The sequence below is a fragment of the Fibrella aquatica genome (genome assembly GCF_041321135.1).
GTDB classification, from domain to species: domain Bacteria; phylum Bacteroidota; class Bacteroidia; order Cytophagales; family Spirosomataceae; genus Fibrella; species Fibrella aquatica.
Genome location: NZ_JBGGWF010000012.1, coordinates 115,343 through 165,541, shown reverse-complemented (window position 1 = coordinate 165,541; position 50,199 = coordinate 115,343). Strand labels below are relative to the sequence as shown.

The 50,199-nt window shown below is 51.7% G+C and carries 34 protein-coding genes and 1 tRNA gene (1 of these 35 running past the window's edge); 21 read left to right on the top strand and 14 right to left on the bottom strand.

Features of this window, described 5'->3' with window-relative positions; all coding sequences use genetic code 11:
- Nucleotides 1-73: 73 nt before the first annotated feature.
- The 5 genes from ACAW87_RS21850 to ACAW87_RS21830 all read right to left on the bottom strand — a co-directional run bounded on the left by ACAW87_RS21850 (nt 74) and on the right by ACAW87_RS21830 (nt 3,748).
- Nucleotides 74-745 (bottom strand): hypothetical protein, encoded by a 672-nt coding sequence (locus tag ACAW87_RS21850; RefSeq protein WP_370725776.1) that lies wholly within the window; start codon nt 743-745, stop codon nt 74-76.
- Nucleotides 746-747: 2 nt separating this feature from the next.
- Nucleotides 748-1,107 carry a PadR family transcriptional regulator gene (locus ACAW87_RS21845; RefSeq protein ID WP_370725775.1) on the bottom strand — a complete coding sequence of 120 codons (360 nt, stop codon included), beginning with the start codon at nt 1,105-1,107 and terminating at the stop codon, nt 748-750.
- Nucleotides 1,108-1,178: 71 nt separating this feature from the next.
- A complete protein-coding gene (locus ACAW87_RS21840; protein WP_370725774.1) occupies nt 1,179-1,622 on the bottom strand; it encodes a 3-oxoacyl-ACP synthase in 444 nt (147 codons plus the stop codon).
- Between the two features lie 127 nt (nt 1,623-1,749).
- Complete coding sequence (locus ACAW87_RS21835) at nt 1,750-2,394, bottom strand: SGNH/GDSL hydrolase family protein (protein WP_370725773.1); 645 nt, start codon at nt 2,392-2,394, stop codon at nt 1,750-1,752.
- Nucleotides 2,395-2,443: 49 nt separating this feature from the next.
- Nucleotides 2,444-3,748: a UDP-N-acetylmuramoyl-tripeptide--D-alanyl-D-alanine ligase gene (locus ACAW87_RS21830; protein WP_370725772.1), complete on the bottom strand. Its 1,305-nt coding sequence runs from the start codon at nt 3,746-3,748 to the stop codon at nt 2,444-2,446.
- A gap of 30 nt (nt 3,749-3,778) precedes the next feature.
- Here ACAW87_RS21830 and ACAW87_RS21825 point away from each other — a divergent pair, with 30 nt between their 5' ends.
- The 4 genes from ACAW87_RS21825 (at nt 3,779) to ACAW87_RS21810 (ending at nt 9,477) form a co-directional block, all read left to right on the top strand.
- Entirely contained in the window at nt 3,779-6,016 is a 2,238-nt protein-coding gene (locus ACAW87_RS21825) for an FG-GAP-like repeat-containing protein (RefSeq protein WP_370725771.1), read from the top strand.
- Between the two features lie 14 nt (nt 6,017-6,030).
- The gene (locus ACAW87_RS21820) at nt 6,031-6,366 is read left to right on the top strand and encodes a hypothetical protein (protein WP_370725770.1); all 336 of its coding nucleotides are present in this window, start codon (nt 6,031-6,033) and stop codon (nt 6,364-6,366) included.
- Between the two features lie 213 nt (nt 6,367-6,579).
- Nucleotides 6,580-8,010, top strand: coding sequence for an inorganic phosphate transporter (locus ACAW87_RS21815; RefSeq protein WP_370725769.1), 1,431 nt, complete (start codon nt 6,580-6,582; stop codon nt 8,008-8,010).
- 180 nt (nt 8,011-8,190) lie between these two features.
- Nucleotides 8,191-9,477, top strand: coding sequence for a putative porin (locus ACAW87_RS21810; protein WP_370725768.1), 1,287 nt, complete (start codon nt 8,191-8,193; stop codon nt 9,475-9,477).
- A 12-nt stretch (nt 9,478-9,489) separates the two neighbouring features.
- Here the strand turns inward: ACAW87_RS21810 and ACAW87_RS21805 are convergent, their stop codons facing one another.
- Complete coding sequence (locus ACAW87_RS21805; RefSeq protein WP_370725767.1) at nt 9,490-10,185, bottom strand: LytR/AlgR family response regulator transcription factor; 696 nt, start codon at nt 10,183-10,185, stop codon at nt 9,490-9,492.
- 610 nt (nt 10,186-10,795) lie between these two features.
- Here ACAW87_RS21805 and ACAW87_RS21800 point away from each other — a divergent pair.
- The 3 genes from ACAW87_RS21800 to ACAW87_RS21790 are packed head-to-tail and all read left to right on the top strand — an operon-like array spanning nt 10,796 to nt 14,032.
- The gene (locus ACAW87_RS21800) at nt 10,796-13,042 is read left to right on the top strand and encodes an ATP-binding protein (protein ID WP_370725766.1); all 2,247 of its coding nucleotides are present in this window, start codon (nt 10,796-10,798) and stop codon (nt 13,040-13,042) included.
- A complete protein-coding gene (locus ACAW87_RS21795; protein WP_370725765.1) occupies nt 13,035-13,466 on the top strand; it encodes a response regulator in 432 nt (143 codons plus the stop codon). The genes ACAW87_RS21800 and ACAW87_RS21795 overlap by 8 nt, the downstream gene beginning before the upstream one ends.
- Nucleotides 13,463-14,032, top strand: a complete 570-nt coding sequence (locus ACAW87_RS21790; protein WP_370725764.1) for a biliverdin-producing heme oxygenase — start codon at nt 13,463-13,465, stop codon at nt 14,030-14,032. The genes ACAW87_RS21795 and ACAW87_RS21790 overlap by 4 nt, the downstream gene beginning before the upstream one ends.
- Before the next feature lie 18 nt (nt 14,033-14,050).
- Here ACAW87_RS21790 and ACAW87_RS21785 read toward each other — a convergent pair whose 3' ends face one another.
- The 4 genes from ACAW87_RS21785 to ACAW87_RS21770 all read right to left on the bottom strand — a co-directional run bounded on the left by ACAW87_RS21785 (nt 14,051) and on the right by ACAW87_RS21770 (nt 29,975).
- On the bottom strand, nt 14,051-16,009 hold the full coding sequence (locus tag ACAW87_RS21785) for a PAS domain-containing sensor histidine kinase (RefSeq protein ID WP_370725763.1): 1,959 nt from the start codon (nt 16,007-16,009) through the stop codon (nt 14,051-14,053).
- 295 nt (nt 16,010-16,304) lie between these two features.
- A complete protein-coding gene (locus ACAW87_RS21780; RefSeq protein WP_370725762.1) occupies nt 16,305-19,601 on the bottom strand; it encodes a cellulose binding domain-containing protein in 3,297 nt (1,098 codons plus the stop codon).
- Nucleotides 19,602-19,952: 351 nt separating this feature from the next.
- Nucleotides 19,953-27,497 (bottom strand): SdrD B-like domain-containing protein, encoded by a 7,545-nt coding sequence (locus ACAW87_RS21775; RefSeq protein WP_370725761.1) that lies wholly within the window; start codon nt 27,495-27,497, stop codon nt 19,953-19,955.
- Between the two features lie 549 nt (nt 27,498-28,046).
- On the bottom strand, nt 28,047-29,975 hold the full coding sequence (locus tag ACAW87_RS21770; protein ID WP_370725760.1) for a tetratricopeptide repeat-containing sensor histidine kinase: 1,929 nt from the start codon (nt 29,973-29,975) through the stop codon (nt 28,047-28,049).
- A gap of 259 nt (nt 29,976-30,234) precedes the next feature.
- Between ACAW87_RS21770 and ACAW87_RS21765 the strand changes: the two genes are divergently transcribed.
- From ACAW87_RS21765 to ACAW87_RS21745, 5 genes are all read left to right on the top strand, one after another.
- Nucleotides 30,235-30,963, top strand: a complete 729-nt coding sequence (locus tag ACAW87_RS21765) for a LytR/AlgR family response regulator transcription factor (RefSeq protein ID WP_370725759.1) — start codon at nt 30,235-30,237, stop codon at nt 30,961-30,963.
- Between the two features lie 124 nt (nt 30,964-31,087).
- Nucleotides 31,088-31,897 (top strand): helix-turn-helix transcriptional regulator, encoded by an 810-nt coding sequence (locus ACAW87_RS21760; RefSeq protein ID WP_370725758.1) that lies wholly within the window; start codon nt 31,088-31,090, stop codon nt 31,895-31,897.
- A gap of 170 nt (nt 31,898-32,067) precedes the next feature.
- A complete protein-coding gene (locus ACAW87_RS21755) occupies nt 32,068-32,289 on the top strand; it encodes a hypothetical protein (protein WP_370725757.1) in 222 nt (73 codons plus the stop codon).
- Nucleotides 32,290-32,726: 437 nt separating this feature from the next.
- Nucleotides 32,727-33,233: a BLUF domain-containing protein gene (locus tag ACAW87_RS21750; protein WP_370725756.1), complete on the top strand. Its 507-nt coding sequence runs from the start codon at nt 32,727-32,729 to the stop codon at nt 33,231-33,233.
- 95 nt (nt 33,234-33,328) lie between these two features.
- A complete protein-coding gene (locus ACAW87_RS21745; protein ID WP_370725755.1) occupies nt 33,329-34,975 on the top strand; it encodes a sensor histidine kinase in 1,647 nt (548 codons plus the stop codon).
- Nucleotides 34,976-35,501: 526 nt separating this feature from the next.
- Here ACAW87_RS21745 and ACAW87_RS21740 read toward each other — a convergent pair.
- Both ACAW87_RS21740 and ACAW87_RS21735 read right to left on the bottom strand, forming a co-directional pair.
- A tRNA-Arg gene (locus ACAW87_RS21740) sits at nt 35,502-35,573 on the bottom strand.
- A 149-nt stretch (nt 35,574-35,722) separates the two neighbouring features.
- Nucleotides 35,723-36,391 (bottom strand): NUDIX hydrolase, encoded by a 669-nt coding sequence (locus ACAW87_RS21735; RefSeq protein ID WP_370725754.1) that lies wholly within the window; start codon nt 36,389-36,391, stop codon nt 35,723-35,725.
- Nucleotides 36,392-36,436: 45 nt separating this feature from the next.
- Between ACAW87_RS21735 and ACAW87_RS21730 the strand changes: the two genes are divergently transcribed.
- The 4 genes from ACAW87_RS21730 to ACAW87_RS21715 all read left to right on the top strand — a co-directional run bounded on the left by ACAW87_RS21730 (nt 36,437) and on the right by ACAW87_RS21715 (nt 40,623).
- Nucleotides 36,437-37,513: an MBL fold metallo-hydrolase gene (locus ACAW87_RS21730; protein ID WP_370725753.1), complete on the top strand. Its 1,077-nt coding sequence runs from the start codon at nt 36,437-36,439 to the stop codon at nt 37,511-37,513.
- An 85-nt stretch (nt 37,514-37,598) separates the two neighbouring features.
- The gene (locus ACAW87_RS21725) at nt 37,599-38,483 is read left to right on the top strand and encodes an FKBP-type peptidyl-prolyl cis-trans isomerase (RefSeq protein WP_370725752.1); all 885 of its coding nucleotides are present in this window, start codon (nt 37,599-37,601) and stop codon (nt 38,481-38,483) included.
- Nucleotides 38,484-38,670: 187 nt separating this feature from the next.
- Nucleotides 38,671-39,165 carry a DUF4126 domain-containing protein gene (locus tag ACAW87_RS21720; RefSeq protein WP_370725751.1) on the top strand — a complete coding sequence of 165 codons (495 nt, stop codon included), beginning with the start codon at nt 38,671-38,673 and terminating at the stop codon, nt 39,163-39,165.
- A gap of 60 nt (nt 39,166-39,225) precedes the next feature.
- Nucleotides 39,226-40,623: a mercuric reductase gene (locus ACAW87_RS21715; protein WP_370725750.1), complete on the top strand. Its 1,398-nt coding sequence runs from the start codon at nt 39,226-39,228 to the stop codon at nt 40,621-40,623.
- A gap of 104 nt (nt 40,624-40,727) precedes the next feature.
- Here ACAW87_RS21715 and accC read toward each other — a convergent pair whose 3' ends face one another.
- Nucleotides 40,728-42,224: an acetyl-CoA carboxylase biotin carboxylase subunit gene (gene accC, locus ACAW87_RS21710; RefSeq protein ID WP_370725749.1), complete on the bottom strand. Its 1,497-nt coding sequence runs from the start codon at nt 42,222-42,224 to the stop codon at nt 40,728-40,730.
- 396 nt (nt 42,225-42,620) lie between these two features.
- Here accC and ACAW87_RS21705 point away from each other — a divergent pair, with 396 nt between their 5' ends.
- From ACAW87_RS21705 to ACAW87_RS21690, 4 genes are all read left to right on the top strand, one after another.
- Complete coding sequence (locus tag ACAW87_RS21705) at nt 42,621-43,496, top strand: TspO-related membrane protein (RefSeq protein ID WP_370725748.1); 876 nt, start codon at nt 42,621-42,623, stop codon at nt 43,494-43,496.
- A gap of 146 nt (nt 43,497-43,642) precedes the next feature.
- Nucleotides 43,643-45,160 carry a M61 family metallopeptidase gene (locus ACAW87_RS21700; protein ID WP_370725747.1) on the top strand — a complete coding sequence of 506 codons (1,518 nt, stop codon included), beginning with the start codon at nt 43,643-43,645 and terminating at the stop codon, nt 45,158-45,160.
- 248 nt (nt 45,161-45,408) lie between these two features.
- Nucleotides 45,409-46,752, top strand: a complete 1,344-nt coding sequence (locus ACAW87_RS21695; protein WP_370725746.1) for a M16 family metallopeptidase — start codon at nt 45,409-45,411, stop codon at nt 46,750-46,752.
- A gap of 100 nt (nt 46,753-46,852) precedes the next feature.
- Complete coding sequence (locus ACAW87_RS21690; RefSeq protein ID WP_370725745.1) at nt 46,853-48,229, top strand: M16 family metallopeptidase; 1,377 nt, start codon at nt 46,853-46,855, stop codon at nt 48,227-48,229.
- Nucleotides 48,230-48,418: 189 nt separating this feature from the next.
- On the opposite strand, the gene ACAW87_RS21685 is transcribed toward ACAW87_RS21690, so the two are convergent.
- Nucleotides 48,419-49,417: a glycoside hydrolase family 43 protein gene (locus ACAW87_RS21685; RefSeq protein WP_370725744.1), complete on the bottom strand. Its 999-nt coding sequence runs from the start codon at nt 49,415-49,417 to the stop codon at nt 48,419-48,421.
- 208 nt (nt 49,418-49,625) lie between these two features.
- Here ACAW87_RS21685 and uvrB point away from each other — a divergent pair, with 208 nt between their 5' ends.
- A protein-coding gene (uvrB, locus tag ACAW87_RS21680) for an excinuclease ABC subunit UvrB (protein WP_370725743.1) crosses the window boundary here: on the top strand, nt 49,626-50,199 show its 5' end (the start). 1,448 nt of this gene lie beyond the right edge of the window; 574 of the gene's 2,022 nt are visible here — the first part of the coding sequence; its start codon is at nt 49,626-49,628; its stop codon lies beyond the right edge, outside the window.

Genomic DNA, 50,199 nt, shown 5'->3' with positions numbered 1-50,199 from the left:
CGCTGGCGCGTGAGCAGTAATCACGCGCCAGCGGGCTCCCTTTAGGGCGGGGGGCTACGCTGTTTACAAGCAGTTACGCCAGCCGCTTGCGGTACACAAACGCCAGCATGTGCATACCCGCCCATTCGTGAATGACAACCAGCGTCATCACCAGCGCGCATAAAACCGGCTGTGTTTCGGCGAAATGGCGCACGGGTAAAATAACAGTCAAGTAGGCTAAAACCACAGTAGAATGGACCATGATATAAGTAGGGGCATGAGCTGATTGAAACGAGAATGTACCTGCTCGTAACTGTCTGTATAGCACGACAAAAGCATAAACGAAAAGACCGGCAACAGTAAGCAGTAGATCTAGAAATAGGCCTGTATCCACTCTATCGAACTTTTCTGCAATAGCGGCAAATGGCAATATGCGTACGATTCCATAGCAAATCGCCCAGACCAGCAACGTATAACCAAAACCGGATAGTTGGAAGGCTCTTTTGAACGCATCGCGATACACACGTGAATTGGTATGCGCCTGCGTTTGCTGATAATTCTCCTCCATTTTTAATAATCCCTTGCGCCCGCCAAACGAGCGGTGAACGTCCTGAAGAGCCAGGTCGAACGGTATACCTTCCGCCAGTTTGTCAGAAATTGCATCGACGTAGTGATCCGTTAGTTCGGCGATGAGGTCGTTGTTGAGCAGCCAATTGTCGCTGCGCAGGTGCTTGTCGATAAGCGTATGTTGGGCAGGGGTGAGCATGACTAAAAAGCAGGTTTAGGTGTTGGAAAGGCGGGCGACAGAATCGTTTGCAGGTTTTGCATGAACGCCATTAGCTCGTCGACTCGGTTAACAGCTTCGGTTTTGCCGCTCTTGGTGAGCGAATAATACTTCCGCGCCCGGCCGTCGACCACCTCGGTCTCGGTGGTGAGCAGTCCCTCCGCTTCGAGTTTGTGTAGCGCAGGATACAGCGCACCCTCGGTAATGGCCACGCCGCCCGCCGTAAGGGCCTTTACCTGTTGCGTGATCTCATAGCCATACATCCGCTCGCGGGTTTCGAGCAGCTTCAGGATAATCACCGACAGGCTTCCCTTCAATAACGGTTGATTCACTTTGTCATTCATGACCCAAAAATGCATAAAAAAAGTATACCTACAACTTCTAGGTATACTTTTTTTGAGGGTATCTGAATGCGTTACTCGACGCCTTCGATAACGTACCTGATCGTGTTGAACGTAGCCGTATCGCCAACGCGCTTACCACGCAAGGCCGCTCCTATGGGCGAGGCTGCCGATACTGCCATGTAGTCATGTCCTTCCAGTGAAATTCGACCGGCGCTGATACTGATGAAGAACGTACCCCGGTCTGTTTTTACGAGGCTACCCGCGCGCACCACGGCCGCTGGAGCCAGATCGATATGCTCGAGTTCCTGCTTCATCCGCTGGGCATCGGCTAATAGCTGGGCATGACGATCCCGTTCTAACTGAGCCATAGCACGGCCCGTTTCGTATTTATCGCCCGCCGAACTTTTCGATTCCGAATTGGCCGATTCCTGCGCCGCCCGCATTGCCTCTGTCGCGGTGTCGATGCGCTGCTGCACGTAAGCCAGGCATTGGGTATAGATAGACTGTTTAATCATAGTCAGTTATCAGTTATCAGTAAACAGTTATCAGCGTTGCCTGAAAGCAACATGACTCGTTAGGCGGGGGTTCCTCAGCGGAGCAACTGATAACTGATAACTGATAACTGATAACTGATAACTGAATTTATTTCAACACTGGCCCGATTACGCTTTTCCAGACTTCGTAGCCTTGTGGGGTCATGTGCAGGCTGTCGGCGCCGAAGAGTTCGGGGCGGGGTTGGCCGTTGGCACCGAGCATCGGCGTGTAGACGTCGGCGAACGAGGTGTTTTTCTGTCCGGCGAGATACTGTTTGATCATCCGGTTGGCCTCGGCGGCTACGGGCATATACTGCTTCCGCGATGGGCTAGGTTTTACGGCAATGTAGGTGATGGTAGCACTGGGCAACTGTTTGCGAACGAGGGCAAAAAAGGTCAGAAACTGACTGTACACGTTCCGGGCCGATTGGTTTTGCGCAATGTCATTGTCGCCCGCATAGAGCACCACCTGTTTGGGTTTGTAAGGCAGAATCAGCCGGGGCATGTACCGAATGGCGTCACTCAGGGTAGAACCGCCAAAGCCGTTCTGAATGATTGACTTGCCCGGAAAAGCCTCTTTCAGACCGTCCCACATACGAATGGATGAACTACCGACGAAGAGAATCGAGTTGGCGGGAGCCTCTTTTGCCTTTGTTTCAAGGGCCGCAATTTCGGCGTCGTAATTGGTTTGAGCCAGGGTAGGCACGGTCAGCATCGTGAGCAGGATTGCCAGTGAGAAAAGTGTGTTTTTCATGGTTGAATGGGAAATGTTTGATAGTAAGACTCGCTGAAGATGAAAACGTTTAAATGAACTGCACCACACTTTCCAGCCCCATTCCGCGCGAGCCTTTAATGAGGATGTGCGTGTTGGTCATCGGGTTATCGGCTATCCAGTTGTGGAGCGAAAACTTGTCGGGGAAATAATACGCTTTGGGCAACGCGCCGAGCGCATATTTCATGTCTTTTCCGGCCAGAATAACCAGGTCGAACCCCTGTTGGGCCACCAATGTACCCAGCGCGGCATGTTCGGCCGGGCTTTCATCGCCGAGTTCGTACATGTCGCCCAGTAACACAGCCTTGCGGGGAACCGGCCCGTCGCCGCCAGCCTGTTGCCCAAACTGTTGAATGGCTGCTGCCATAGAACTGGGGTTGGCGTTATAGGCGTCGAGCAGAATCGTATTCGTACCCCTCACTACTACCTGCGACCGGTTATTCGTGGGGTTGTAAGCCGCTACCGCTGCGTTAGCTTCGGCCTCAGGTACGTCGAAATAAGCACCGATGGCCAGGGCCGCGGCTACGTTCTCGAAGTTGTACCGGCCTGGCAGATGCGTTTGTACGGTGTCGCCACTGGTGGTGCGGTAAACCGCTACCGGTGATTCCAGGAGAAGTTTGGGCTGGTTATCAACCAGGTAAAAGACCGTGTTGGCAAACGAGCGTTCGGCGTGCATGGCCGTCAGCGTTTCGCTTTGGGCATTCACGAATACTGTTCCGCCTGTTTCGGCTAGATAATCAAACAGTTCGCCTTTGCCTTTCCGTACGCCAGCCAAACCGCCGAAGCCTTCGAGGTGCGCTTTGCCGACGTTGGTGATCAGGCCGTGGGTGGGTTCGCAAATCCGGCTGAGCATTGCAATTTCCTGCTGATGGTTCGCGCCCATTTCTACCACGGCCATCTGGCAGGTAGCGGGGTTGATGCGCAACAGCGTCAGCGGTACGCCGATGTGGTTGTTCAGATTGCCTTTGGTGGCTTCGGTAACGTACCTACGGCTCAAGACGTCGGCAATCAGTTCTTTGGTCGTCGTTTTTCCGTTGCTACCCGTGAGGCCAATAACGGGGCAGGTAAACCGGCGGCGGTGGTGCCGGGCTAAATCCTGAAGGGCTATCAGCGTATCAGTAACCAGCAAACAGCGAGAATCAGCTGCCGCTACGGCGGGGTCGTCGACAACGGCGTAGCTGGCTCCGGTGGCAAGAGCCTGAAGGGCAAATTCGTTGGCGTTGAAGGTATCGCCGCGTAGGGCAACGAACAGGCAATTGGGTGTAATCTGGCGTGTATCGGTCGATACGCCGCTGCAAGTCAGAAATTTATCGTAAAGGAGGGTTGTTGATGTCATAAGTGGCCCCTGAGTTCGTTCAAATGTAATATGAAAAACTGGTTTACGGCAGTAACGTGCCTGCTGTTGGGAGCCACGCTTCCGCAAGCAATGGCCCAACGCATCTCGTTCGAGTATGATCAGCGAGCCGTGGTGACGGTAGAGGGCCGCGCCTTGCCCAACGCCTGGGCTGGCGGGCTTAATAGCTGTCAGTTCAACACGATCTTGCTCAACAACGACACCCGGCCCGATCTGGTGGTGTTTGACCGCACCACCGATAAAATCAGTACGTTTCTGTCCGCCACCGATGCGGCAGGTGCGTTTGTCTGGCAATACGCACCGCAGTACGAACGGCAGTTTCCTTCCTTCAGAAACTGGATGGTACTGATTGATTACGACGGCGACGGGCAGAAAGATCTGTTTGCTTCGGCTCCGTCGGGCATGCAGGTATGGCGTAATACCTCAGCTCCGGGGCAGTCAGGTACGTTGCGGTGGGAACTGATTGCCTCGCCGGTTTATCAGGAAGGGCTCTCGAGCCGGACCAATCTATACGTGGCCGGGTTGGATACGCCTGCTATTCTGGATTATGACGGTGATGGCGACATCGATGTGGTGGCCTTCGACGTGGGTGGTAATCTGGCCGTCTATTACCAGAACATGAGCAAAGAACGCAGCAGCACCGTGGCCCCCGCCGGGCTGGATTTCAAACGGATGGGCACTTGCTGGGGGAATTTTGAGAAAGAGTTTTGCAATGATTTTCAGTTTGGTATCAATTGTGATGCCGACGGAGGGCGGCGGGGCGTGCCTAATGCCCGCCCACTACACACCGGGAATGCCATTTCCCTGTTCGATACGGATGGCGACGGGCTTAAAGAATTGCTGTTTGGCTTTGTTACCTGTCCTAACGTAGCTATTCTGTATAACCGGACATCGAACTCAGCCAAAGCCGATTTCTTTCAGTTCAAAGCTGATTTTCCGGCAAAAAATCCGATTCAGTTTCCCGCTTTTGCTGCTACATTTTTCGAAGACGTAGATGGCGATGGTAAAACTGATCTGTTGGCCTCGTCTAGTGTGTACGGAAACGAAGGGAATGTGTTCGATTTTAGGGCTACAAATCTGTTTTATCGGAATGTGGGGACCGCCGCTAGCCCTGATTTTCAGTACGTAAAATCCAATTTTTTGCAGGAGGGCATGATCGACCTGGGCGAAAATGCCGTACCCGCGCTGGCCGATCTAGATGGCGACGGTGATCTGGATTTGCTGGTTGGTCACAGCGGTACACGAAGCGGAAACGGGTTTCGGGCTGGTTTGTGGCAGTTCGAGAATCGGGGAACAGCAGCCAATCCGGCTTTTACGCTCGTAACCACCGATTATCTGGGCCTGACGCAGACCGATTCGCTGACTAATCTGCGCCCAACCTTCGCCGACCTCGACGGAAATGGCTCGCTCGATCTGGTGCTGACGGGCAGCGGGGCTACCGGCTCCATCATTCAATGGTGGCCTAATGCGGGGGCTAAAAATGCGCCCGTCCAGTTTAGCCGGGCGGCGATGAAGTTGCTAACCTTGCCCGTTGCGGTGGGCTTTTCGAGTGGAGACGCGTTGTTGTTCAGCGATGTCGATGCCGACGGAAAACTCGATTTGCTGGTGGGTGGTTCGGCGGGAAACATCACGTACCTGCGCAACTCAGGTACGTTGGCCGCTCCAACCTTTCAACTACAAACCGACGCCTATGCCGGGTTTGGCGTGAATGTATTGGAGCGAAACCCATCGCTGGCTCTGATTGACGTGAATGGGGACAAACAGTCCAAACTACTAGTGGCCACCCGCTCGGGTAAACTCAAGCTCTACCGCCCGGCAGCGCAGCCTGCTCAGCCAGGTACGTTGCTCGATTCGCTGGCTTCGCTGGGTTTTCCGGGTGTGGGCCCGGCTGTAGCAGCGGGTGACCTCGATGGCGACGGTCTTGCCGATTTGATCGTCGGCACGGCGTCGGGTGGGTTACGCTACATTCGGAACACATCGGAGAAAGTGACCATTCTGGCTACCGAAGAACCCGTTGCTCCCTGGGCGTTTCCGAACCCTACTGCTCGCTACGTGACCATTCGCGCGCCTCATACGGGGTTGGTCGATGTCTGGAGCCTCGACGGGCGTCGGGTTTCGGCTCCGTTACCGGTAAACGATAAAAACGATGCGCGGGTCGATCTGGGTACGTTGGCCGACGGCGTTTATTTGCTACGGCTCACAGCCGAGGATAAACCAACAAAAGTCAGTCGAGTGGTGTTAGTCCGCTAAACAACCTAACGACTATGAAAAACGAAGACGACGATCTGGATCTGAACATTCCGGAACAACAAAGCGGCGATATGCCTGGTAATGACGTCAACGATGAGTCGGCTATTTATGCTGAATTGGGCCTCGATGGGCAACCCGACAGCCTGAATCCGGGTAGCGAAGAAGCGTCTGATACCATTCTGTATACCGACAACGCCGTAGCCTCCGACATGACCGATATGGTATCGGAAAAAGCGAGTTACGACAGCGACCTGCCCGCCGATGTATACAATGACCTCGACAATGTAGATGACGCTAAAATGCAGGCCGAAGTCGATCAATTATCCGACGAAGAAGGAAATACCGTTTAGTTGGCTGGTACGTCTTGCGTCAACAGGAAAGCAAAAAAGTGGCCTCTAATTAAATAGAGGCCACTTTTTTGCTTTCTCAGACTAGCTAAAGCAAGCTTTCTAAACAGGTGGTTAACAATTTCTTAACATACCTATAATCGAAGTCGCTTAAACTATGGTCAACTTTGCACTTGCTTAACCTCATAAGAGAAGCGTAACTAACTCATCATCTGTATGTTCGGCTTAGAGACCGGCATTTTCCTTCTTCTGGCCCTGTGCCTTTTGGCCGCCTGTGCCTTCGAATTCATCAACGGTTTTCACGACACAGCCAATGCTGTGGCCACCGTTATCTACACTAACTCATTGCAACCCACGCAGGCCGTAGTCTGGTCGGGTATCGTCAATTTCATCGGTGTCATTACCGGTGGGGTAGGGGTGGGCATGAGTATTGTCAATCTGTTGCCGGTCGAATTGCTTATTGACCAGAACGTCTACCATAGCATTGCGATGGTGATGGCGCTGCTGCTGTCGGCTATTATCTGGAACTTCGGTACCTGGTATTTCGGCTTACCTGCTTCGAGTTCGCACACCCTGATTGGTGCTATTCTGGGCGTGGGGCTGGGCTACGCGCTATTGCCCGAAAACACGCTGGGCGTAGCTGCTGTAAACTGGGATAAAGCCAGGGAAGTGTTTGCAGCCCTGTTGCTGTCGCCCCTGATTGGTTTTAGCCTGGCCATCATTCTGATGTTTGTGTTGCGCCGCACGCTGAGCAAAGACCTGCGCAAACAGCTGTTCGACGAGCCACAACCTGGCCAACATCCTCCGTTCTGGGTACGTATCCTGCTGATTATCACCTGTACGCTGGTTAGTTTCTTTCACGGGCGTAACGATGGACAGAAGGGAATCGGGCTGGTGATGCTGATTCTGATTGGTATTCTGCCTACGTATTTTGCCGTAAATAGCAGTATCAATATCACGGAACTGCGCCCTGAATTGGCCATTGTTCAACAGAAAATCTCCCTGATCGACAAAAGGGCACTTTCGGAGGTGGACCTGGGTCGAATTGAAACCATAAACACCAGTTTAGCCAAATTGCAACCGGCTATCACCACTGGAAAATATGAGCAGAAAGAGGCCATCGAGATTCGCAAGGCGTTATTGACCATTAGCGGAAATACCAAGAAACTGATTGAAAGCGATGCCGTTAAATTGAGTGTTGAAGACAAATCGGCGCTGGCATTGGCGGCTACGGTTGAAGAGAAAGGACTTCGTCGGTTCACCGACCATGCGCCGTTTTGGGTAATCCTGATGATCTCGCTCTCGCTCGGTTTCGGTACCATGATTGGCTGGAAACGAATTGTGGTTACGGTGGGTGAGAAGATCGGGAAATCGCACCTGACCTACGCGCAGGGCGCCTCGGCCGAACTGGTAGCTGCCGCCACGATTGGTCTCGCTTCGGGCCTCATTCCGAACTTCAAAGCGCCGGTGAGCACCACCCACGCCCTGTCGTCGGCCATTGCCGGGTCGATGGTGGCCAGTAAGGGCATCAAAAACCTACAGGCCAAAACGGTACAAAGCATTGCCCTTGCCTGGGTGTTGACACTTCCTGTCGCTATCTTCTTGTCGGCTACGCTTTTCCTGCTTTTCCGATGGATGCTGGGATAGGCTACAAAATCTGATTGAAAGCTCCGGGTTGGACCTTGTATGGGTCTGTTCCGGGGCTTTTGCTTGTAATTTTGGTTCGGAAACCGTTTCTGGTGGCGCAGAAAAGGCCTGTTTGTTGATAAGCTGGAAGTGAACTAGATGGTAATTAGCGTGAAAAAGAGGTTGTTGGCCGCGTTTTGTATGGTACTTGTCGGTACCGAAGGAGTGGCCCAGCAACAGGGAAACTTAGGTGAAAGTACCATTGGCGCCACGCGGCAGCAGACGTTGGATTCGATTTTGAATAGATATGAAAATGTAAGCATATCTGGATACATTCAACCTCAATTTCAGGTCGGGCAAACGCTGGGGCAGCGGAGTTTCAATGCCGGTGATTTTCCGGCGGGTGTGGCTAGTCGCTTTGGCGTTCGGCGGGGTCGCCTTCGGATCGATTATGCCCATTTTGATCAGCAAAAGCGCCCCACGGTGTTATTTGTATTTCAGTTCGATGGTACCGAGCGGGGTATGCAAACCCGCGACTTCTGGGGGCGGTATTACGAAAGCAAATTAGATGTGTTTCACATGACGGCCGGCCTCTTTGCGCGTCCCTTTGGCTTCGAGATAAACTACGGGTCGAGTGACCGGGAAGCACCGGAGCGGGGCCGAATGTCACAGTTATTGATGCGTACCGAGCGTGATCTGGGGGCTATGCTAACGTTTGAACCTCGGGAAAAAACGCATCCTTTTCGTTTCCTGAAAATAGATGTGGGGTTGTTCAATGGTCCGGGTTTGGCCAGTATAAGTGATTATGACAATCGGAAAGACGTGATTGGCCGTTTGACGATTAAACCACAGAAACTAACTCAATCCGGTATTCAGGCCACGGGCAGCGTGTCGGGTTACTGGGGCGGTATTGGCCGGTTCACAGATGAAATTTACCGAATGGGTGGTTCGGCCGATTCGCCCGCTTTCGTAGCCGACCGAAGTGTGGTTCGGGCCGGAGCAATAGCACCGCGTCGGTATTATGGCGCTGATATTCAGGTGCGTATACCCAACCAGGAGGGGCATACCGAGTTTCGGGCTGAGTACATTCAGGGAACACAAACGGCAACCCGGTTCAGTACCGAAACTCCCGGTACAATTCCTAATCCGGTGTCGGCACCCGGTGCCAATTCACTGTATGTGCGGCCGTTCAACGGGGCTTACTTTTACTTCCTGCAACATTTAGGCAGCAAAAAGCATCAGTTTGTAGCTAAATATGATTGGTACGACCCCAACCGGCGGGTAGCCGGTAAACGGATTGGAAGCGAGTTTGCCTGGGCAGATATCCGCTATAATACGCTGGGCCTGGGCTATTTATGTTATGCCACCAGTAACCTGAAACTGGTGGTTTGGTACGATATTCCGGTCAACGAGGCTACCAGTCTGGCTGGCTACGAAACCAACGTGGCCGATAATCTGCTGACGATTAGAACGCAGTATCGTTTTTGAGTTGTGGGGCAATTAGCCTAGCAACTGATAGATGTTGGGTACGTGGTCGCGGTATGACGTACCCAGCGGAATTTTGACGTCGCCAATGAAGAAATTGGTGTGATTATAGCTGGTAATACGTTCCAGGTTAACGATATATGATTTATGTACCCGGCGAAAATATAGATTAGGGAGCCGGTTTTCCAGGTTCATAATGGGTTCGTTCACTACATCGAAATGCCCCTGAAAGTAAACCTTTGAATAGATACCATAGGCTTCGATATAGTCGATTTGATCGAACCTGAATCGCTGCAATCGGCGCCCTACCTTGAGAAAAATGGTTTGTTCAACGATGATCGATTCTTTATCCGCCGAAATATTCATGGCCCGGTAAACGCCCCGAAAAAGGCGAGTCTTGCCGAACGGCTTCTGCAGAAAATCGGCCACATTCAGGTCAAAACAGTCAACGGCATACTGGCTTTGCGCACTCACCACAATAACCGGCGGGAGCGCGGGCATGAGTTTTAGTAAATCGAGGCCGTTTTGTTCGTTTAATTCTATTTCTAGAAAAATGAGATCGTAGCTATTGCTTAGCAAGGCGGTAGCTGCTTCGGCGTAGGTATAGCATAACGTGAACTGCCCGATTATCGAAAGTTCAGTCAGGTACTCTTTCAAAAGAAGCGCAGACGATTCTGAGTTGTCAATAATTAAACAGCGATAAGCCTGCATACTATACTGGTGAATTGATCAGAATAAGTGGGTAAACAAACTGATGTCTGGTTGCTCTGTTTTAGCTACCAGATATAAGCAATATATAAGTAAATTTCATATGTTCAACTAGTAAATACACTTATGCTATTCTTGTTAAGCTCTGTAGTTAACGTGATTAATCTAATTACTTATTGTTTGCGAATAGTGTGTAGATGTTCCAAAATACGGGTTTTGTGTAAGCATAGGGCCAGTTGGTATGAACTGGGAGTGTATCGCTAAACGTCAAGGTAGGGGTGGATTGTAAATCTTTCTTCGCGATATAAACCAAGACTTCGGTTCAATTTAAGGACTGTGTGTAGTGATAAGTAATGTTAATAATACTCAGAAATAGTAACCGAATAGTTTCTTTATATAGTCAATTGATCAATATTATGTATACCTACCTTCTCCCGTCAAGGTACAGGCCTACTCCGACACCGACAGCGGCGAACGTACCTGATCGGGGCCGGTTAATCAGGTACGATCGCTGCTGTCGGTGATTCGTTTTTAAATGACGTATATTGCTCTGCCAGTCTGCTATTTGTTGATAAATAGCACTCAACAGGCTGGCAATACGCCATTTTTACGAATGACTGATTTCAACGTTGATCTGACTAATTGCGAGCAGGAGCCCATTCATATTTTAGGGAACATCCAGGCGCATGGTTACTTACTTGTTTTATCTCCCGACACCTACGAGGTTGTTCATGCCAGTTCGAATTTGCCCGATTTGGTTGGGCGGCCCGTGGCCGATGTGCTCGGTCAATCGCTTGATACACTACTTGCCAACACCGACTTGCCCGCGTCGACCCTGGTTGAACTACTCAATGTAGGGCAACGCAGTGCCTCCTGGGAAAACCTGGGCCCGCAGCAGATACGGCTCAATGAACGTACCTGGAATCTGATCATCCACCAGCATGATGGGCTGTTGCTACTCGAATGGGAGCCAGCAAGTGCAACCACACAGGTGCCCATCAATCAGCGACTTATCGCCGAGGCGTTAACCGAAGTGCAGGCGAGTCGCCAGTTGGTTGATCTGTTGCAGAATACAGCCCGGCGGGTCAAGACCATCATCGGTTTCGATCGGGTAATGGTCTATCGTTTTGCTGCCGATTGGCACGGGCAAGTGATTGCCGAAGAGAAAGAGCCTCATCTTGAGCCGTTTCTGGGTCTGCACTACCCGGCATCCGATATCCCCAAACAGGCTCGCGAACTCTATAAAGCCAATCTGGTGCGGCTTATTGCCGATGCCGGTAGCCCCACCGCCGCCATTCTGTCGAAATCAGACTGGCCTGCTGACCACCCCGTCGATCTGACCTACTCAACGCTCAGGGCCGTTTCGCCGGTGCACATCGAATACCTGAAAAACATGGGCGTGGGGGCGTCGATGAGCATTTCACTGTTGTATAGGGGCGAACTCTGGGGGCTGATATCGTGTCATCATTACTCACCCCGCTTTGTGGACTACAGCTCACGGCAGGCGGCCAAATTCGTGAGTCAACTGCTGTCGGCGGCGCTGGAATTTCGTAAAGATGAAGAAGATCAGACCCAAAGTCGGCTAAGTCTCGAAAACGGAAAAGTCTTGCATGAGCAACTCCTGACCGAAGAAGATGTGGTGCGGGCCCTGACCCGCCACGCCGTAACCGCCCTCGACATCACCACAGCGACCGGGGCCGTGCTGGTGTTCAACAATCGCCAATACCGGATGGGGCAAACGCCCGACGAAGCCGCTATGGATGGCCTGATGCATTGGCTGGCTTCAACCGATACCGACACTTTTCTGGAAACGAGCCAGTTGGCAAGTCTTTACCCGGAGGCTGAATCGTTTCGGGCCACCGGGGCCGGTATGCTGGCGATTGTGCTCTCGCGCGAAATGAACGAATACCTGTTCTGGTTTAAGCCCGAACAAATTCAGCAGGTAACCTGGGCCGGTAACCCTGATAAACCCGTTACCGTTTCCGACGATGGCACAGCCCGGATCAGTCCGCGAAAAAGCTTTGCGGCCTGGACAGAACTAGTGCATAACACGTCGCAACCCTGGGCCGAGCTGGAGGTGGCGGCCGCCGTTAAACTGCGGGAAGATATTTTGCAGGTCGTTAACCGGCGGGCCAACGAAATCCGGCTGCTTAATCAACGGTTGACCGATGCGTATGAAGAACTGGACGCCTTCAGCTACAGTGTATCGCATGATCTGCGCACGCCTCTGTCGTCGATCCGGTGCTATGCCGAAATTATTCTCGAAGAATACGGACAGGAGCTGAACCCCGATGCGCGACTGCTGTTTCAAAAAATTGTTGATTCAACAGATCGGATGCGGGCGCTGATTCGGCACATTCTGTACTACTCACGCATGGGGCGTACTGAAGTCAATACCCAGTCTATTGACATGAAACCGCTTTTGCAGGCGATCAAAGAAGAGGTCATGGTGAGCGAAAAAGGCCGGGCATTGACGATACAGATTGGGGATATTCCACCCCTCATGGGCGACCCGATTATGATTCGGCAGTTGTTCACCAACCTACTGTCAAATGCCGTCAAATACACGCAATTAGTACCGGAAGCGCATATTCAGGTGGTTGGCGAACAATCTGATCAGGATGTGATCTACACCGTGTCGGACAATGGCATTGGTTTTGATATGAAAGATGCCGGTAAACTCTTCGATCTGTTTAAACGGCTCGAAAACGCCCGCTCCTTCAAGGGGTCGGGTGTGGGGCTTGCTATTGTTAAGCGCGTTGTAAACCGGCACGGAGGCAAAATATGGTACCACAGCGAACCCAACCGGGGCGCTACGTTTCATGTTTCATTTCCAATCTCAACAATGAATCATGATTGATATTTTATACATTGAGGACAACGAAAACGATGCGGATATTTTCGGTCGTCTGATCCGAAAAATAGAGCAGCCCATCACCTACACCATTCTCAGTAGTGGTTCTGATGCCGTTGATTATCTGTCGGGGAAAGGTCGCTATGCCGGTCAGTCGGTGAGCATGCCCAAGCTGGTGCTGTTAGATATAAACCTGACTGGTATGAGTGGCCTTGACGTGCTGGCATGGGCTCGTTCGCTGGAAAAAACGCGATGGTTGCCCATTGTCGCCTTCAGTACGTCTGATAGTCCGATGGATATTCAGCAAGCCTACGCGGCCGGCATAAACGCGTATCTGGTTAAGCCGGGGAGCTACCAGGCCACAGGTACGTTATTGAATCACTTATGTCAGTTTTGGCTTACTGATAATACCCGAACAGACTACAGATGAGTGCATTACTAGAACGCCTTCGCGTAGAAACCCGCCCTCTTCACGAGCAGACCGAGCAGCGGCTGTACAGCGATACACTCCGCGCCGGTACGCTTTCGGTAAACGAGTATGTGCATCTGTTGCTCATTCACGGGGCGTATCATAAGGCGCTGGAGCAGGCAATAGATAGGCACGCCGCCTTTTTTCAGCAGTATGAGCCCGATAAGCGTCGAAAAACGCCCTGGCTTCAGAACGATCTGGCTCAGACTGGCCAAACCATGCCGTCGCTACCCGACCTCTTTGCCAACTGGTCGCCCGCTGAACTGGTCGGAGCTGCGTATGTGGGAGAGGGGTCAATGCTGGGAGGAAAAACGGTCTGGCATTACCTTGGGCAAAGTCCGGCACTGCATTCTCTGCTCGAACAGGCACGGTTCTATCGCGGCTACGGCTCCGATACAGGGCCTAACTGGCGCGATTTCGGCGCGTTTGTCGCCAATCAGCCAATCGGTAGTGAAGATGCCGTGCTCAGTGGCGCTCAACGGGCATTTCAGCTTTACAGCACCCTGTTTGACCGTACTCAGGGTTAATCTCCAAGGCACGTACGTTTACCCGGCGGTCTGATGCTGGGGTAAAAAGATGCTGAACGTAGTGCCTTCGCCGGGTTGGCTACTGACGTCAATGGCCCCGTCGTGGCTGTCGACCACGCGCTGGCAAATGGCCAGGCCAATGCCTGTGCCGCTATACGACGAGGAATCGTGGAGGCGTTGAAAGAGTTGAAAAATGCGCTCCTTGTATTTCTCATCGAAACCCACGCCGTTATCGGCCACGGTGATGAGCCAATACGGAACTGATTCGGCGAGTGGTTGTGGAAGTTCATCGGGCAGGGCGGGTCTGCAATCGACCTGAACAACGAGAGACCGGTCACGGCTCCGAAATTTCAGCGCGTTCACCATCAAATTTTGCATCAACTGACGAAGCCGCGAGGCATTGCCGGGAAGGGTTGGCAACGAAGCAACCCGGATAGTGGCCTTGGCTTCACTGATCGAGAGTTCCAGATCGCTCAGTACGTCGTTGACCACGTCGTTCAGCGGCACTGGCACCGGCGGCACTCGTTGAGACGTTACCTGCGAGTAGGCCAACAGGTCTTTAACCAGTTGCTGCATCCGGCTGGCCGACTTCTGAATACGCCGCGTGATATCCCGTTCTCCATCCGAGAGGTTATCCTGAAATTCGTTCTGCAGCAGGTCGCCAAACGCCTGAATCTTGCGGAGGGGCTCCTGCAAATCGTGGCTGGCTACATAGGCAAATGATTGCAAACTTTCGTTCGACTGTTGCAGAGTGCGGTTCAGCGCTTCAAGTTCATGCCGATACTGCCTGTCGGTGGTTACGTCTACAGCCGACATCACAATATTGCTGCCCGCCCTGGCAATCGTAACCAGATATTGCCGCCGGCTATAGGTTTGCTCAAACGTGTCGGGTTCACCGGTTTCGAGCACGCGAACGTACCTGGCAAACTCGTCGGTATCGCGGACTTCGGGGTACAGGGTCAGAAAAGATTGGTTGAGCACATCGTGGCCCAGGGGTTCCCAGTTCAGAAGGGCTTGCCTGTTCGCCCTGATAACCTGAAAATCAATGACCTGACCGCTTTCGTCGCGAATCGGTTTGTGTAGCGAAATGGCCGTTTGCGAATGGTTAAGAATGGCTTCGAGCACCTGGGCCTGCTTCTGCTGCGCTATTTGCTCTTCTCGCTGTGTGGTGATGTTGTTGAAGGTCAGCACAATTAGCTCGTCGGTCTGTTGCACCGCCGATACCTCGAACCAGCCCGTGAAACCATTAGCATCCTGGTAATAATACTCCGCTTTTTCAGACTGACCACTATCGGCCACGCGGGCGTAGAGCGCAAAGAAGCCAGACTCGACATTGCCGGGAAAAACACTGAGCAACGTTTGCCCTACCAGCTCCTCGGGCGTTTTGAACAGGCTTTTACTAACCGCCTGGTTGGCCGTTTCCATCCTGAAATCAATAATCTGGCCGCTCTCATTGCGCATCGCCCGCATGAGCAGAATGCTGTTGAGCGAGGCATCCAGCGTAGCCCGAAGTTCGGCGGCTTGTAGTTTGGCCTGTAATTCGACCTGCTTTCTGTCGGTAATATCGATCAGTGAAATAACCAGCCCGGTATGCAAAGGCTGCGCCGAAACCTGATACCAGGCATCCTGCTCCGAATGAGCCAGATACTCGAACGTGTCGGCTTTCCCGCTGTTCACCACCGTTGCGTAGCGGTTGATCAGCGTTACCGGCAACAACATCTCGGTCATTGGTCGGCCAACGATCGCTGCAACGGGCTGCCCGATCAGTGTTGCCAGTTGCGTATTGATCACCTGGTAGACAAAATCGGTGATCCGGGCCGGTTGCCCATCGGTCTGGTCTGTGAGCAACGGTTCGCAATAGGCTACGCAACCGGGCGATGCATTCAGGATGCATTGTAGCAGGGCGGCACTGTCAGGGGGTGAGGGCAGTACCGGCAATGATTCAGGGGCTGTAGTAGGTTGAATATGATCTGACACTGGACAATAAGGAAAGCGTGCATCGGGAACGAACACCCCGACCGGAGCCGTATGCGTTTGCTTGTGCTATACTACGCACGAATGACGGTATTTAGCATGATATACGGCCAAAGAACCACGAACCTTATTGATTGGGAAAGATACCGATCAGGCCAACGGGCTGTCGCGGTATAGGCCAGATAAAACTCGATCGTGTAGCCAGACTGTAATGATCGGTAGATTAATAACAGTTGAAAAAAAACAGGCGTCATCCAGTTTCTGGATGACGCCTGGCGTAAAAGAAGTCGGTAACCGGCTATTCAGCCTTCAGTACCCGGATCGTTTTGCTTTGGGTAGGCGTGCTGACCTGCAACAGGAAGATACCCGGCCCCTGACCAGACAGCGAGAGATCGTGCTGTGCTTCGGGTTGCGGATTAGCTACCTGCTGCTGTGTAATCACCTGACCCTGAAGGCTGACTAGCTGTAGCCGTACCGGCTCACCACCGGCTCCCCGGATCTGTAATGACAGTACATCGTTCCGCACCGGGTTGCCCAACACCGTTACGTCTAGCACAGCCACAGGCTCAACTGAGGCCGAGGCTATACGGGCCGAACCCGAACCGGCTGGCTCTGTGCCCCATACCCGTTCGCCGGCTACGTAAACCACCACCCGGCTGTTCTGACTGCGCTCAGCAGGTTGCTCCTGGTACGAGTAGTCATTGGCCTGATTGAAACGGCCACCATCGGGCTTACTGATACGGTAACGAATACGACCGGTGCTGGCTCCCGGAGCCAATTGGCCGCCTTGCTGAAAGGTCAGCTCCAGATACGTATCGGCGCCGTTTACTGGCTGGCTCAGTTTCACCAGTTGGGTCCGCACGTTGCCTTCATCTACCTCTACCGACAGGCGCTCGTTGCCGTCGGCGGTGAAATAGTAGCGCGCTTTTAGATCGCTATAGTTCACAGGTACGTTGCCTTCGTTGCGGATTTCCAGAAACGTACTGATCTGAGTCGCCGAGGGGCCATTTTTGCTCTCGGTCAACGCCCTGATGGCGCGGATCGGCGTAACGGCTGTGCCCGGCTCCTGACCGGCAATCAGCACGCCGTTGTAATAAGCCGTGATGCGCAGATTGCCGACCAATTGGTTACGTACTACAGCATACGAATAATCGTCGAGTTCGTTGAGCGAACCGTAGTCTGCTTTGGCGAAGTAAGCCTGAATCGGGCCCGATTCAGCACCTGGTGCCAGATTTCCGGCCGCACCAGTAAAGCTAAATTCTACATAACCCTGGGCACCGGCCTGCGCTGGCGAAAGGGGTACATAGCGCAACCGCACGTTCTGGTTGCCTAGCTGTGCGTAGTTCACGTTCAGGTTGGTCAGGGCAGCGGCACCTTCTACTGTCAGGTAGTAGCGCACAGTCAGGTCTGAATAAGGCAGCGATAGGTTACTGTTATTTTGCAGGACCAGCAACGGTTGAATCGAGTTGTTGTTGGCGTAGTTATCTACATCGCGGTGCAACACGGTCAAGATTGGCGTCATCGGCGGTTCGATGGTCAGCAGGAACGTGGTCGACACCGACAAACCACTCTGATCAGTAGCCGTAACCGTAATGGTAAACGGCGAGCCGATGGCGGTCAATGGGGTGCCGCTGATGGTGGCTGGTGCCGTAAATGTCAGTCCCGGTGGCAGGCCGGTAACGGTCAGCGTCAACGAGTTGGGTGTTTGTTGATCCGTAAATGTGTTGGCTGGAATTACGTAGCTAAACGGTTCCCCAACCTTCCCCGACTGGGCCGGAATGGCATTGGCCAGCGTTGGAGCCGTATTGCTAGCCTCTAATGCTTTGTCGGCCTGCACAAACCCGTAGCCAGTTCCAAAATCGAAACCCGTGTCAAAACCCGTTGTGGCCGGGTCGTCCATGTCCAGCGCTGTTTGTTCCATCAGCGACAATATGCGGTCTGGCGATAACTGATTCCGGTTAAACTCCTGCATCAGGGCGGCAACAGCGGCAGCGTGTGGCGCTGCGGCCGATGTTCCGAAAAAGTTAGGGAAACCGTCGCCCTCGGCGTCACTGCCGAAGAAGGTCGTATTACCGCCATCGGCCGCCGTGATCTCCGGTTTTGGGCGGACCACTGTAGCAATCCGCTGACCGGCAACGTTGAAGAGAATGGGTGTGCCTCCCGCCGACGAAAACCCTTCGATAACGGCCGTGGTTAGTGCCGGGTTGTAAACGGGCGTACGGCGGTAGTCGGCCGCGCCGGTGGCAATAGCGCCGGCTGCATTGGCGTGGCCGGCACAGGTCGAACTCCGGGTTGGGTACTCAAACGCGATACTCTGCCCGTTGGTAAAGGCAATCCACTTGATGAGTGTTGGCGCTGGTCCGGCATAGTGCGCAACAACGAGTTCAAACGTAGCCGACGTAGTACCGTTGTTAGTCAGCGTGATAAGTTCGAGCGGATCGCCGCCCAGGTTGTTGCTAAAGCCGGAAAGGCTTGACTGAAATACACCATTTCTGTAAACCAGTAGGTCCATATCGGTTTGGGCACCCGCGCCGCCACTCACCGAGGCAAAAGGATTGTCCCACTGTAAGCCCATACGGATAGAACTTCGGGCCGGTACGGCTACCGAATGCCGAATGTCGCCGCCGCTAAAGTTATGCGCCCCGATGTAGGGGTCATTGGCGAACGGCCCGGCAAAGGGTGTTACTTCCGAATAGGTATTCTGGTAGGAGTTTCGGCCGTTATTACCCGCTGAAGAGAAGTAGGTTACATTATTGGCCGCTTTCACCTCATCGACTGCCTGCGCAATGATGCCATCCTGAAAATAAGGTTCGGCAAAATAGAAGACATCGTCAACGATGATGTTACAGCCTGCCGCCGCCAAATCCCGAATTCCCTTCGCAAAAGCAGGTTGGCCTTTAAATGCCGTATTGAATGCAATAGCCGCCCCCGGAGCAAGGTCGTGCACAAGCTCAACCATGGCCCGGCCTTCGTCTGATGCCGTTGATACTAAATAATCATCGATCACCTGCACGTTGGCGGGTAAATCGCCCGAAGCTACACCCGCGGGTGCGCCGCCTCTGGCATTATAAGAATCAGAGAGAACGCCCACTTTAGAGCCGCTCCCCGTTACCTTAAACAGTTGTTTGGCTACATCGACTTTCATGGCTCGGTCAGCCTGTGAGGTTACTGCGCCTTTGTTATGAATCGGTTCGTATGATGGCCGTGCAAACCGCAGCGCGCTCAGGGTTTTCAACTCATCGATTTTGTCGATGGGCAGCAGACCCGTTACGATGCGCTTTTCGTACATACCTTCCGTCAGGCCCAATGTTTGAAGCTGAGCCAACAACGTAGCGGCGCTTTCTCCGTCAACAACAATAGCTTCGATCGCAATTCTGTCTTCGCTGGTCCGCAGAAACTGGTCGAGTTTAAGGCCCTTCGATTTGGAAGGGGTAGCCGACGTACCTGTATTTTGTTGCTGCACCCGCAACAGGTCGACGGTAATTTTGGCTTCAGATGCCTGCTGTTTATCCGACTTCTGGGCGTAGGTAGCGGTGCTGATCAGTAATAGTAAACCGGCAACGCAGCCGGGAATCAATCGAGTAGAGTTTTTCATTCACATGTATGAGTTTGTAAGAAGGAGAAACAAATCTTCCAGCGACTAGAAGACATAAGGCTTGTGAGAAGGCCAGGGGGAGGTGGCCGCATACTACTGGAACTGATAGGAGAAAGCATAAAACATATAATGTTAACATGATAATTTGTTAATGTTAGCCACGTATTGTTAGCCCGCAAAACCGCGCTGCCAATAGTTAGTAGACGGTAGGTTTTTGACTGGTAGTGGTGAATTCGTCCCATATGACGCAAAGCCAAAAAAGCCCGGTCTCATGATGAGCCGGGCTTTCCGTTTACTATTTATCGGGTACTCGTGTCAATGTCATTTGCCTATGGCGTAATGACCACAAACCTATCGCCGCGAGATTTTCTTGATCACAAACGGGGCGCACTTCACGGGTGGGCACTGGCACTGGGCCGGTGGAATCACCACCACCACATCGCTGGAACAACCGTTGGCCGCATACACCCGAATCGTGTAGCTGATGCCCGGCGCATCAACCGGGTTAGGCTGATTGGCCAGCAACACTCCACCCACAACCGCCGCCAACGGCTGGTCGGTGGTAAACAGGGGAGCCGAGGCCGAGAAGCTGTTGCCCAGGCTGACGTTGTAACTCACCGCGTTGGTCGAACTGCCTACCAGCGTAATGCTGGCATTGTCGAGCGGGGTTGAGCCCGTGCAGGTGGCCGCTACGGCCAGGGCGGTCAGGCTTGGCACGGCATCGGCTACCACCACGAAGGGGCAGCACGAGCCATCGGGACAGCCGGCCGTCTTGGTGGTGGCCACGGTATACTCACCAATGGCCGTCACGCTGTAGGTGGCGCTGGTAGCTCCCGGAATAGCCACGCCGTTGCGCGACCACTGGTAGGTGCTATAGCTGGCGGGAGCTTCGAGTTCAATCTCAAAATCCTCATCGGCACACACGTGGAAGGGCACCGTCAGGCAGGCAGTGACGGTTTTGCCATCGGGGGCGGTGGCCGTGTTGTAGGTCAGCCCCTCTTCGTTGATCTGCACCTGGAAGCTCAGCGTAGCTACCTGACCAGCGGCCAGCGAAGCAATGGTCCAGTTGCCCGAGTTGCCCGCTGGCAGGAACGTACCCACCGAAGCGGTAGCGTTGCCCACAAACGTAACCTGAGTCGAGCTGAGCTGGTCGCCCACGACGATGTTGGTGCCCGTGGCGTTACCGATGTTGGTCAGCGAAATGGTGTAGGTGACGATGCCGCCTTTCTCGATGCGGTTCTGGTTGATGACCTTGGCGATGGCGTAAGCCGGTGCGCCGCTGGTGCAGGAAGCCGGGGTGGTGTAGGTGGTACTGGCCGTTACCGCACCCAGCGTGGCACTGACCACTTGCACAGCGGGTCCGTTGCTGATACCCGTCAGGCTAAAGTTGGCCGACGTCTGGCCTGTCGTCACCGCAATCACGGCTACGGGGTTACCGCCGTCGGTGATGGTCAGGCTACCAGCCGTGGCGTTGGTGAGCGAAACCGTACCCGTTGCCGTGTACGTATTGGTGGCTGAGTTACAGACCGGGCTATTGACCACGATAGCTATGGCGGGTTGCGGCACCTGATCGATCTCGAAGACCGAGAGGAGCAGTTTCGCCGCACAGCCTTTGGCGTCAGTCACCACGATGGTGGTGGGGAAGTTACCGCTGATGGTTGGTGTACCCGACACTCTTCCGGTGGTTGGGTTGAGGGTTAGGCCCGTTGGCAAGGTACCTGCGCTGACCGAGAAGTTGTAGGGCGTTGTGCCCCCGGTAACGCTGATCAGCCGACTGTACGCTACGCCCACCTGGCCTTTAGGCAGCGAGGTGGTTACCAGACTCAGCGAGCAAACCGTACAACTCGTCGGAGCCAGGTACGTAGTGCTGGCTGACAGACCGTTAAGTGTAGCAATCACCGTGTGGCTGGCTACGTTGCTAATTCCCGACACCGAGAAGCTAGCCATTGTCTGCCCCGTTATCACCGAAACCGTACCGATGGTGGTACCGTTGTCGGTGATGGTCAACGTACCCGCTGTGGCGTTGCTCAATGAGACAGTGCCGGTAGCGGTGTAATTATTCGTCGCACTGTTACAGACCGGTGTACCCACGACTATTGCCAACGCTGGTGGGGCGATGGTACACGAAGCTGGGGCGGTGTAGGCCGCATTGTCGCTGCCGCAACCAGTCAGGCTAGCCACGACGGTGTGCGATCCACTACCCGAGGTCAGGCCTGTCAGTGAGTAAGCTACTGACGTCGTGCTGGCGGTGATGGTCAGCGTAGTCGACTTGGCTCCGTCGGTGATGACCAGGTTACCCGCCGTGGGGTTGGTCAGCGTCACGGTTCCCGAAATACTGTACTGGTTGGTGGCGCTGTTACACGTACCCGGCGTTACAAGCAGATCCAGCGAACAAACGGGCAGGGCCGAGGTGACGATGGTGAATGATTGCACATCAGTACACGATTTGGCATCGGTGACCTTGATGGTGAAGACACTGGTAGCGGGTGCCGAAGGTGTACCCGCAATGACTCCCGTGGTTGGGTTAAGGGTTAGCCCAGTTGGCAACGTACCTGTCGACACGGTGTAGCTATAGGGCGTGGTGCCTCCTGAAGTGACGAGCGTACGACTGTAAGCGGTGCCCACCTGTCCGTTTGGCAATGTGCTGGTCACCAGGTTCGTCGTACAGACGGTGCAGGAAGCCGGTACCACATAGGTCGCCGTGGCAGTGACTGAACTCAGGGCCGCCACAATGGTGCGCGTTGCTGGTCCGTTGCTGATGCCCGAGAGCGAGAAGGTTGCCGATGTCTGGCCGGCCGTCACGTTGATGGTGGTCAGGCTGTTGCCGTTATTGGTAATTGTTAGCGCACCGGCTGTGGCATTGGTCAACGAGACGGTGCCCGTAGCCGTGTACGTATTAGTGGTCGAGTTACACACCGGCGTGCTCACGACTACAGCCAGATTCGGTGGCAGACACGTTTGCTGGGCAAGTGTAGTACTCACTACCGTGTAGCAGCAAGGTCCGTTGTATAACACCAGGCTGTAGCTCCGGCCAGCCGACGTGGCGGGGTTCGTCAGGCCCGTAAACGAGGCGGCTGAGGCCGATACCGGCTGGCTACCCGTGGCCGTGTAGCTTGGAATGGTTCCGCCTGCAACTACCAGAAACACTTTGTCGGCGCAGGCAATACCTGTAAGCTGAATGCGAGCATTGTTGTTGGCGACGGTGCCGGAAGCAGGACAGGTAGCCAGCGTTACACTGACACTAGCCACGGAGGTTGGTGCACAAACGAAACCTGCATCAATCGTATGGTTAACCGAACCAGCCGCGCCTGTGGTTACTGAGGCCGACAGGAATCCACCCGAAAACTGGACATTACTGTCGTTCATGGTATTGGCCGTGGGGGCCGTGCTGAACGCCGTAGTTACCTCAAACTTGCCGATGCTGGTAGTTAAGATGCCCGTCGTGTTGTCGTACTGATTCGTTGTGCCATCGGTGCCAAAGCGCACGGTGTAGGTCGTGTTGGGCAGGATGGCCGTATTACTGGTCACGTTCGTAGCCGTGCTACTTGTTGGGTTGTTGTTGAAATAATATAACCCGTTGGCATTGGTTGTTGTAGTGGCAATTTTAGTGTTACCCCGATAGAGTGATACCAACACGCCCGGCAGTCTTTTCTCGCAGGGATCCTGAATGCCATCTTTATCTTCATCGACCCACAGCCGGTTACCAATCTCTAAGTAGTCTGGCGTGTCGCAGATGAGTACCAGATCACCTAAACCAACGGCCTTCGAAAAAGTACCGCGCTCTTGCGACGTGGAATATACCTGATAGGCATCAGCCACGATACCCGTTTGATTGTCTAAATGACGGACACCACCTGAGTTCAGATAGTAGGTATTCACGTTATCCGTGGCACCTAACGGATAATCCAACGGATCCATAACCCCAACAATCGCTTCCCCGCTACCGGGCCGAAGGGCCAGACCGCCACTTACGTTTTCGGCATGGAAGCTTTGGGTACCTGTTTGGAAATTTACCCAGTTGTCGTTGTAGAATTCCCCAAAACCAGGTCCCTGGTTGTTATCTACCCCATACCCTGTGTTGGGTCCTGCTTTTGCATTATTTTCCAGTACAAACGATACCCCGTTCGAATAGGCTCTCAGGATATCTCCGCCCAAATAGCCACTGTACCCTGATCCGTCGTCTCCGTTCGGATTGTAATTGCCAAAACCTGCCTGAAATCCGGTTCGATCCGAAAACGCCAGTACCATAGACCCGTCAATATCAAACTCAACGGCAGAGAAAATAGGCTCGGGGTGAACAACCGCTACCTGGCCAGGAATAACCTTTTCGGTCCAGTCGTCTGTCCAGGGATACCAACCCGTCACACCCAGGCCCCAGGATGTTCGAACACTATAGCCTTTAGGATAACTTAACGGAAAATCGAAGACTGTGCTGACCGTTGTGCCGTTCAACTCCCGGACAAACGCCCGTAGATCGGACTTGCTCTGGGATGTACCGGCATCGCACACCATACCGGTGTAAATTTTGCCTTTATGTACTTTCACCGCCCAGATGCGCAGGTTACCGCCCGTGCAGTTGATACCCGCACTCATGTCGTAACTTTTCACATTGGCCGCAGTAGGCAATGTACCATTCGTGTTGTAAGCGGTGATATTAATTTCGTACAGCTTGTTGTCGAACAGGTTGGTCAGATACAGCTTATTGCCATCTGCCGATAAGTCAATGCCACCAATACCGACTTTGCCAATGGCTAAATAGCCTTGGTTATCGACACTTGGTGCGGTTTTCGATTCTACCAAACCACGAGCACTGTTGCTGGCAATGGTGCCCACGTTGATACCAATCGTGCTCACATCAAGGAAGTTGGTGTAGGTAAAGGTCGCCCCGTTGGCCGGTACCGTGCTGAAATCGGCTACGTAGATACCGCCCAGGCCCAATGGCCCTAGCCCGGCATGGCGTTTAACGGTAGCTGACGAGAAGATTTTCTTCGTGAACTTATTGTAGGCCATTCCCCAAAGCGTTCCTACCTGTGAGGCCGTAGTATGGGCCATCAAGCTCATATCCATCTTGCCAGACGTATTGTAGTCGAAGGAGACTACCGCATCACTGCTGCCAGCCGAGGCCGTGCTGCTAATGGGTAACAATGGGTCACCATTGACGTAGCAGGGAATCACCAGTTTCGGGTTGGTCTGGCAGTAATCGGTTGGATCAAGAATACCTAAATCAACGTCGCAATTGGCGGCATTGATGAACTGAACTGTGGTGCGGCCATCGGCGCCATTCAGTGTACCCATGCCCGCATAGGCTGGCAGGTTGCTGAACTCCACCCGAATCGGGTACGAAGCCGCCGTCAATCCCGTAAAGGCGTATTTGCCGAACGCATCGGTGGTGGCAGTGCCGACGAGCGTACCGGTGCAGTCGTATGCTTTTACCGTGACACCCGGCACCCCGGTTGTTTCACCCGTTTGTTTGATACCATCGGCGTTATAGTCATTAAAGACTGTACCGCCTGTTTGCCCAGTGGTACAAACCGTTGGCGGGCAGGCGGCTGGCAGGACAATGCCCGTTTTCTGGACTTTACAGGTTGCCGTTGCGTAGGATGTCCCAATAAACACTTGAGCTGTTTTCGTAGAGGCATCGGCAGTTACCTCAAAAGCCACCACCTGGGGCGATACAATGGTGCCATTGCCCCCTACAGAGGTGTATGGTCCTGGGTTGATCGTTTTGGTAACTCCCGCAAAGGTGATAGTGATGGCATCGGAGTCATCGTCATCTGTAGGGCTAACGGTGATATTGCTCCACGACACTTCCACGCTTACGGTAGCTTTGCTCGTGCCCGTTACCGAGTAGCAACCCGATACAGTGGGTTTGAGGGCGATGGCACAAACACCAGGTGCCGCCGTACATGAAGCTGGGGCTGTGTAAACGGCGTTGCCTGAGCCGCAACCCGCTAGAGCAGCTACCACCGTGTGTGATCCACTGCCTGAGGTCAGGCCCGTTAGTGAATAGGCCACGGAGGTAGCACCTGCCGTAATAGTTACGGTGGTCGACTTGCTGCCGTCGGTAATCGTAGCCACACCAGCCGATGCATTTGTCAGGGAGATAGTGCCCGAAATGCTGTACTGGTTGGTGGCTGAATTACACGTACCTGGTGTAACACTCACAACCGGTTTGGCGCAGCACACTTCGGTAGTAACGGTCACGCAGTTACTCGTATCAGCGCAACTGCCCTTAGGCGTAGCGCAGCTGCCATCTACCGTGGCCACAACCCGGTAATACGTTGTCTGAGAAAGTACTGTTGGTGTGTATGTACTCGCGGTAGCACTCGCTATATTACTAAAGCCTGCCGTGCAGGATGTCGTGCTTTTTTGCCACTGGTATTTAAGGGTATTACTGCCCGTAGCGGGGGTAACAACAGAGAATGAAGCAGGAATTTCTGACGTGGCACAAACCGTCTGATTCCCCGCAATGACCGGTGCCGTTACGTTGGCGAAGTCTACGTTTACGGTAATGGTAAAATTGCCGCAAGTTCCGCCTACATTGGTTAATACAAACTTGCCGCAGCCGATTGCCACATTTGTTACAGTGAAGCTGAGGTCACATTCGTTGAACGTGAGGCCCGCATTGCCTGCATTGGCCGTCCAGGTACCTCCGCAAATGGGTGCTTTGCAGGTGCCAATAATGTTTTGCAGAAAGACCTTGTCACCCGCTTTTACATTACACATGGTTGTGTCTACGGTCAACGCCGCCGCCGTTGGACAAGCTTCACTGGCAATGCGCAGGGTTTTGGGCGTTTGGCCGGGTTCGTTGGCAGCTAATGCACCCACGTAGGTCATATCTGAGGGCCTGATTTTAGCCACACAGTCACCGTCTGGCCCACCGGCAATCAGCAGACGGTCCCAGGGGGCATAGTACACAATACCTCTGGCCCCTTCAATACCGCCGGTAGCACTACTGGTTAGTTCAACGATCGAGTCAACTAAATTGAAATTACTATCAAACTTCAATACCCATGTCTCTGTATCTGATGTATTCTCCCAATCTCTAACTACCAAATAAATATTCCCCGCAGGATCGTGGGTAATGCCCCACACTTCATTCCGGTCGCTGATACCGTTGAGGCCTGTACCCGGTTTCAACGAAAGCCCTACGCCCGTGCTTTTATTGGCTGTGTAAACAGTGTGATTGGTGAAGTCAGCATCTGTAGGCTTGAAACGATATAGATACGTGTTCTTATCCCTATCTGTAAAATTGAAGCCGGCACTTGCATAAAAGGTGCCATCTGTCCCGATATCTAACCCCCAGTCTTTCAAGGTTGCGCCGCTGTATGAGAAGGTTCCCCCTAGTATGATATATCCTTGAGCAGAGCCGTCGCAAAGGGCATACCGCGAAATCTGTTGGCCGTCACTTGAATTCACATACAGGTACCCATCCCTGGAAACGATGTTGAAGCCGCCGTCATTGATAAAAGCAGGATCGACTACTGTTCCGTTGCATTTAATTTTGGCAATGGGGCCAGCCCCCGTTTGACCAATGTATAAATTACCGTTCAAGTCTTGTCCCAGTCCGTGTGGCGTGTCGAGAATGCCTCCCGCCGGAAACCAGGGATTTGTACCTGACGAGTAAATTTCGGTAGCTGTAATGTTCGTATTCAGTTTCAGCTTATGAACATACCCACCTGCCGGTGTAACATCATTCAAATACAGATAGTCTGTTACGTTACAAGTCTGCGCCCTGAGTTCGCCCACCGCCCAAAGTAGAATTAAGAGCAGCAGCCCAATGTGCATCCCGTGTCTGAATAAACGAGTTGACCCACCAGCCAACGTCTTTTCAGGCCAACAGTCTGGCCGACGAAAGGAAGAGGGTGGGTTTGGTAAGTTGGTTAGAGAGATCATGACAGCAGATAAAAATAGATTCATTCGGAATACGGTTTTGCTGTAAATGAACTGAGTAGACTGTTGATTTACAGTGGTATAAAGAAGTATCCCATACTGCTGAAATGGCTGTTACGTCGATACCCGGGAGGGTTCGAGAGGACAGATCGTTAAACAGAATGGGGTATATCCGTCCGAAGTTGTCACAAATGCATATCCACCCATTTTGCCAAACCGGCCTTTGTTTTGCCGAATCGTCCAATGTGCGTAAATGAATAAGCGGTTCAATCACTGATGATTGACAGCAAAGACGTAAAGAGGGTATTTAGGGGACTATTTTCAGGAGAATACTTACGTATAAGCGCTGGGCAGCTTGTAGCCTGCTGGTGAATTTTCAGGCACTATACCGTCTCTTGCTGGGTATGGCCATACGAATTGCTTGCCTACAGCCAGTTTTGGGTAGTATTTGCTTACCAGATCTGGGGGCGAACAATCACCTCAATTTCTATACCAGTTAGTAATTATACTTATATTTCGAGATGGCAAGATTTTTGAGTAGGGCCGCCCAACTCAACGACTGACAGAGAGTGAGCAGGGTATGAGCAAAGAAAACGTAGTTTCTTCTGCCTGACGGCTACTGACCAATAGCGTAGCTTCGTTTTTTCGCGCAAAATCGGAGATCAATACCAGACCTAATCCCAATCCCTGCGTGCCCACCTGTGGGGTCAGCTTACCGGCAAATACCCGCTGTAGATAAACCAGCTTAGCGGGATCAATGCCATCGCCACTATTACGTACCTGAATAGTAGCCTGCCCCGTATCTGCCAGTGGGGCGGTTGCTGTCAGTGCCACATGACCACCACCAGGGGCGTATTTAAGCGCATTGTCTAGCAGGTTTCTTACAATCAGAGAAAGGTCTTTGGGGTTGACTACTAGCGGGAAAGCAGCTGGTAACGCTACCGTCATGGCGATGCTTTTCGCGTCTGCCAGCGCCTGATACACCTGAGCGAGTTCGTGTAATAAAGGAGTTGCATCAATTTGTTGAGCTGGCGATGGCTCTTCAAAATAGTTAGATTTTCCCCACTCCAGTAAGTTATTGAGTAGCAGGCTGGTTTGCTGCCCCATCCGATCAATTTGCTGGGTTACTTTTTCTACCTCCTGAGTTTGATTGGTTCTGATCAGATGGCGCAGCAACGTACCCACACTCATCAGGCTGTTGATGGGCTCGCGCAGGTCGTGGGCAATAACGGTGTATAGCTTATCGCGCGATGATTGAAGGCTTTGGAGCTCAGCATTTGTTTTACGGAGTCGAACAACTAATACGCCAATGACTCCAATGATGACCAGGGCTACGAGTAAACCGGCCAGAATAAGTTGATTGCGATGATCTGTACGCAATTGCTCTTTTTTCAGCATATTGATCGTGGCCTCTTTCTTCTCACTCTCGTATTTGGTTTGCAACTTGAGAAGGTCCTGTACCTTTAGCCGTTCAGTGTAGGCTCTGCCAAGCGAATCATAAGCGGTTATGTAGGGTATCACCTGCTCAAATTTTTTATTTTTAATACTCGCTATTGCCATGCCATAATTAGCATCAATATATACGTAGTCATTAAAATGAACCGTTGAGCTTCTTGCTGACAGAATTTTTCTTAAATATTTTTCCGTAGCTATATAGTCGCCTAAACCTTCAGATGCTGAGGCTAAGTTGGAGTATATTGTAATCTGATTATATTCACTGCAATGAGATGAATTATAGAGTGATAGTTTAAGCTTTTCAATTGCTGTTTTATAATCTTTATTGACAAGATAAAAAAAACTAAGATTGAGGTAAATATCTTTTAACATAAATCTCATTTCTGGATATTGCTTAATGAGATTAATTATTCGTAAATATTCTTTTGCTAGATCAGAGAGTGACATCTCCTTATAAAAAAGATCATGTTCCGTTAAATACCTGGGTAGTAGGCTTATCTCGTTTCGCTTGTCGGTAGATTGTTGTACTAAAGTCACAACACGATCGTAATGAAATTTTGCTTCTTTACTATCTCCGATACGTTCATTGTAATTGTCTATATTCAATCGCATCAACGCCAAATGGCAGTGAGCCAGGCCAGACGTATCCTTAGTGCGGTCGAAATAAGTCAGTGCTTTTTGAAAGTGTACAAGTGCTTTAGGCGCATCTTCTGACTTATAGCGTAGCCCCATTAAGTAGTTATACATGGCCGCACCGATTCCAAAGCGTTGCTGACTTGTCATTTTCTGAATAGTGACCAGGTCATTCCCGAAATTATCCGAAACCTTGTAGCGACTGTATTCCAGCCATATCAAATCATGCACATAACGTGTTTGATCACGCTTCTGAGCATATATTTTCTCCTGAAGGCTGTCAGGGTTCATATTTACGACAAAATAGTCTCGAAAAGAAGCGTATTGCTTAGGCTGGGCTAAGGCTGCGTACACCCCACAGAGAAGTATGCAGGTTAAGGAAGTCAATTTCATGATAAAGTCGTGTCATTACGGTAGAAGGGTACAAGTATACAGGTAATTATACATACTTTCATATATTAAAACTGCAAGTTTTTGTTGGGTAATAGAGAAGGGTAAACCAGTATTTGTGTTCTCAGGTAGATTTTATGTATACTAGAAATTGCCAAACAGTTTTTTATTTTGCCAAAACGGCTTTACTGCTCTCTGGTAAACTTAAATAGCCTTTCTTGTTGGCTAAGTACATTGTTTTACCATTCATTGTGTAATAGTTATGTCTGCGATTCGTATTGCCCTATTAGAAGATAATCCTATCGATAGTCTTACTATACAAATGATGCTTGCCGAGCCTATTACTGAAGAACATCAGTTTGTATTAGTAGGTGTATTTGAGCGACTATCGCCACTGCTTTTGTTCCTGGAAACAAATAAAGTGGATATAATTATTGCTGATATTTTCATGAATTATAAAGCCGTTGGTTTAGAGTTAGCCGATGAATTAAAAAAAAGATCGATAAAAATTCTATTTGTTTCGAATACACAAGATAAAGCTATATTTGATGAGGTGCAGCGACGTACCCATGCTCGGTTTGTCGGAAAACCTATTAATATGTTTACCTTACATTCTAGCCTGTTGAGTATTTATGAAGAAGAACAGCGTGCTAAAAAATATGCAATTGTAGATAAGCAATATCTTTACCTGAGTGGAACAGGAGGTCAACAGGAACAAGTGCTGTTCGATGATATTCTATATATTGAGTCTGATGGAAACTACAGCCTCATATTTACAACGAATAAAAAATACGCCCTAAAAAAATCATTAGTTACGCTGGTAGAAAACGAGTTGGCCGATAGCTTTTTACGCATTCATAAACGATATATTGTCAACAAAGTGCAAATTAGAGCCATTAGCGAATCGGTTGTTAAAATCGGGGATCAGCTGTCGTTGCCAATTGGCAAAACATATCGAAAAGCATTATCTGGGTTCTCTAAGAAATATTAACAGATGTAGCTATTCTCCGTTGTTCACCTCGATACCGCCTAAAACATACCATTCTACTGAATCTTGTTGCGCTTCATCGGGGACGTCGTGTATTTGATGGTTTGATGAATGTCAACACCGTAGCATGTACACAGCTGAGTTTCATATTGATTGGGCCTTTATTGTCGGCACACTGGAGGAGTCTGCTGATAGCCCTGACATACTAAACCTAACAGACCGGACCACGCTGTATTCCGTTGGTTCTGATCATCTATACTACGGATTGGTAGACGAAGGGGGCAGCGATAGATCGGCTTTGCTGACAACAGCGCGTGGCTGTGTTAGTGGGCCCTATGTTGCTGTTAATATTCAAACAACAGACAGTCCCCGCTTCAGCTTGTTGATAAATACAATATGGCTCAGTGAACAGGCTCCAGGAGGGACAATACCGCTTGAGGTACTCATCCAGAAAACGATTGGTGAGTGGCAGCGAACAGGAAATTTCATTCTTAGTAAACACAGGCTGTTTCAGAAACAGTTTCACCGCAATATTTACAAGAATATAGTAGTCCATACCTATACGCTTGATCTGCTCTACCGGTTGTTGACCGATTTTACGACCGTAGTACAAGAGGAAGTCAGCCAAAACAACCAGGGTAGTGAGCTCAAGAAAGTATTGGATATAGGAGAGGCTGTAGCGCTGAACTTTCAGAATCCGGTGTTGACGGTAAAAGAAATGGCCAATATGGCCGGTATGAGCGAGAGTAAGTTCAAACGACTATTTCAGGAAGCCTATGGCCAAAGCCCCCACCAGTATATTCTGGAGAAGAAGCTGGCGTATGCTCGAAAATTGCTTCAGTCTGGTCAGTATACGTTGACCCAAATAGCTTACAAGCTAGGGTATAATCATACCTCCGGATTTACCCGACTCTATAAAAAGAAGGTCAGCATGTAGTTGTTGTGTATTTTTGATACTATAAAAAAGCGCTAACCCGTTAAGAGTTAGCGCTTTTTGTTTCGCTCCTGGCTACTCAGGCGTAGGCACAAAACGGATTAGTTAACCCTGAGACACTAATCCTGCCCACTGCTCCAGCCCACGCTCAACGGCTATCTTCGGCGCGACAAATGGCCCCCGCCGCGGCAGTGATTCATTATGTCAAAGCGGGCGGCACCGGGGCTGGTACATCCCGGGCTAATGCCTCGGGGGACTTGCAAGCGATGATCAACGCTTCGGAGGCGGGCGATCAGGTTTGGATCGCGGGAGGAACCTGTAAGCCTAGTACGGCTACGCTGACTAATCCCCGTACGGCTTCATTTACCCTCAAGGAGGGCTTAGCCGTATTATGAGGCTAGGAGGCCTCAATGGTACCCCAGGCAGTGAGAGTAACGCTAGTGCCCGTACAGGCATGCCTTCCTCAACCACCTTGTCGGGCGACATTGGCACGGTAGGCGACCTGAGCGACAACAGTTACCATGTCATCCTCTCATAAACTACTATCAGCATTCTGGAACACCATTGTCAATGGTGTTCCAGAATGCTGGTAGGCTCATCTTGGTTCGCTCTGGCCGGGTGGGTTGTTTCTAAGCCTTTCATTGCTTTAGTGTTCAGGCTGTTCGTTGAAAATTGAATCCCATATAATCAGATTATCCATCCCTGTAGTAGAGTGATCGCCATGTACACAAGTTATTCAAATAAGGTCAGTGAACTTTGTGCACTTGTAATATGGTACTAAGTTGGTCAACTCCTTTCAGGAAAAATATCTTAGAGAAATCACCTCTTATTTTTGCCACGTTTCTACTTCACAAGTGAAGTAACACCCTGTAAACTATCAAGAGATTCCCATACCAATCATTTATCAATGGATTATTGCCTGACCTACTTCAGTTCTGCCGTAAGTACCACCACTGAACATATCATTGTTGAGATTGTCAATTTTAGCCGGGAAAAGAATGCCCGGCTAAACATTACAGGGGTGCTGCTCTATATCAATGGCCGTATTGTGCAGGTACTCGAAGGCCCGCAAGAGGAAGTTGAAAACCTGTATGAAAGTATTCGGGCGGATCCTCGCCACACCGATGTTCGAACGGTTATCAATCAACCAATAAACACACGGTCGTTTGATAAATGGTACATGGGTTATGAGACATTAACTACCCAGCAGTACGAAGAAGTACGAGATATCATACCTGTTGATCCACAGATTGAACCTTTTTTGGATGCCGATCAACCAGTAGTAGTAAGAATGCTCAAAGGTTTTTTTGACTTAAATAGCCGTCGTCGGATAAGCTAGTCATGTTCATTGTACGTGTGGCTACTGGTTAGCGCCTGCTATTGATTAAAATAATTGCCAGGTTTATGTTACATAAACTTGAGCCAAGTCACTTTATGACCGATCAATCCACTGATTTTCCCTTCTGGTCAGGTATTCAGGCTGAGCAGGAACGTTTACACTATGCCATTCAGGCCGCACAGGTAGGGACTTGGAATCTCGATATCAACCAGCAACAGCTATGGTGGGATGAGCGCTGCCGGGAGTTATTTGGCTATGAAGGACAAGCCGTAGTTACTTACCAACAAATGCTGATGCTGGTCGATGAGGCGGATCGGTCACGGGTCGAAAAAGAGGTTCAGTCGGCAATCAATCTGTCGTCCACAGGCCATTATGATGTACAGTTTCGGGTCATTGGAGGCCCGCTAATCGAATCTCCCCGTTGGTTGCACGCTCAGGGACGAGCCTACGTCGATATTCTGGGGTCGGCCTATCGTCTATCGGGGGTGGTTCGGGACATCACCGCGCAGGTGCGAACACGGCAGCAACTGGAGATTAGCAAAGCCCGTTTCCGTAGTCTGGTCGTCAATTCGCCTACTGCCACCGTTTTTTTCGTAGGCAGAGACATTGTCATTGACACGGTCAATGCGCCCATGCTAAAAATTTGGGGTAAAGATGAGTCGGTGATGGGCCAACCGCTTCAACAGGTAATGCCACAGCTAGCGGGACAGCCGTTTGTCGAGTTGCTGCAGCGAGTATATGACACGGGAGAACCATACCACAACGATAGTGCGGTGGAGCAAATTATGATCGATGGGCAGTGGCAGGAATCTTGGTTTAGTTTTTCCTGTAACCCTGTCTATGCTCAGGATGGGACTATTTTCGGTCTCATCAACACAGCGAACAATGTTACGGCGCAAGTCATGGCTTTGCGGGAAAGCGAACAACGCTATCGGTTATTGTCGGAAGAGTTAGAGATACGGGTGGCGCAACGTACCCGCGAGTTAGCAGAAGCGAATGAAGATTTGAAGCGGACCAACGATAACCTTCAGCAGTTCGCCTACGTAGCTTCTCACGATTTACAGGAGCCACTCCGCAAGATTCAACAATTTGGGGCCTTGTTGAAAACCGAGTACGCCAGTAACTCTAAGCAGGAAAATAATTATATAGACCGTATGCAGCTGGCAGCGGTCCGTATGTCTAACCTGATTCGGGATTTGCTAATATACTCCCGCATATCCACCCGTGAGCAGGTGGTCATGAGCATATCACTGGATGACATACTGGCTCAAACGTTAATTGATCTGGAACTGATTATTAGTGAGAGTCATGCGGTTATTGATGCTGACCCGCTGCCTGTGGTGATGGGAGACGCCCTTCAATTGGGTCAGCTCTTTCAGAATTTAATCAACAATGCCCTCAAATTTAGTCGTGTTAATTCTGCTGGAGAACCTTCCACTCCACATATAACTATTCGTACGCAGCGCATCCCCTATTCGCAGCTACCACCTCTGCTGAAAACAGCCCGCCACCCGGAAGCTTACCACCGCATTGATATAAGCGATAACGGGGTGGGGTTTGACGAAAAATACCTGGACCGCATCTTTCAGGTCTTTCAACGACTTCACGGGAAAAAAGAATTTGCTGGCACGGGCATTGGGCTGGCTATCTGCCAACGGGTTGTAAATTACCACGGTGGACTGATTACCGCCACCAGTCAACCTGGGCAGGGAGCTACCTTTAGTGTATACTTGCCAGCATGAGTTGAGGTAGGCCTCTCGAGTACGCGCCTTTTTACATGTTGCAAAATCAGCCGATTTCTAGTCTGTTTCCCTGTGACCTACTGTGAATTTAAAACCGGCTGGTGGTGCTGAACGGGCAAACTGTGGCCTGTTTCTATAAGATCTCTGCGACCTGATCAGCGTTTCCCGGCCTGAGAGATAGAAAGAGTTAGGAGTGGCTGGAGGTTGCCATATGCACTGTATGCACTCCATGAAGATCCACCGTTTCAATCGTGACCTCCTCCCTGTAAACTGGCTCTTACGCACTTTGTGTGATAACCTGCTAAGGAATAGGGACGTATTCGCTCACCGAACGATAAACCACACAAAGTGCGTAAGAGCCAGAAATTGGGGGTGGCTCACAGGCGGCTTAAACTTCAGTCAAAACTGGCTCACCAAAGGGGGGTAGGGACAATCCTTTTCAGTAAAGTACAACAAACAAAAAACGCTAACTCGTTGAAAGTTAGCGTTTTTGTATTCAACCGTATCCGGCTTAATAAGTAAAATGTGCTCCCGAAGGGATTCGAACCCCTATCGTCGGTACCGGAAACCGAAATTCTATCCATTGAACTACGGAAGCAGATACATGCCCAAACGGCCGGTTGACCTGCTTTGGGAGTGCAAAGATAGCTGTTTCAATGGGTTTTGTGCAACTAGAATTTGCAAAAAGGTGTAACACGGGCTTTAGCACGTACAGTTGGGGGCAACCCGTACGGGCTGAAGACCGTGTTACAATAACTTCATGGTCTCGTAGTCGCCTATCTTTTGCAGATACAGGAAGTGGATCAGCAGACCGTTGACGTTATTGACCAGTTTATGAGCCTCCGGAATGGTGGTGATCACCGAGGTAATGCGCTCTAGCTCAGACTCACTGTCCATCCTCTGGAGGTGAAATCGCATGATCTCATCACGCGACATGGTTTTCTCTACAAAATAGTAATGCATGGCCTCATCACTGGTGCCGGTGCTGGGGTACCATAACCTTGGATTGAGCTTTGTTAACTCGTCGGGCGTGATGCTGAGGCCGATTTCTTCGCCTACTTCACGGGCAGCCGTATCGGTTGGGTCATCGTCAACGTCGACCATGCCGGCGGGGTGCTCGTAGGTTTGTGAGCCATCGGAGATGCGACGCTGCCGAACAAGAACCACGAATTTTTCACCGGTCTTCTCATCGATCAAACAAACGAGTACTGATGCAGCGTGACCTTTCAGAAAACAGACTGGCGGAATTTTATCGCCTTCGGGAGTGTCGGCGTCTACCGTCAGCATAGCGAAGAGAACTTCGCCGTTATGGCGGCGACGGATGAAATGATCGCTAATTTTGTGGACTGTCAAGCCGTTGAGTTCGAGCTGTTTTTTCCAGAATTTGAATTTGGGTGCGTCGTGTAACTGTTCCATCTTGTTGATACAAAAGACGCCACTGACGGCGTCTCTCCGTGCATTATGCTCTCAAAGATACTGATTGGCCTCGTGGTCGTTCTGGTTGTATTTTTTCTGGTAGCCCTCCTGATCGGCTATCTTATCTCGGCCCCGCATTACAAAGGCCCCGTTTCGGACCATTTCGACGGAAAAAAATTTTTCACGCCCGGCGCACCACCCGCCAGCGGACTGGGCGATGTCATTAAATGGCAACTCAATCACGACATCAGCGAACCTTGGCCCGATTTCCGTAATAATCCCGTGGGCAACGTACCTGATGCCCGTATACCGGCCAACGCCGATACGACTCAGCCGTCGCCCGTTCGCGTGACCTACGTGAATCACTCCACGATGCTGTTGCAATTCGACGGAATGAATGTGCTGACTGACCCGATCTACGAAAATAGGGTAAGCCCGTTCTCGTTTGCCGGTCCTGCCCGTAACTGTCCGCCCGGTGTTCGGTTCGATGATCTACCCAAAATCGATGTGCTGTTGCTAAGCCACAACCACTGGGACCACCTCGAAATCGGGACGGTGAAGAAGTTGGCCGCCCGCGATAATCCGCGCATTATTTGCCCGTTAGGTGTAAAGGCCTTTCTGGAGCAGGAAGGCGTAACCAACGTCACCGAGATGGACTGGCAGCAGTCGGTTTCGGTCAACGAGCAGACTACGGTGCATTGCGTACCAGCGCAACATTTCTCGGGTCGGGGCATGTTCGACCGCGACGCTACGCTCTGGGCTGGGTACGTTATCGACAATAAAGCCGTTGGGAAACTGTATTTTGCAGGCGATTCGGGATATGGACCACATTTTAAGGCAATCGGTAGTCAGTTTGGCCCGATTCGGCTGGCCCTTATTCCGATTGGAGCCTACAAACCTAACTGGTTTATGGCGCCCGTACACGTCAATCCGGCCGAGGCGGTGCTGATTCATCAGGATGTATTGTCTGAGCAGAGTGTAGCCATTCACTTCGGTACGTTTCCGCTGGCCGATGATGGTGAAGGGGAGCCGGTGACCGATCTGAAAAAAGCATTGAGTGCTCAACGCATTGATCTGGAACGCTTCCGGGCATTAAAAAATGGAGAAAGTGTAAATTTTTAACACCGCTTCCAACGTTCTTCTTAAAAAAGGGGTACTAGTATATAGTCAACAAGGATGTCGATCCTCCGGCATTAACTCACAACCAATGCGTAAACTGAGTCTGGCGTTCATCGCTGCCGCAACAATAGCGACCACTTTCACAGCCTGTAAGGATACCTACGTGGATCCTACGCAGGATAATTTTGTTAGAGATACTACAGCTATAGGTATCTATGCCAAGGCGCAGAATCTGGCCGTAACCACTATCGAATACGGTGTTCGTTACGCTATCACGCAAGCTAACCCGACGGGTAAACTGCCTACATTAGCCGACGAACTGGAGTTTAACTACACTATCTCGAAACTCGATGGTACTGTGATCGACGTGGCCGCTCGCGATACGTCTATTTTCTTTCCTTATGGACTAGGTGCCATGTTGCCCGGCCTGGAAGCAGGTTTCGCCAAAGTGCGCGAAGGAGAAAAGGCTATTTTTCTGATTCCGTCGTATGCCGGGTTTGGGAATGCCGAGGCTGTTGATGGTAAATTACCTGCTAATACGCCCGTCCGGTTTGATGTAACCCTTATTCGGGCCCGTTCAGAAGATCAACAAATCGAGAGCTTCATTGAACGGGGAAAATACACCGTCTCTGACAAGCAGACCACCGGTCTACGTGTGATTAAAACAAGCGCTGTACCAACCGGTGCGGCCCTGATTGATGGCCAATCGGTAACGGTAAAGTATACGGGTCGACTGTTGCGGGCAACCAAAGGATTTGATACCGGAACGATAGATGTGCCGCTTGGCCGTGGTAGTGTGGTACCTGGCTTTGAAGCGGGGCTCAAATCATTGAAAGTAGGTGAGAAAGCAATACTCGTGTTCCCTTCAACGCTGGGGTACGGCGCCAACGTCCGCCGTGATGCAAACGGAGTGGTAACTATTCCGCCCTATTCACCGCTGGCGTTCGATGTAGAAATTGTTTCGGCCAAATAGATAATCTAAATAGTAATACGCAAAAAGCTCGTTTAGCCATGCTGAACGGGCTTTTTGCGTATATAAAATGGGTACGGGAAATGAGAGATCATGCCGGGTAATTACGTTTTTTAACCATTCCAGCAACTGCCGGTTGGGTACGTGTAAGCCAGCCAAACTGGTCGTAGTTTACCTACTCAGCAACGTTATGAACAAGTCTTATCTCCGGTCTTTCCAACTGGGTTTTATTGCGGGAATGCGCGCCATGTCGGCCCCCGCGCTGCTAAGCCACCGGCTTTCGCAAGCCATTCCAACGCTTCATCCTCAAAGTCCACTTCATTACCTGGCTCAACCCACTACAGCGAAGGTATTCAAAGCACTAGCAGGTGGCGAAATTATTGGTGATAAACTACCATCGGCTCCCAACCGCACCACCCCGTCGCAATTCGTTGCCCGCGTGGGTATCGGTGCCGCCTGTGGGGCTGTGGTGAGTGAGGTCGAAGGACAACCCATGCCAATTGGAGCCGTTTTGGGTGGACTGGGTGCCGTGGCAGGTACGTTGCTATTCTTCAACCTGCGCCGTTGGCTCGATCATGACCTGGGCCTGCCCGATGCCGTTGGGGCCATTGCCGAAGACGCGCTCGTTGCCGGTGTTGGCTGGTCTATTGTTAACGACATTAAACTCACCACCCGCCTGGCCTGATGCCAGCGGTAACCCCGCCGGTGCGGGGCAGGCCGTACCTGACTTTTCTCGATAAACTTCATGAACGACATGTCTTTCGAACAGTTCGACGCCCTGATTATTGGTGCCGGACAAGCTGGTAAACCACTGGCAGCGGCGCTGGCTAAAAAAGGCTGGCGTACCGCCATGATTGAACGCAGCCACGTGGGTGGCACCTGCATCAACTACGGTTGTACGCCCACTAAAACCCTGATCGCTTCAGCACAAGCAGCTTTCGATGCCCGCCGCGCCGCCGATTATGGCGTAAAAACGGGTGACGTACAGATTGATTTCAAGGCGGTTATTGACCGAAAAAATAAGATCGTCGAGCAGTTTCGGGAGAGTATCGAGAAGCAGTTTGCCGAGACCGAAAACCTGACGTTTATCGGCGGTGAAGCCCGGTTTGTCGGAACGAAACAGGTATTGGTGTCGCTGAACGATGGAGGAGAACGAAGGCTAACAGCCGACCATATTTTTATCGACTGCGGCACGCATCCCCAAAAACCGGACCTGCCGGGGCTTGATACCGTTAACTGGTTTACCTCGACCACGCTGATGGACGTACCTGAATTGCCAAAGCATCTGCTGATTTTGGGCGGAGGCTACATTGGTGTCGAGTTCAGCCAGATGTTCCGGCGCTTTGGTAGTGATGTTACGATTATTGAACGGGGTGATCAACTGCTGTCGCGTGAAGACAAGGACGTTATTGATGAGCTGACGAAAATACTGACCGATGAAGGTATTCAAGTGTTGACCAACACCAGTATCGACCAAGTCAGTAAATCGGCAGACGGGGGCGTTACGCTATCGCTGAAAACAGACGATGGTTCAACTCAGTTGACAGGAACGCATTTGCTCGTCGTTACCGGCACAATACCCAACACCGCCACGCTAAATCTGGAAGCCGCTGGTGTGAGGACCGACGAAAAGGGTTTCATTGAGGTAAATGATCGCCTGGAAACCAGTCAGCCGGGCATTTACGCGCTGGGCGACATTAAAGGTGGTCCGGCCTTTACGCACATTTCGTACGACGATTACCGGGTGGTGAACCAGAATTTGCTGGAAGATGGCAACGCATCAATTGCTGGTCGACCCGTTCCGTACACGGTCTTTACCGACCCGCAACTCGGCCGTATTGGCCTCAGCGAGCAGGAGGCCCGAGAGGAGGGGAGGGCGATTAAAATTGCAACGATGCCGATGAGTAGTGTGGCCCGCGCCATTGAAGTGGAACGTACTCAGGGATTGATGAAAGTAATCATCGATGCCGATACTGATCAGATCATTGGCGCGGCCATTCTGGGGATGGAAGGCGGCGAAGTCATGTCGATGCTTGAAATTGCGATGATGGGCAAGCTAACATACACCCGCCTCCGCGACGCTATTATCGCACATCCCACGCTTGCTGAGTCGCTGAACAACCTGTTCAGCAAGGTAGAGTGATTGGTTTTGCTGTAAGCTTTTTGCTCTAGACCCTGAGCCTGTCGGGGACGTCTAGTCGAAGGGCCCATAGCAAAAGCTTACAGCAAAAAGCATCAATTAACCAACTACCCCATTCGCCTTTCCCGCCAGCGGCTTTTCGAGGGTGCTGTTACGGTTTGTGTGGCAGCGGCTTTCGGCTTCTGTGTGTCCAGCAGGTAAGCTGCCAGAACGGCGGCCAGTTCGGTTTCCTGCTGATCCGCTTCGGTCTTCAGCACGTCGGGGGTGAAGTAATTCGCTACGAAACCGGTATCGAATTGGCCGGAGCGGAAGGCGTCGTGTTCCATCACGAATTTGCAGAACGGTAATGTGGTCTGTACGCCCGTAATTTGGTATTCGTCGATGGCCCGGATCATCTTCTGAATGGCCGCTTCGCGGTCGTTGCCGTAGGTGATCAGTTTAGCAATCATCGGGTCGTAATAAATCGGGATGGCCATGCCTTGCTCAAAGCCATCATCAACCCGCACGCCGTTGCCTTGGGGACGAACGTAGGTTTCCAACGTACCCACGTCGGGCAGGAAGTTGTTGGCGGGGTCTTCGGCGTATACACGTACCTCTACTGCGTGTCCCTTTATTTTCAGGTCTTCCTGTTTAATCGTCAGCGCTTTGCCTTCCGCAACGTAGATCATCTGTTCTACCAGATCAACGCCGGTAATCAGTTCAGAAACAGGGTGTTCAACCTGAAGGCGGGTGTTCATTTCGAGGAAGTAGAAATTCAGATCGGCATCGACGATGAACTCGACCGTACCGGCTCCGTAGTAGCCACAGGCCCGTGCCACATCCACTGCCGCCTGGCCCATTGCCTCCCGAATTTCGGGCGTCAGAATAGCCGAAGGAGCTTCTTCCACTACTTTCTGGTGCCGACGCTGTACCGAACATTCGCGCTCGAAGAGGTGAATGATGTTGCCATGCTGATCGCCGAGCACCTGAATCTCAACGTGCCGGGGAGAGGTGACGTACTTCTCGATAAACACCGACCCATCGCCGAACGACGAAATGGCTTCGCTCACGGCGCGGTCCATCTGCTCGTCGAAATCGGCGTCTTTTTCGACTACGCGCATGCCTTTTCCGCCGCCGCCCGCGCTGGCTTTGATCAAAATTGGGTAACCGATTTTGGCCGAAATAACTTTGGCTTCTTCACGGTCGGTAATGGCGTCGGGCGTGCCAGGTACCATTGGGATATTGTAGCCTGAAACCGCCGCTTTTGCCGCCAGTTTACTGCCCATTACTTCGATGCTTTCGGGCGAAGGACCGATAAAAATCAAGCCTGCCTCACGTACCTGACGGGCAAAATTGGCGTTTTCTGACAGAAAGCCGTAACCGGGATGAATGGCATCTACCCCCAGTTTACGACAGATCTCGATAATGGCGTCGCCCCGCAAATATGACTGAGCTGAGGGGGCAGGTCCCACACAAACAGCTTCGTCGGCATAGCGAACGTGTAGTGCGTTCCGGTCGGCTTCGGAGTAAATGGCTACGGTTTTAATGCCCATCTCACGGGCGGTACGCATCACACGAAGGGCAATTTCGCCTCGATTGGCAACAAGCAGTTTATTGATTTTCATAGGGTTCAGAGGTGATAGGTACGCGGATTAAATCACTTTAATCCGCGTACCATCTTTATCACTGCAACTTTAACCATTAAATACGTAAGATGGCTTTCTGTGCGAAGTAACATTAAGAAAGTGTTATTGCCTTACGTCCATCAAGAAACATACACGCTAGCTGATTTAGGTTGGCAGACTAAGAAATTATGCGTTTACTCGGCGCCAGCTGACCGAGTCTTTACAATAGAAAAAGGAGTTATAACACGGAGTTACACAGAGAATTAGTCTCAGTTTAGAGAAAAAACTCCGTGTATCTCTGTGGCACCTCTGTGTAACTCTGTGTTATAGCTCCTTTTTCTTCAAACAAGCACATAAGAGAGCCAGTTTTAAAGGCAAATCGCTCAATCAACGTGTATGGAAAATACAAAAATCAGCCGCATTGCTACGGCCGTACTAGTTCTTGGTAGTGTTGTGGGTACGTACTTCTTCGCAGGGCCACGAAATAAAAAGCGCCGCACCGAGGTTGTTCCCGAGTTTCAGGACGAGTTGGAAACGAACCTGATAACTCCCGCCAATGAAACGTTTGGTATTGTTTGGCCGGTCATCTACACAGGTACGTTGGGCCTGGCCATTCATCAGGCATTGCCCTCGCAGGTCGACAATCCACGTTACGAAAAAGCCGCTCCCTGGCTGGTTGCCAATTACCTGCTGAACGGCCTGTTCGGGGTTTTCTTCTCGCGCGGCGAAAAAGGGGCGCGGGTAGCAGCCAATGCCATTACGCTGGGTACGTTGCCCACGGTGCTGGCATTACACAACGCACTGGGTGTTGGACAAACGCCTGAGGTGCCACAGCCAGAAAAGACGTTCCATCGGGCAACGGGCATTTACGCGGGCTGGATTACGGTGGCGACGGGTGTAGCAACTACGAATCTGCTTATCGAAGCTGGTTATCGGGTGAGTCGCGAGCGGGCTGTGCCATTTGCCGTTGGTCTGCTCGGTGTGCTGGGGGGCATTGGCGTCACGGTCTCGAAAAAGTTGAATGATCCCTATTACTTGTTACCCTTTGTGGCTGGTTTTACCGGCGTGGCGGCTAAGCAGGCTGGCCGAAACGATGCCATAGCGGCAGTAGCAGGTACGTTGGCACTGGTGAGTGCCGGTGTGTTTGTGCAACGGGTGCAGGCGCAACAGCCTCAGCCAGCTCTTGCGGCACCAGAACAGGCCCAGTTCGAAGCCGCCGAAGAAGCCCGCGAAGAGATGGACAACGAACCGTATTATATTGATCTGGACTAAAAAATAGGTTTAGGGTTTGATGTTTAGGGTTTGAGGTTGCGGCTACGTTACGTCATAGTTTGATTCCCGAGATGAATGAAAACTTGTAGGTAGCTTTGCCTTTGCAACGTAGCGTCAAACCCTAAACATCAAACTCAAAACTAACTTTGTACTACACTCTCTCCGTTGCCGAACCGGGCAGTCATTATATCAGTGTTACCTGTCGCATCGATGAGGTGACAGGCGACACGCTTGCTCTTCAGTTGCCTGCCTGGCGGCCAGGTCGGTATGAACTGCAGCATTTTGCGAAGAACATCCGGGCGTTTGCCGTTTTTGATCAGAACGATAAGCCGTTGACGTACCGGAAAGTGACGAAAGATCGCTGGGAGGTGCAGGTCAACGGCGCTACGTCGGTGCAGGTACGATACGATTATTTCGGTTTGGTGGCGGGCGATCATAAGCTCGATGCGGGTAGCAGCTACGCCGATTCGTCGCACTTCTGGTATATCAATCCGGTAAACCTGTGTCTGTACGCCGAGGGTCGGTTACACGAAGCCTGTACGCTTACCCTCGATATTCCCGACGGCTGGCAAATTGCGTGTGGACTTCCTCAGCGAGACAGTAAAACACTAATCGCCAATGACTACTATGCGCTGGTCGATAGCCCGTTGATTGCGTCAGGTACGTTGCAGGCCGTTCGCTACACTGTTCAGAATGTGGCCGTGATGGTCTGGGTGCAGGGCTGGAATTACCGGATGCCACCTGCCTTTGACCCGGCTCAAATCACGGCTGATTTTACCCGCTTCACCGAAGCGCAGATCAAGCTATTTGGCGATTTTCCTGAAGCTGAGTACCATTTTCTGACCCTCGTTCTGCCGGTTCCATATTACCACGGCGTTGAGCATCGAAATAGTACGGTGCTGGTGCTTGGCCCTGAACTGGAAGGATTGGCCGCCGATGGCGTCACTGTCGAAGGAGCGGGCCTATATACCGATCTGCTGGGCGTAGCATCGCACGAACTGTTTCATGCCTGGAATATCTGCCGCATTCGTCCGGCTGAGTTGACGCCTTACGATTTCACCCGCGAAAATTACTTCACCACCTGCTTCGTGGCTGAGGGTATCACGACGTATTATGGCGATTTAATGCTCCGTCGGTCGGGCGTGTTCGATGACGCGGCGTACCTGAAAGAGTTGCTGGTGATTCTGAAACGCCACTTCGAGCAGGCTGGTCGCGCGTCGCTTTCGCTGATCGAATCGTCATGGGATCTGTGGCTTGATGGGTACGTTCGGGGTATTCCTGATCGGAAGGTATCGGTTTACCACAAAGGCGCCATCGCCTCGCTGATCCTCGACTTGCATCTTCGCCGGAAATTCGACCACGAACGCTCACTCGACGATGTGATGCGGCTGCTCTGGCAACGCTTTGGCGCTACGGAAAACGGCCAACCCGCACGCGGCTACACCTACGACGATTACCGCGCCATCGCCGCCCAAGTAGCCGACGAACCCCTCGATTGGTATTTCGACACCTGCATTACCGGCAACGTACCCATTGAATCGTTACTGAACAATTACCTGGCGTTCATCGGTCTGCGCATGAGCTACGATGATGCCGGGCTTGTCGTGCTCGAATGGGTCGGCCGGGCGCAGGAGCGCATGGAGTGGGAGCGTTGGTTGGCATAAGGCTGTTCAGGATATTTTATCCTGAACCTACTAACCGCGCGTTTGTAACGCGCATCTAATGCGAGAGGTAATACGTATTCGTTCGCTTCAGACGCGTTACAAACGCGCGGTTAGCAAGTTCAAGATAAAATATCCTGAACAGCATCTTCCCCACCAGTCGTAACCTAAAGCTACCGTACTTCACACAGGCGTTGTTCATGCGCTATTCGGGCAGTAGTTTTAGGTTTTCGCCAAACTAAAGTCACCTCATGAACAAAGGAATAGGGCTGCTGACGGCGCTGACGCTCTCGGCGGGCGTTGTGCTGGCTCAGAATAAGCCCAAAGCAGAAGACGTACAGACGTTCACGCTTAAGAACGGCATGAAATTCATGGTCCTGGAAGACCATTCGATTCCCAACGCGAATTTCTATTCATTCTGGAAAGTCGGCTCGCGCAACGAAGTGCACGGCATCACGGGCTTGTCGCACTTTTTTGAACACATGATGTTCAACGGGGCCAAAAAATACGGTCCCAAGCAGTTCGACCGGGTGATGGAAGCCAACGGTGGGTCGAACAACGCGTACACCACCGAAAACACGACGGTCTACACCGACTGGTTTCAGAGCGGTGCCCTCGAAACGATCTTCGACCTTGAAGCCGATCGGATTCGCGATCTGGCGATTGATCCGAAAATGGTGGAAAGTGAGCGCGGCGTGGTCTTGTCGGAACGTAGTACCGGACTGGAAAACAGCAACTACCGTGTGCTGAGTGAACTGGTGCAGTCGGTGGCGTTTGTGGAGCACCCGTACATGTTTCCGGTTATTGGTTTCGAGTCGGACATTAAAAAGTGGACGCAGGCCGATCTGGAGAAGTACTTCAAAACGTATTACTCGCCCAATAATGCTGTGGCAGTGGTAGTTGGCGACGTAACGGCCGCGCAGGTTAAGAAAATGGCTGAGCAGTATATCGAGCCAATTCCTGCGCAGAAACTACCCGACAGCCTCCGCACGGTAGAGCCGCCCCAGAACGGCGAACGACGTGCCACGACCTACAAAGACATAGCCACGCCCAACATTTTGCTGGCCTACCACACCCCCGCTTCCCGCCACCCTGACTATTACGCCATTGATCTGCTCAGCGGCGTGTTGAGTTCGGGCAACTCATCGCGGCTGGTGAAGTCGCTGGTGCTCGATTCGACCATTTCATCGCGGGTGTTTACCAATGCCGACATGTCGTTCGATCCAAGCCTGTTTTCGATCTATGCCATTGCCGCCAGCGGTGTTACGGCTCCGCAGTTGGAGCAGGCAGTGTTACGTCAGATCGACAAGGTGATCAACGAGGGTATTACGGACGTGGAACTGCAGAAGTTGAAGAACCAGAAGTTGATGGAATTTTACCGAACCATGGAATCCATCAACGGAAAAGCTAATTCGCTGGGTACGTATGAACTGTATTTCGGCGATTACAAGAAGCTCTACGAAGCGCCTTCGCTCTACGAAAAGGTGACCAAAGAAGACGTGCAGCGCGTGGCCCGAACGTACCTGACTGAGCGCAACCGCACCGTGGGCTACCTATTGCCAGAGCCCAAACCAAACCCAGCTAAGAACAACTAGAAGGATTTTGGATCTCGGATGTTGGATTTACTCCGCTGAATTTCGTGACTGTTCCTCAGCGGAGCAAATCCAACATCCGAGATCCAAAATCCCACATCATATGAAATATTTATTCACGTTTATCATTGCCCTAGTGGCAACAGGTACGTCGCTGGCGCAGACGTTTAAAGTACCACCTTACCAGAAGTTCAAGCTGAAGAATGGCTTGACGGTTTACCTGATGGAACAGCATGAAGTGCCGCTGATCAATATATCGGCGGTGTTCGATGCGGGCGCTGTGCAAGATGGTAGTCGCTACGGACTGGCCAACATGACGGCTCAGGCGTTGCTGTTCGGCAGTTCGAAATACACGAAGTCGCAGCTCGAAGAAAAGATCGAGTATGTAGGGGCCAGCGTGGAAACGTATGGGGGAAAAGAAGTGGCTAAAATGACCGCTTCCTTCGCCGTTAAAGACCAGGATTTACTGTTTGATATTATCCAGGATGTGCTTACGAAGCCAACCTTCGATCAGACCGAGTTCGATAAGTACAAACAGCGGCAACTGCTTCAGTTGACCCAGCAAAAAGAAACACCACGTGGTGTGATTGGGTCGTATTTCAACACGTTTGTGTATGGCGCGCATCCCTACGCCAATCCGCTGACGGGTACGCCCGCGTCTGTTTCGGCCATTTCGGCGGCTGATGCGCGGCAGTTTTACCAGAAGAACTTCACCACCGACCGGGCGGCCATTGCCATTGTTGGCGATTTCAACACGGCGGCTATGAAAAAGCGCATCACTGATTTATTTGGTGGCTGGAAAACGGCCGCGGCTACGTCGCCCGTTTTGGCGGAGCCAACGGTTGCGTTTGATAGAAACCGCGTGTTGCTGATCAATAAAGATGATGCCCGCGAAACCACCTTTTTGATCGGCGGTAAAGGCATCACGCAGAGCAACCCCGACTTTATTCCCGTTACGGTGGTCAACACAATCCTTGGCGGTCGGTTCACGTCGTGGCTCAATGATGCCCTGCGCGTAAACTCGGGCCTAACCTACGGCGCTAACAGCCGCTTCGGCACCTTCCGGAAGAGCGGCACTTTCGCCATCTCGACCTTCACGAAAAACAGCACCACTACCCAGGCTATCGATATGGCGTTGCAGGTGCTTGATAGTTTGCACCGAACTGGTATCGACGAGAAGACGCTGACATCGGCTAAAAATTACGTCAAGGCCGATTTTCCGCCCCGCTACGAATCGGCGAGTAGTCTGGCCAATCTGCTGACAGATATGTTCAGTCTGGGTTTCGACGAGTCGTTTATCAACAATTTCCAGAAAAACGTCGATGGCCTGACCGTGGCCAAAACCCGGCAGATCATCGACCAGTATTTCCCGAAAGACAAGCTACAGTTCGTGCTTGTGGGTAAAGCCGAAGCTATTCGCGATAAGGTGAAGAAATACGGGGTTATTACGGAGAAGGAGATCAAGGCGGAAGGGTTTTAGGGAAGATTTCAGGTAGGTTGCTTTCGCGTGGCCCTTCGACTAGGCGTCCCCGACAGGCTCAGGGTGACAATTCCACTCAAGTTCGTCATGAACGTTTAGATGTGTGTTGTCACCCTGAGCCTGTCGGGGACGCCTAGTCGAAGGACCACGCGAAAGCAAAACGCCGGGGGACCAGCATCCAACCATAACCTACACCGGCCGTTCCATCTCCATTTCCTCCGCCGCTGGAACGCCGAAATTGGGCATACCGTTTCGGTGCCAGCGAATACGCTGGAGGCGCGGGGTACGTTCATCTTCGCAGCCTTTGTTCGGGCCGGGATTAGCGTGATAGAGCAGCCACGTTTGCCCGCTTTCAGTGTGGAAAACACAGCCATGACCGGGGCCAAATGCGCCATTCCGTTCCGAGGTTTTGAAGACAGGCTCCTGAGCCTTTGTCCAGGATGAAGCTTTCATTAAATCACTGTCGATTCTTGCCGAAATCAGGCCCATGGCGTATTCGTCGGTCCAGCAGCCACTAGCCGAGTAGACGATGAATAGCTGGTCTTCATGGCGCATAAAAGCGGGCGCTTCATTGACTAATACATGGTTCCGCCCGCTGTTTGGGTCGGGATCGCGGTTATGGCGTTCCCAGGGTAAGGTAGGCTCAGACAAGAGCAACCGGTCGCCCACGCAAGTCCACGGGTTGCTCATCCGGCAGAGGTAGATATTTTGCTGGTGATTTTCGTCGCCTTCCCATCCCGACCAGGCCAGCAGTAGTTGACCGTCGATGTCGATTACGGTGCCATCGATGCCCCATTTGCTATCGGGTGTTGTGAGTTCACACTTCACGTGCCACTCGCCACCCAGCGGGTCACAGTCTCTGTTTTCGAGCACCCAGATTCGCTGATCGCCGGCATCCCGGTCGTCGCCCGCGCTGAGATAAGCGTACCAGCATTTTTCGCCGGTGCCATCATCCAGGTAATGCAGTTCGGGCGCCCACATATTTTTTGAGAATGGACCATCGTCAGGTACGTTCCAGACCACTTTCTGCTCGGCATGGGCCAAATCGGCGAGATCACGCGTTTTCCAGATAGTCAGGTTGTTGTTGGTCGAGTGTGTGTAGTAATAAAAGCCGTCGTGACAGGCCGCCCAGGGGTCTGGACCTTTGGGAAGCAACGGGTTTTTGAATGTTGTTTTCGTCGTCGGCATTGTGGTCAGTCAGGCTAAAGGCCTTAGTTGAACAACGTACCTACCCGGCAGAGGGTTGGGTAAAGGTTAGGCAAGGGGAACCCCGCCTTGCGGGGCAGGCTGTACCGGCACGGAATCGATTCAAATCACTTCTTTCCAAAACGACCTTGCCTGTTGGCTGGTTTATTCGTAAATTGGTGGATTACGCCAACTCGTAGCAACAACGCTGATGAACTTTGAATTAACGTCTGAATTTCAACCGACCGGCGACCAGCCAAAGGCCATTGTTGAACTGGTTAAAGGGGTCAATAATAACGAACCGTCGCAGGTACTACTTGGTGTTACCGGGTCAGGAAAAACGTTTACTATAGCCAACCTGATTGCGCAGACAAACCGGCCGACGCTCGTTCTGAGCCATAACAAAACGCTGGCAGCACAGCTCTATGGCGAATTCAAACAGTTTTTTCCGAACAACGCCGTCGAATATTTTATCTCCTATTACGACTATTACCAGCCCGAGGCCTACATCGCCACCACAGGTACGTATATCGAGAAAGACCTCCAGATCAACGAAGAAATTGACAAGCTACGGCTAGCGGCAACGTCGGCCCTGATGAGCGGTCGGCGCGATGTGATCGTGATTGCGTCGGTGTCGTGTATCTACGGCATGGGTAACCCCGAAGAATTTAAGAACAGCATCATCCGAATTGCTGAAGGGGAGCGAATCAGTCGCAATCAACTGTTGCATAAGCTGGTCAGTATTCTGTATAGCCGAACGGAAGGTGATTTCGAGCGGGGTAATT

Excerpts from the sequence above, each read along its gene's own strand:
- ACAW87_RS21850 (WP_370725776.1), bottom strand. The coding sequence starts at position 745 with ATGCTCACCCCTGCCCAACATACGCTTATCGACAAGCACCTGCGCAGC.
- ACAW87_RS21845 (WP_370725775.1), bottom strand. The coding sequence starts at position 1,107 with ATGAATGACAAAGTGAATCAACCGTTATTGAAGGGAAGCCTGTCGGTG.
- ACAW87_RS21840 (WP_370725774.1), bottom strand. The coding sequence starts at position 1,622 with ATGATTAAACAGTCTATCTATACCCAATGCCTGGCTTACGTGCAGCAG.
- ACAW87_RS21835 (WP_370725773.1), bottom strand. The coding sequence starts at position 2,394 with ATGAAAAACACACTTTTCTCACTGGCAATCCTGCTCACGATGCTGACC.
- ACAW87_RS21830 (WP_370725772.1), bottom strand. The coding sequence starts at position 3,748 with ATGACATCAACAACCCTCCTTTACGATAAATTTCTGACTTGCAGCGGC.
- ACAW87_RS21825 (WP_370725771.1), top strand. The coding sequence starts at position 3,779 with ATGAAAAACTGGTTTACGGCAGTAACGTGCCTGCTGTTGGGAGCCACG.
- ACAW87_RS21820 (WP_370725770.1), top strand. The coding sequence starts at position 6,031 with ATGAAAAACGAAGACGACGATCTGGATCTGAACATTCCGGAACAACAA.
- ACAW87_RS21815 (WP_370725769.1), top strand. The coding sequence starts at position 6,580 with ATGTTCGGCTTAGAGACCGGCATTTTCCTTCTTCTGGCCCTGTGCCTT.
- ACAW87_RS21810 (WP_370725768.1), top strand. The coding sequence starts at position 8,191 with ATGGTACTTGTCGGTACCGAAGGAGTGGCCCAGCAACAGGGAAACTTA.
- ACAW87_RS21805 (WP_370725767.1), bottom strand. The coding sequence starts at position 10,185 with ATGCAGGCTTATCGCTGTTTAATTATTGACAACTCAGAATCGTCTGCG.
- ACAW87_RS21800 (WP_370725766.1), top strand. The coding sequence starts at position 10,796 with ATGACTGATTTCAACGTTGATCTGACTAATTGCGAGCAGGAGCCCATT.
- ACAW87_RS21795 (WP_370725765.1), top strand. The coding sequence starts at position 13,035 with ATGATTGATATTTTATACATTGAGGACAACGAAAACGATGCGGATATT.
- ACAW87_RS21790 (WP_370725764.1), top strand. The coding sequence starts at position 13,463 with ATGAGTGCATTACTAGAACGCCTTCGCGTAGAAACCCGCCCTCTTCAC.
- ACAW87_RS21780 (WP_370725762.1), bottom strand. The coding sequence starts at position 19,601 with ATGAAAAACTCTACTCGATTGATTCCCGGCTGCGTTGCCGGTTTACTA.
- ACAW87_RS21775 (WP_370725761.1), bottom strand. The coding sequence starts at position 27,497 with ATGATCTCTCTAACCAACTTACCAAACCCACCCTCTTCCTTTCGTCGG.
- ACAW87_RS21770 (WP_370725760.1), bottom strand. The coding sequence starts at position 29,975 with ATGAAATTGACTTCCTTAACCTGCATACTTCTCTGTGGGGTGTACGCA.
- ACAW87_RS21765 (WP_370725759.1), top strand. The coding sequence starts at position 30,235 with ATGTCTGCGATTCGTATTGCCCTATTAGAAGATAATCCTATCGATAGT.
- ACAW87_RS21760 (WP_370725758.1), top strand. The coding sequence starts at position 31,088 with ATGTACACAGCTGAGTTTCATATTGATTGGGCCTTTATTGTCGGCACA.
- ACAW87_RS21755 (WP_370725757.1), top strand. The coding sequence starts at position 32,068 with ATGGCCCCCGCCGCGGCAGTGATTCATTATGTCAAAGCGGGCGGCACC.
- ACAW87_RS21745 (WP_370725755.1), top strand. The coding sequence starts at position 33,329 with ATGACCGATCAATCCACTGATTTTCCCTTCTGGTCAGGTATTCAGGCT.
- ACAW87_RS21735 (WP_370725754.1), bottom strand. The coding sequence starts at position 36,391 with ATGGAACAGTTACACGACGCACCCAAATTCAAATTCTGGAAAAAACAG.
- ACAW87_RS21730 (WP_370725753.1), top strand. The coding sequence starts at position 36,437 with ATGCTCTCAAAGATACTGATTGGCCTCGTGGTCGTTCTGGTTGTATTT.
- ACAW87_RS21725 (WP_370725752.1), top strand. The coding sequence starts at position 37,599 with ATGCGTAAACTGAGTCTGGCGTTCATCGCTGCCGCAACAATAGCGACC.
- ACAW87_RS21720 (WP_370725751.1), top strand. The coding sequence starts at position 38,671 with ATGAACAAGTCTTATCTCCGGTCTTTCCAACTGGGTTTTATTGCGGGA.
- ACAW87_RS21715 (WP_370725750.1), top strand. The coding sequence starts at position 39,226 with ATGAACGACATGTCTTTCGAACAGTTCGACGCCCTGATTATTGGTGCC.
- accC (WP_370725749.1), bottom strand. The coding sequence starts at position 42,224 with ATGAAAATCAATAAACTGCTTGTTGCCAATCGAGGCGAAATTGCCCTT.
- ACAW87_RS21705 (WP_370725748.1), top strand. The coding sequence starts at position 42,621 with ATGGAAAATACAAAAATCAGCCGCATTGCTACGGCCGTACTAGTTCTT.
- ACAW87_RS21695 (WP_370725746.1), top strand. The coding sequence starts at position 45,409 with ATGAACAAAGGAATAGGGCTGCTGACGGCGCTGACGCTCTCGGCGGGC.
- ACAW87_RS21690 (WP_370725745.1), top strand. The coding sequence starts at position 46,853 with ATGAAATATTTATTCACGTTTATCATTGCCCTAGTGGCAACAGGTACG.
- ACAW87_RS21685 (WP_370725744.1), bottom strand. The coding sequence starts at position 49,417 with ATGCCGACGACGAAAACAACATTCAAAAACCCGTTGCTTCCCAAAGGT.